Origin of the sequence: Geobacter sp., assembly GCF_030834625.1 — a bacterium.
Taxonomy (GTDB): Bacteria; Desulfobacterota; Desulfuromonadia; order Geobacterales; family Geobacteraceae; genus Geobacter.
The window spans coordinates 1-56582 of sequence record NZ_JAUQXO010000068.1; the positions used below are offsets into that span (position 1 = coordinate 1).

At 61.0% G+C, this 56582-nt stretch carries 50 protein-coding genes; 37 read left to right on the top strand and 13 right to left on the bottom strand.

Going from position 1 to position 56582, the window contains the following annotated elements; genetic code table 11:
• Nucleotides 1-412 precede the first annotated feature (412 nt).
• The 7 genes from RCH91_RS16090 (at nucleotide 413) to RCH91_RS16120 (ending at nucleotide 5979) form a co-directional block, all read left to right on the top strand.
• The gene (locus RCH91_RS16090) at nucleotides 413-1663 is read left to right on the top strand and encodes an ATP-binding protein (RefSeq protein WP_306536002.1); all 1251 of its coding nucleotides are present in this window, start codon (nucleotides 413-415) and stop codon (nucleotides 1661-1663) included.
• 32 nt (nucleotides 1664-1695) lie between these two features.
• Nucleotides 1696-2097: a response regulator gene (locus tag RCH91_RS16095; RefSeq protein WP_306536003.1), complete on the top strand. Its 402-nt coding sequence runs from the start codon at nucleotides 1696-1698 to the stop codon at nucleotides 2095-2097.
• Between the two features lie 31 nt (nucleotides 2098-2128).
• A complete protein-coding gene (locus RCH91_RS16100; protein WP_306536004.1) occupies nucleotides 2129-2572 on the top strand; it encodes a hypothetical protein in 444 nt (147 codons plus the stop codon).
• Between the two features lie 184 nt (nucleotides 2573-2756).
• Complete coding sequence (locus tag RCH91_RS16105; protein ID WP_373694405.1) at nucleotides 2757-3101, top strand: type II toxin-antitoxin system RelE/ParE family toxin; 345 nt, start codon at nucleotides 2757-2759, stop codon at nucleotides 3099-3101.
• A 3-nt stretch (nucleotides 3102-3104) separates the two neighbouring features.
• Nucleotides 3105-3407 carry a helix-turn-helix domain-containing protein gene (locus tag RCH91_RS16110; protein ID WP_306536006.1) on the top strand — a complete coding sequence of 101 codons (303 nt, stop codon included), beginning with the start codon at nucleotides 3105-3107 and terminating at the stop codon, nucleotides 3405-3407.
• Between the two features lie 107 nt (nucleotides 3408-3514).
• The gene (locus RCH91_RS16115; RefSeq protein ID WP_306536007.1) at nucleotides 3515-4123 is read left to right on the top strand and encodes an NAD(P)H-dependent oxidoreductase; all 609 of its coding nucleotides are present in this window, start codon (nucleotides 3515-3517) and stop codon (nucleotides 4121-4123) included.
• Nucleotides 4120-5979, top strand: a complete 1860-nt coding sequence (locus RCH91_RS16120; RefSeq protein ID WP_306536008.1) for a monovalent cation:proton antiporter-2 (CPA2) family protein — start codon at nucleotides 4120-4122, stop codon at nucleotides 5977-5979. Before RCH91_RS16115 ends, RCH91_RS16120 begins: the two co-directional genes overlap by 4 nt.
• A 151-nt stretch (nucleotides 5980-6130) precedes the next feature.
• Here the strand turns inward: RCH91_RS16120 and RCH91_RS16125 are convergent, their stop codons facing one another.
• Both RCH91_RS16125 and RCH91_RS16130 read right to left on the bottom strand, forming a co-directional pair.
• Nucleotides 6131-8593 carry a methyl-accepting chemotaxis protein gene (locus tag RCH91_RS16125; protein WP_306536009.1) on the bottom strand — a complete coding sequence of 821 codons (2463 nt, stop codon included), beginning with the start codon at nucleotides 8591-8593 and terminating at the stop codon, nucleotides 6131-6133.
• 9 nt (nucleotides 8594-8602) lie between these two features.
• The gene (locus RCH91_RS16130; RefSeq protein ID WP_306536010.1) at nucleotides 8603-9067 is read right to left on the bottom strand and encodes a cache domain-containing protein; all 465 of its coding nucleotides are present in this window, start codon (nucleotides 9065-9067) and stop codon (nucleotides 8603-8605) included.
• Nucleotides 9068-9277: 210 nt separating this feature from the next.
• Here RCH91_RS16130 and RCH91_RS16135 point away from each other — a divergent pair, with 210 nt between their 5' ends.
• Entirely contained in the window at nucleotides 9278-9790 is a 513-nt protein-coding gene (locus RCH91_RS16135) for a hypothetical protein (RefSeq protein ID WP_306536011.1), read from the top strand.
• 79 nt (nucleotides 9791-9869) lie between these two features.
• On the opposite strand, the gene RCH91_RS16140 is transcribed toward RCH91_RS16135, so the two are convergent.
• The 5 genes from RCH91_RS16140 to RCH91_RS16160 form a co-directional block, all read right to left on the bottom strand.
• Nucleotides 9870-10121 carry a hypothetical protein gene (locus RCH91_RS16140; RefSeq protein ID WP_306536012.1) on the bottom strand — a complete coding sequence of 84 codons (252 nt, stop codon included), beginning with the start codon at nucleotides 10119-10121 and terminating at the stop codon, nucleotides 9870-9872.
• 193 nt (nucleotides 10122-10314) lie between these two features.
• On the bottom strand, nucleotides 10315-11142 hold the full coding sequence (gene lpxC, locus RCH91_RS16145; protein WP_306536013.1) for a UDP-3-O-acyl-N-acetylglucosamine deacetylase: 828 nt from the start codon (nucleotides 11140-11142) through the stop codon (nucleotides 10315-10317).
• A 161-nt stretch (nucleotides 11143-11303) separates the two neighbouring features.
• Nucleotides 11304-12098: a PEP-CTERM sorting domain-containing protein gene (locus tag RCH91_RS16150; protein WP_306536014.1), complete on the bottom strand. Its 795-nt coding sequence runs from the start codon at nucleotides 12096-12098 to the stop codon at nucleotides 11304-11306.
• A gap of 184 nt (nucleotides 12099-12282) precedes the next feature.
• The gene (locus RCH91_RS16155) at nucleotides 12283-12828 is read right to left on the bottom strand and encodes a chemotaxis protein CheD (RefSeq protein WP_306536015.1); all 546 of its coding nucleotides are present in this window, start codon (nucleotides 12826-12828) and stop codon (nucleotides 12283-12285) included.
• Nucleotides 12829-12961: 133 nt separating this feature from the next.
• Nucleotides 12962-13192, bottom strand: a complete 231-nt coding sequence (locus RCH91_RS16160; RefSeq protein ID WP_306536016.1) for a hypothetical protein — start codon at nucleotides 13190-13192, stop codon at nucleotides 12962-12964.
• 275 nt (nucleotides 13193-13467) lie between these two features.
• Here RCH91_RS16160 and RCH91_RS16165 point away from each other — a divergent pair, with 275 nt between their 5' ends.
• Nucleotides 13468-14172 carry a YkgJ family cysteine cluster protein gene (locus tag RCH91_RS16165; RefSeq protein WP_306536017.1) on the top strand — a complete coding sequence of 235 codons (705 nt, stop codon included), beginning with the start codon at nucleotides 13468-13470 and terminating at the stop codon, nucleotides 14170-14172.
• A gap of 51 nt (nucleotides 14173-14223) precedes the next feature.
• Here the strand turns inward: RCH91_RS16165 and RCH91_RS16170 are convergent, their stop codons facing one another.
• From RCH91_RS16170 to RCH91_RS16180, 3 genes are read right to left on the bottom strand one after another with little or no spacing between them, the layout of a single operon-like run.
• A complete protein-coding gene (locus RCH91_RS16170) occupies nucleotides 14224-14718 on the bottom strand; it encodes a DUF3106 domain-containing protein (RefSeq protein ID WP_306536018.1) in 495 nt (164 codons plus the stop codon).
• A gap of 24 nt (nucleotides 14719-14742) precedes the next feature.
• A complete protein-coding gene (locus RCH91_RS16175) occupies nucleotides 14743-15102 on the bottom strand; it encodes a hypothetical protein (RefSeq protein ID WP_306536019.1) in 360 nt (119 codons plus the stop codon).
• Nucleotides 15099-15641, bottom strand: coding sequence for an RNA polymerase sigma factor (locus RCH91_RS16180; protein ID WP_306536055.1), 543 nt, complete (start codon nucleotides 15639-15641; stop codon nucleotides 15099-15101). The genes RCH91_RS16175 and RCH91_RS16180 overlap by 4 nt, the downstream gene beginning before the upstream one ends.
• 166 nt (nucleotides 15642-15807) lie before the next feature.
• On the opposite strand from RCH91_RS16180, the gene RCH91_RS16185 reads away from it, so the two are divergent.
• From RCH91_RS16185 to RCH91_RS16200, 4 genes are all read left to right on the top strand, one after another.
• Nucleotides 15808-16293, top strand: a complete 486-nt coding sequence (locus RCH91_RS16185; RefSeq protein ID WP_306536020.1) for a class II SORL domain-containing protein — start codon at nucleotides 15808-15810, stop codon at nucleotides 16291-16293.
• A gap of 63 nt (nucleotides 16294-16356) precedes the next feature.
• Complete coding sequence (locus RCH91_RS16190; protein WP_306536021.1) at nucleotides 16357-17160, top strand: GAF domain-containing protein; 804 nt, start codon at nucleotides 16357-16359, stop codon at nucleotides 17158-17160.
• 448 nt (nucleotides 17161-17608) lie between these two features.
• Nucleotides 17609-19159: a DUF4331 domain-containing protein gene (locus tag RCH91_RS16195; protein WP_306536022.1), complete on the top strand. Its 1551-nt coding sequence runs from the start codon at nucleotides 17609-17611 to the stop codon at nucleotides 19157-19159.
• Nucleotides 19147-20439 carry a tetratricopeptide repeat protein gene (locus RCH91_RS16200; protein ID WP_306536023.1) on the top strand — a complete coding sequence of 431 codons (1293 nt, stop codon included), beginning with the start codon at nucleotides 19147-19149 and terminating at the stop codon, nucleotides 20437-20439. Before RCH91_RS16195 ends, RCH91_RS16200 begins: the two co-directional genes overlap by 13 nt.
• Nucleotides 20440-20496: 57 nt before the next feature.
• Here RCH91_RS16200 and RCH91_RS16205 read toward each other — a convergent pair whose 3' ends face one another.
• Nucleotides 20497-20946 carry a response regulator gene (locus RCH91_RS16205; RefSeq protein ID WP_306536024.1) on the bottom strand — a complete coding sequence of 150 codons (450 nt, stop codon included), beginning with the start codon at nucleotides 20944-20946 and terminating at the stop codon, nucleotides 20497-20499.
• Nucleotides 20947-20976: 30 nt separating this feature from the next.
• Complete coding sequence (locus tag RCH91_RS16210) at nucleotides 20977-21246, bottom strand: hypothetical protein (RefSeq protein ID WP_306536025.1); 270 nt, start codon at nucleotides 21244-21246, stop codon at nucleotides 20977-20979.
• 404 nt (nucleotides 21247-21650) lie between these two features.
• Here RCH91_RS16210 and RCH91_RS16215 point away from each other — a divergent pair, with 404 nt between their 5' ends.
• The 19 genes from RCH91_RS16215 (at nucleotide 21651) to RCH91_RS16305 (ending at nucleotide 47063) form a co-directional block, all read left to right on the top strand.
• On the top strand, nucleotides 21651-23396 hold the full coding sequence (locus RCH91_RS16215) for a B12-binding domain-containing radical SAM protein (RefSeq protein ID WP_306536026.1): 1746 nt from the start codon (nucleotides 21651-21653) through the stop codon (nucleotides 23394-23396).
• 129 nt (nucleotides 23397-23525) lie between these two features.
• Nucleotides 23526-24320, top strand: coding sequence for a hypothetical protein (locus tag RCH91_RS16220; RefSeq protein WP_306536027.1), 795 nt, complete (start codon nucleotides 23526-23528; stop codon nucleotides 24318-24320).
• Between the two features lie 58 nt (nucleotides 24321-24378).
• Nucleotides 24379-25212, top strand: a complete 834-nt coding sequence (locus RCH91_RS16225) for a caspase family protein (protein WP_306536028.1) — start codon at nucleotides 24379-24381, stop codon at nucleotides 25210-25212.
• A gap of 82 nt (nucleotides 25213-25294) precedes the next feature.
• Nucleotides 25295-27700, top strand: coding sequence for a hypothetical protein (locus RCH91_RS16230; protein WP_306536029.1), 2406 nt, complete (start codon nucleotides 25295-25297; stop codon nucleotides 27698-27700).
• A 116-nt stretch (nucleotides 27701-27816) separates the two neighbouring features.
• Nucleotides 27817-28443 (top strand): hypothetical protein, encoded by a 627-nt coding sequence (locus RCH91_RS16235; RefSeq protein WP_306536030.1) that lies wholly within the window; start codon nucleotides 27817-27819, stop codon nucleotides 28441-28443.
• A gap of 60 nt (nucleotides 28444-28503) precedes the next feature.
• A complete protein-coding gene (locus RCH91_RS16240) occupies nucleotides 28504-30351 on the top strand; it encodes a hypothetical protein (RefSeq protein ID WP_306536031.1) in 1848 nt (615 codons plus the stop codon).
• Between the two features lie 24 nt (nucleotides 30352-30375).
• On the top strand, nucleotides 30376-30948 hold the full coding sequence (locus RCH91_RS16245) for a cohesin domain-containing protein (RefSeq protein WP_306536032.1): 573 nt from the start codon (nucleotides 30376-30378) through the stop codon (nucleotides 30946-30948).
• A gap of 353 nt (nucleotides 30949-31301) precedes the next feature.
• Nucleotides 31302-33080, top strand: coding sequence for a B12-binding domain-containing radical SAM protein (locus tag RCH91_RS16250; protein ID WP_306536033.1), 1779 nt, complete (start codon nucleotides 31302-31304; stop codon nucleotides 33078-33080).
• A 27-nt stretch (nucleotides 33081-33107) separates the two neighbouring features.
• Nucleotides 33108-33428 carry a hypothetical protein gene (locus RCH91_RS16255; RefSeq protein WP_306536034.1) on the top strand — a complete coding sequence of 107 codons (321 nt, stop codon included), beginning with the start codon at nucleotides 33108-33110 and terminating at the stop codon, nucleotides 33426-33428.
• A 157-nt stretch (nucleotides 33429-33585) separates the two neighbouring features.
• Nucleotides 33586-34209 (top strand): hypothetical protein, encoded by a 624-nt coding sequence (locus tag RCH91_RS16260; protein ID WP_306536035.1) that lies wholly within the window; start codon nucleotides 33586-33588, stop codon nucleotides 34207-34209.
• Between the two features lie 15 nt (nucleotides 34210-34224).
• Nucleotides 34225-35631, top strand: a complete 1407-nt coding sequence (locus tag RCH91_RS16265) for a CFI-box-CTERM domain-containing protein (RefSeq protein ID WP_306536036.1) — start codon at nucleotides 34225-34227, stop codon at nucleotides 35629-35631.
• Entirely contained in the window at nucleotides 35628-36155 is a 528-nt protein-coding gene (locus RCH91_RS16270; RefSeq protein ID WP_306536037.1) for a hypothetical protein, read from the top strand. The genes RCH91_RS16265 and RCH91_RS16270 overlap by 4 nt, the downstream gene beginning before the upstream one ends.
• Nucleotides 36156-36179: 24 nt before the next feature.
• Nucleotides 36180-38381, top strand: coding sequence for a GNAT family N-acetyltransferase (locus RCH91_RS16275; protein WP_306536038.1), 2202 nt, complete (start codon nucleotides 36180-36182; stop codon nucleotides 38379-38381).
• 86 nt (nucleotides 38382-38467) lie between these two features.
• The gene (locus RCH91_RS16280) at nucleotides 38468-39352 is read left to right on the top strand and encodes a thermonuclease family protein (RefSeq protein ID WP_306536039.1); all 885 of its coding nucleotides are present in this window, start codon (nucleotides 38468-38470) and stop codon (nucleotides 39350-39352) included.
• Between the two features lie 39 nt (nucleotides 39353-39391).
• Nucleotides 39392-40267, top strand: a complete 876-nt coding sequence (locus RCH91_RS16285; RefSeq protein ID WP_306536040.1) for a C1 family peptidase — start codon at nucleotides 39392-39394, stop codon at nucleotides 40265-40267.
• Nucleotides 40268-40282: 15 nt separating this feature from the next.
• Complete coding sequence (locus RCH91_RS16290) at nucleotides 40283-41191, top strand: hypothetical protein (RefSeq protein WP_306536042.1); 909 nt, start codon at nucleotides 40283-40285, stop codon at nucleotides 41189-41191.
• Between the two features lie 4 nt (nucleotides 41192-41195).
• Nucleotides 41196-41891 carry a hypothetical protein gene (locus RCH91_RS16295; protein WP_306536043.1) on the top strand — a complete coding sequence of 232 codons (696 nt, stop codon included), beginning with the start codon at nucleotides 41196-41198 and terminating at the stop codon, nucleotides 41889-41891.
• Nucleotides 41892-41968: 77 nt separating this feature from the next.
• Complete coding sequence (locus RCH91_RS16300; protein ID WP_306536044.1) at nucleotides 41969-46213, top strand: TIR domain-containing protein; 4245 nt, start codon at nucleotides 41969-41971, stop codon at nucleotides 46211-46213.
• A 103-nt stretch (nucleotides 46214-46316) separates the two neighbouring features.
• Entirely contained in the window at nucleotides 46317-47063 is a 747-nt protein-coding gene (locus tag RCH91_RS16305; RefSeq protein WP_306536045.1) for an alpha/beta fold hydrolase, read from the top strand.
• A gap of 39 nt (nucleotides 47064-47102) precedes the next feature.
• On the opposite strand, the gene RCH91_RS16310 is transcribed toward RCH91_RS16305, so the two are convergent.
• Nucleotides 47103-48386, bottom strand: coding sequence for an autotransporter outer membrane beta-barrel domain-containing protein (locus tag RCH91_RS16310; protein ID WP_306536046.1), 1284 nt, complete (start codon nucleotides 48384-48386; stop codon nucleotides 47103-47105).
• Between the two features lie 305 nt (nucleotides 48387-48691).
• On the opposite strand from RCH91_RS16310, the gene RCH91_RS16315 reads away from it, so the two are divergent.
• The 5 genes from RCH91_RS16315 to RCH91_RS16335 all read left to right on the top strand — a co-directional run.
• Nucleotides 48692-50014, top strand: a complete 1323-nt coding sequence (locus RCH91_RS16315; protein WP_306536047.1) for a cytochrome P450 — start codon at nucleotides 48692-48694, stop codon at nucleotides 50012-50014.
• A gap of 40 nt (nucleotides 50015-50054) precedes the next feature.
• A complete protein-coding gene (locus RCH91_RS16320) occupies nucleotides 50055-50504 on the top strand; it encodes a hypothetical protein (protein ID WP_306536048.1) in 450 nt (149 codons plus the stop codon).
• Nucleotides 50505-50530: 26 nt separating this feature from the next.
• The gene (locus tag RCH91_RS16325; RefSeq protein WP_306536049.1) at nucleotides 50531-52069 is read left to right on the top strand and encodes a cytochrome c; all 1539 of its coding nucleotides are present in this window, start codon (nucleotides 50531-50533) and stop codon (nucleotides 52067-52069) included.
• A gap of 184 nt (nucleotides 52070-52253) precedes the next feature.
• Nucleotides 52254-53714 carry a hypothetical protein gene (locus tag RCH91_RS16330; protein ID WP_306536051.1) on the top strand — a complete coding sequence of 487 codons (1461 nt, stop codon included), beginning with the start codon at nucleotides 52254-52256 and terminating at the stop codon, nucleotides 53712-53714.
• A 40-nt stretch (nucleotides 53715-53754) separates the two neighbouring features.
• Nucleotides 53755-56582, top strand: a 2828-nt coding sequence (locus tag RCH91_RS16335) for a peroxidase family protein (protein ID WP_306536053.1), incomplete at its 3' end; no start/stop codon positions are given.

Consider the following 56582-nt stretch of genomic DNA (forward strand, 5'->3'; position numbering starts at 1 on the left):
GCGGCGGCGGAGCAAGAATCGTGGACAAATTTGTTGAGCGTAAAACCACGCTCAAAACTGGGGCAGCGCCGGTCAGCTGCGCGACCGGGCACCACCTTAAACTCGACGGTTTATTGTCTTGACTATAGGGTCCACTCAACGCACCAGGGGACATTCTCAATGCGAAACTAGCGATAAAGCAGACGAAAGATCTCCAGACAGGAATCTATTCCAATATCGGTTATGAGGTAGTGGAGGTCTACGACCACATTCCGCGAATCAAGCAGATGAGCCTCCCTCATACCGATAGTGGCGTTATCACTGATGTGCAGGTGAGTCAGGAAAGTCTGTAACCTCACGTTCAACAGCCGGCAAGACCGGCCGCAGGCCGGTCAGCCTTAAGATGTGGCAAATTAAATGAGAGGTTAAAGTTATGGCAAAAAATCAAAGCCCTCAATTTCATACGGAAATCGTAGAGATGTTATTAAATTTGTATACGGAGACCACAGGGCTCCCTGTCGCGCTGTATCTTTGCTCAACGCAGGAATTCATATGGTCAAAACCACGACAATTTTCTCCTTTATGTTCATCCCTACATGCAAATGACGCCGTTGCAATTAATGACGAATGCTACAAAGACCATGTTAAGAGGTGCCAGGAAGCTAAGGGCACACCTGAAATGTGCCATCTTGGGTTGTGGAATTTAGCACTGCCTATAAAAATTAATGGCCAGTTGATAGGAACCCTTATAAGTGGCCAAAGGAGGTCAAAGGATCCGACGCACGACAGCTTGTCAAGAAGGACATTAAGTAAATATTTGGACACAATTGATCCAGAAAAAGCACGTATGACAATGATGCTTTTTGAGAGAACACATGCTGTGGATAAAAAAGAATTCAATGAAAAACTATTATATAATCTTACCCGCGTTCAGGGCCATATTTTTACTTTGTTGCAAAAATCAACTGAGCATGAAAGTTTGAGGAGGTCAAAAATTCAAAATCTAGCACATGAGTTTTTGCTGCCAATACAGTCAATAGTGGCAGATGCTGAAAATCTCTATAATGAAGTGTCAGAGACTGAACTTAAAGAAATGGCAAATGATGTGCTACAAGAAATGCGAAAGTTGGCAGTAATTGCTGAGAATATGCGTGGATCACTAATTGAAACTAAAGAACAAAAATATCATTTTACTAAACATAGTTTGTATAAATGTTTAATGGTACCAATAGATTTATATCAAAAAGAAGCTAATAAAAAGGGTGTTGTTATAAAATCTCCTATTTTAAAAGATCATAAGAAAATGCCAATATTGGATATGTCATTCGACTATTTGCAAAGAGCTATTACTAACATAATTCATAATGCTGTAAAGTACTCATACTCTAGCGGACCTAATACAGAACGATATATAGGTATTGTTGGTGAATATGTTGAGAATTTTTATTGCATCACAATTAGCAACTACGGACTTGGAATTCTGCCACATGAAATAGCTTCAGGTAAGATTTTTGAAGATGGTTATCGTGGTGAGTTGTCAGCAGATAGGAGTCGTACAGGATCAGGTATGGGGCTCCCAGAAGTCAAAAAAATTATAGATAGGCATAATGGGAAAATTGAAATATTCAGTGAGCCTAAAGGTGGTCCATACAAGACAACGGTAAAGATTTACCTTCCAATTTAACAAAGTCTACAAATACTAAAGGAGGAATAGCTATGTTTAATATTTTGTGGATAGAAGACGAATCTGATAAGATTGGCGGATTGGTAAGGCCATTAAAGAAAGACGGTAATACAATAATAGTAGCAAAAGACAAAATAGAAGCACTTACCATACTTACAAGTAATCAAAAGATAGATTTAATAATTTTAGACATAATTATTCCACAAGGAGTGTCTGAACCTTTTGCCGAGTATGTCGGCTGTGATGTTCTGCGTAACATAAGAGAAGAGTTGAATTTGACTACACCAGTAATAGTTTTGACTGTAGTCGACGATGATGAAATATTGTCATCTATTTTAAAACTAAATGTATCTAAAATATTAAGAAAAGGCGCATATTTGCCAAGCCATCTCAAAGAAGAAGTTTACTCTGTATTAGGTTATAATCAACTGTAGTCATATGACAATTTATGCAATGGAGTATTCAATGAATAAATTGGTCTACGAACTATTTCACATTACTTTAGTTGAATTTATTCGTTTAACTATAATATACGTACTCGTACCTATTGCTATTTGTATTGGCCTATGGCTACTTTTTCTAAAAAAGCTGTTAGACGACAAGCTTAAAGCTATCAGGAAGAAAATAGTATCTGTCATAATTAAAAAAGAGTTTGAGACAATATTCAATGCTGAGGCTGAAGATAAACTTGATATGCAGTATATAACCAATGCTCTTAAATCTTCAGAAAAAGCAAATGACCTACAAACACGAATAACAGCCTTACAACAATTAGCTCACTTTTCTCATGAAATAGCACGAGATGGTTTGATCAAAATTCTTTCTAAGGAAAAAGATGTTGCCATAAAACATATGATTATAAAAACTCTGAACAAAATAGTGATTAACTTGAATAACAAGAAAAAGTAAGGAATATCGGAATTGTTTCCCAACTCACGGCTGGACCGGCCCGCGAACTGGCCGGTCAGCCTTGCGTTATCCCGCCGCCGTCATCTATATAACCACCGGTAAATACTGAATTTTCTCCGCAAATATAGCCTTGACATTATATAGCCTGCAGGATATTTTAAGATGAAGGAATGAATGAAATATGGTGTGGAAAATTGTAACCGTTGAATACTTCGATGATTGGTTTCTGAGCCTGGATGCCTCGGAACAACAAGATGTATTGGCCGCCATATTTGTTCTTGAGCAATTCGGCCCGACGTTGGGCAGGCCACACGTTGATAGTCTCAAAGGCACTGGCAAGGTAAAGAACCTGAAAGAACTCCGCGTGCAACACAAAGGTAAACCATACCGGGTATTTTTCGCCTTTGATCCTCTCCGCCAGGCGGTGATGCTGTGTGGCGGAGACAAAACCGGAAACAAGCAATTCTACGAAACCATGGTCCCAATCGCAGAGCGTGAATTTCTGAACTATCTGCAAGAACTGGAGTGAGTTATGGCAAAGCAACTTTCGGAGTTAATAAAAAAAGTAGACCCAACTGTAGTCGCAGCAGCGCGGGACAAGGCGGATCAGGAAGTTTTTGAACTCCGCCTTGCCCAGTTACGTCAAACGGTTGAGATGTCGCAGCATGATCTAGCGGTAGCGCTTGGAATATCACAACCCTCCGTAGCCAATCTGGAAAAGCGTGGCCATGAGGTTAAAATTTCTTCTCTCAAGCGTTACATTGAGGCACTTGGCGGCAAACTGTCACTGGATGTTGAACTGGCTGATGGTCGTCACATCGGCATAAACGTTTAGCTTCGCAAGGTAATTCGGGAGGAGATGGGACGGGCTGCTTGAAATGAAAAGGGGCGCCGCCATCCCATGCCTTGACATCCCATAGGCATTTGCCTATACCTTGCACCATGAAAAACGCGCTGATTCTCTTCGCCCATCCCCGCTACGAAAAGTCACGGGCCAACCGGGCCCTGCTGACCGGCCTTCACGACCTGGAAGGCATCACCATCCACGATCTCTACGAGCAGTATCCCGATTTCAATGTCGACGTTGCCCGTGAAAGGGAACTGCTGCTGGCACATCAAATCATCGTCTGGCACTACCCCTTCTACCTCTATGGCGCGCCGGCCATGATCAAGCAGTGGATGGACCTGGTGCTGGAACATGGCTGGGCCCACGGCGAAAAGGGGAACAACCTCGAAAACAAGCTTATTTTCAACACCATCACCACCGGCGGCACCCGGGAGAGCTACTCCCCCGGCGGCTTCAACCGCCATACCATCGCTGAACTCCTCCTTCCGCTGGAGCAGACGGCCCACCTCTGCCGGATGACTTGGCTTCCCCCCTTCGTGGTGCAGGGGACCTACCGCCTGACGGATGCCATGCTGGCGGACCATGCCGACCAGTACCGGCAGGTTTTGCAGGAACTGGCGCAGTCCCCGCCCCTGGAGACGATCACGGGGTACGAATTTCTCAATGACTGGATTGCGGACGTGAACAGGCGGGTGAAGCCATGACCGACACCATGCTCGGCCAAGCCGCCGTCTACCTTGCAGCGGCCCTGTTCTGCGTGCCGGTCGCCAAGCGCCTGGGGATGGGCTCCGTGCTGGGCTACCTGCTGGCCGGCATTCTGATCGGCCCCTTCTGCCTGGGCTTTGTGGGGCACGAGGGGGAGGACATCATGCACTTCGCCGAATTCGGCGTGGTGATGATGCTCTTCCTGATCGGGCTCGAACTGGAGCCGGCCCATTTCTGGAGGATGCGCTCCAGCATCCTGGGGCTTGGGTCGCTACAGCTGGCCCTGACGACCCTCGCCCTGACGGCCGGCCTCCTGCTGCTGGGCCTCGGCTGGCGGGGGGCCGTTGCCGCGGGGCTGGCCCTGTCCATGTCGTCAACGGCCATCGTGCTCCAGTCCCTCAAGGAAAAGGGGCTGGGAAGTTCCCACGCCGGGGCCAGCTCTTTTGCCGTGCTGCTGTTTCAGGACATCGCCGTCATCCCGATCCTGGCCCTGCTGCCGTTTCTCGCCATCCAGGCCGGCGCGGGAGCGGCCCACGGCGATGCCCCGGCGCTGCTGGACGGCCTGCCCGTCTGGATGAAGGCCGGGTCGGTCCTCTTTGCTGTGGTGGCGGTCTTTGTCATGGGGCGCTATGTGGTGGTTCCGTTTCTCCGCATCATCACCAAGGCGAGCGTTCGCGAGCTCTCCGTTGCCGCGGCGCTGCTGATCATCGTTGCCATCGCGTTCCTCATGAAGCTGGTGGGCCTCAGTCCGGCCCTGGGGGCCTTCCTGGCCGGAGTACTCCTGGCCAACAGCGAGTTCCGCCATGAGCTGGAAAGCGATATCGAGCCCTTCAAGGGGCTGCTCCTGGGCCTCTTCTTCATTGCGGTGGGGGCGTCGATCAATTTCAGGCTCCTGGCCGACAGCCCGGGGACCATCTTCTCCCTGGTCATGGCCGTGATCATGATCAAGGCCGCAGTTCTGATCGCCGCGGGAAGGCTGTTCCGGCTCTCCTTCGACCAGAACACCATTTTCGCCATCGGCCTCTCCCAGGTGGGGGAGTTCGCCTTTGTCCTGTTCGCCTTCATCAACCGCCTGGGGATCATCGGGAACGACTGGACCGACACGCTCATGGCGGTCACCGCCATCAGCATGACCATGACCCCGCTGCTGCTCCTCTTGAACGAACGGATGGTCCTGCCACGGTTCGGCACCCTGGAGCGGGAGGAAAAGGAGTCCGACCTCATCGACACGGAGCACCCGGTCATCATCGCCGGGTTCAGCTCCTTCGGCAGCACCCTGGGGCGGTTTCTCCGCGCAAACGGCGTCGAGGCCACCATCCTGGACAATGACTCCGATCAGGTGGACCTGCTGCGCAGGATGGGCTTCAAGGTCTTTTACGGGGATGCAACCCGGCTGGATATCCTCCACTCGGCTGGGGCCGGCAGCGCCCGCATCCTGTTCATTGCCATAGACAACCCCGCGACCGTCAGCAAGCTGGTGGAAACGGTGAACAAGCACTTCCCCCACCTGCGGATCATGGCCCGCGCCGGCACCAACCTCGATGCCCACGAACTCCTGGATCTCGGGGTACACCATATCTATCGGGATTTTCTCGACACGTCCGTTCGGGCGGGGGTGGATGTCCTGTCGAGCCTGGGGTACCGGCGGTTCAGCGCGACACGGGCCAGCCAGGACTTCCTGAAGTATGACGAGGCGGCGATGCACAAGCTTGCTCCCCACCGCCATGACGAATCCAGCTATATCTCCAATGCCAAGGAGCAGATACGGCTGCAGGAACAGCTGCTGGCCAGCGACCGGGCGGTCAACCACAGCCAGAACGACCATGCCTGGGACCTGAACAAAGAAAACGAATGAGAGCAGAAAAATTTTCAGCGAAGGTGGGACCGACGGGGTACACCGCTATCCATACATGTCTGTAGCTGAAACCCAACAAGGCTCGTACCACACAAAAGGGGCGTCGCACGAATGGCGACGCCCCTTTCACATCCATTATCATACCATCAGGTCAGGTCCTGAACCGCCCCATGAGGAGGGAAAGCTCCTCTGACAAAGCATCAAGCCGTCCGGCAGCTTCGGCCACATTCCGGGAACTGTCGGAATCCTCCGACGCAAGATGACTGATGCTGGCGATTGATTTAGTGATGTGGTTGGTGGTTGCGCTCTGTTCTTCCGAAGCGGTCGCGATCTGGCTGACCTGGGATGAAACAGCGTCGATCCTCGCGATGATCGTGTCCATGGCCTGCATCGCCCCTTCTGCTACCCCCACGCCGGACTTGACCTCAACCACGCTTCGCTGCATTGCCTGCACGGCCGAACCCGTTTCATTCAGCACAGACCGGATGATATCCTTGATTTCATGGGCCGATTCGGAGCAGCGCTCCGCCAGCACCCGCACTTCATCGGCGACAACGGCAAATCCGCGCCCCTGGTCGCCTGCCCGCGCAGCCTCTATTGCCGCGTTGAGGGCCAGCAGGTTGGTCTGATCGGCGATGTCCTCGATTGAGGTTATGATGGCTGCAATCTGGTCGGTCGATGCGCCAAGCTTGTTGACGATGTTAGAGGCCTCGCCGACCTCGTTGGCGAGCTTGCGCATGGTGGAGACGGTGCTGTCCATGACGCTGCGGCCGGAGGATGTGAGGTGCGCGGCTCCGACGGCATTTTCCGCCGCGACCTGGCAGTTGTTGGCGATATCGTCGGAAGTGGCGGACATTTGCTCGCTGGACGTGGCGATGCCATCGGCCTCCTGAGCCAGCTGGCCGGAGGTTGAGACCATTTTCGACGATAGCCCTGTCAGTCCGTCTGCGGCCGCCGATACATCCAACGCCCTTGATGAGATGGTGACGACGGTCGTGTGCAATTTGCCGACAAACTGGTTGAACCAGTGGGCCAGTTCGGCGAATTCGTCCTTTCCGCTCTCGTCGAGACGCTTGGTCAGATCCCCCTCGCCTTCGGCGATGTCGCGGACCATGGCTGTCACCCCGGAAAGGGATCTGGTTATGCGGATGATGGTGTACCAGAGGGGGATTGCCGACAGTACGGCAATGATGACAGACAGGGTGATGATGGTTGCCGTCATTTTGTGGGCAGCGGCATTGGTCTTTTCGACCATCTGCTGCTGTCCGGCGGCGGTGCTCCGAACCAGTTCCTCGCCGGTTTTCAGTTCGCGGTTCGCCGCGTCTTTTACCATGGCAAGGGCCTTCTTCGCCTTGTCGTTGCTCTCGATGATCTTGAGCTGGGCAGCAATGATCCTGTCCACGGATGACCCCGCGCCCCGAATGGACGCGGCGGCCGCGTCGATGTTCCTCAGCGCGGCGTTCTGCTTGATCCGGGCCAGTTCTTTGCGAGCGACGGCCACATTGCCGGTAATCTGGTTGAATAGCGACCTGATCTCGGCAGCGGCAGCCTCGGCCTCCTTTGCCGTCTCGCTCAGCATGAGCGAACGAACTTTGGCATCAAGGGTCCCGGCGGCGAGACTGATGCCATTTACCGCCGTATCGATGCCTGATATACGCTGGTTTGAAGCCAGCACCCCTTCCACATCCTTGCGGTTCTGCTCGACCCGCTTCTCGATGCGGGCCGTCGCGGTATTGAGGCTGATGGAAAGCTCCATCAGATCGTTGCTGATCTGGCGCTTCTCTTCCGCGAATTTGCCGCCGGTATCCTTTCCCGCCAATGCCGCCTGCTTCAGGGCGAGCAGTCCGGTTTCGGGACGGGTGAACTGCTGGTAGATGTCGTTGACGGCCTTTTTGACCGCAGCCACCGATTCATCGTTGACGTTGATCTCCTGAATCGCCGCCACCGTGCTCTTCATCTTCGATTTGTTGGCCAGGATCTCGGGGGTGCTCTTAGCCACTTCAAGGTCCTTCAGCACCACCTGCAAATCCTTCAGCTTGATGACCAGATCTTTGACCTGCTGGGCGGCGGCAACCATCTGGGTGGACGACGTGAACGAGTTGGCGACCATCTTGGAGCTTGTCGCCGTCAGGTTCTGCATGTCGCGTCGCACCCCTCCCAGAACCCTCTCCACATTCTGGATGTCCGCCTGGACTTTCCGCGACTCCTCCTGAAAGTTTCCAAGGCTGGCAACGCGCGATTGGGTGGCGTTCTTCACATCCTCATAGATCTTGTCGATGACCGTAATGTCTATGGAGCCTGCCTGGAGGGCATCAAGCGACTTGATGCCCTCCAGGGCTTCCTTGAGGCCCTTTAGACGATCGTCGGCCGCAGCGGCCAACTCCGCCACTTCCCGCTTGTCGGTGGCAACGCCAAGGCGGAGCAGCACTCCGGTAAGAGACTCTATGGAACGTTGCAGCTCAGTGGTCTTGATCTGAAGGGGCGTGGAGCGGTCGGTCAGTTGGGCGATGATGCCGCGGATATCGTAGATCGAGTAAACACTGACGAACGCCATCACGGCAAGGCCGCCCAACATGACGGCCGCGCTCGTGTAGAGCCAGGACCTGGCTTTCATTATTGCCCCCTATTTCTTGTAGATCCCGCAACCGAGAATCAACTCGCCTGCACTCTCAACATAGGAGGTCTTCTGCTCTTCCGCCTTGGTCTTGGGGTTAATGATTGTATAATCAACCCAGCCCGACTTCTCTTTTTTCACCAGCTCGACGATTTCCTTGCGGAACTTCTTCCCTTTCGAATCGGGCACGTCCAGCAAATTCTGGCCTACCTTGTCGGGCGCTGTCGCGTTGGCAAGGAGAATGCCGCCCCCATCGAAGGCAAACACGTAGAGCGGGCCCTTCACAAACGGCCCCTTGGGATCATTGAGCGCGTCAAGGGCCTTTTCCAGGCCGTTGGCATTGTAAAAGGCCGCCGCCTCCTTAACCATTTTCACGGCTTCTTCTTTGTCGTTTGCCCGCGCAACGGAAACGGATACAATCAGGGCAAGGCACACAACAACAGTTCCCACAAGCGCAACCAGTGACTTCTTCATTTTTTCCCTCCTGCTTTCCTGGTATTGATGACCCAAATGGCCATAAGAACATCTTCAGTTCCATGTATCGTCAGAAACCAGGAAATCTTGAGCTCGAAATTGATTACGGTTGTTGGCGACACCGTGGACTGCCGAATTCATCTTGATTCAAAGGAAGTATTTCAACTATCCTGCGGTGACTCCCCTTGCGGAAAAAGAGAACCACAGCCCATGTCGCATGAAATCTCCGTCTCCAACAATGAAGATTACCCCCTCTGCCGCGCCTGCGGCGGCGAATGCTGCCGGACCAGGCCGGGGATCGAGTCACCGGAGCGGTTTCTTGCCGAGGCCAATCCCGCCGAGGCCCTGGCGCTCCTCCTGGCCTCGGGCCTATGGGTCCTGGACCGCCATTACGGCATTCCCTATTCCCCGGAAAGGGGGGAACAGGGCGACCCCGACCGGATCATCCTCTATCCCCGGCCAGCCACGGGAGCCGAAAAGGCGGCGGGGAGCATCTTCGCCATCCCCGGCGCAGGGGAATGCGTCCTTCTGGGAAACGACGGCTGCACCCTCCCCTTCGCAGAACGACCCAGGGCCTGCCAGACCCTGGAACCGGCCGCCGGCTTCGCATGCACCTCCACCTGGACCCGGTTCGATGCGGCGCGGGAATGGGTGTCGCACCAGGATATGGTCAACGAAGCGCTCGCCCTTCTCGGCTTACCTCCGGACCATCCAGCGTTCTGATGTTACCTAAAACCATAATACGGACACAAAAAAAGCCGCATCCGAAGATGCGGCTTTTTTTGTGTCCAAAGGGGACTGATTACTTCGCAGCAGGAGCTGCCGGAACAGCCGGAGTTGCGGCGGGCGTGGCTTCTTCCTTCTTCACGGCCTTCTTTGCCTTCTTGGTTTTCTTGACCTTCTTGGCAACGGGCTTCTTCTCCTCGACCTTCACCGGCGGATGACCGGCAGGCAGTGCGGGAGCGGCTTGAGTAGCGGGCTCGGCAGCGAAAACGGCACCGGCGAAAGCAACGGCGACAAGGGCTGCGGTAATGCTGGACAGAACGTTTTTCATTGATGTGCTCCTTCTAGACAAAACAAAATAAATGCTTCTTGATTCTGGTAAAAGCAGTTAGCGTGCCACACCACTCCGCAAGAACTAACTACCTGACTCTGCGAACATTACAAAGAAATTCCCGAATTCGGCCCATGCTGTCAACGCCCCATACCATCCACCGGCTACCGCAAATGAGACATGCCTGTCCCCCTCAGTAGATGGCGTAGTTTTCGGGATCGGAGAAGATCTCCCGCAGCAGCAGGTTGTTCAGGTGGTGGCCAGTCTTGTACGCCTCCACCTTGCCGAGCATCCGGTAGCCACAGGTGTAGAGGTCGCCGATGAGGTCCAGGATCTTGTGATTCACGAGCTCCTGCTTGTACCGCAGACCATGGGGGTTGATGATGCTCTCCCCGCCGATCACCACGGCGTTGTCCAGGGTGCCCCCCTTGGCCAGGCCCGCCTTGCGGATCGCCTCGATCTCTTCGTGGAGAACGAAGGTTCGCGAGTTGATGATGGAAACGGCGTTCTCCACGTCCATGACCCGCTTGCGCTGCTTCCCCACCGGTGGCCGAAACTCGATGGCCATGGTTATGTCAAGGGTGTTCAGGGGCTTCACCCGCACCCAGGCGTCATTATGCGTTACCTCCACCGGACGGAGCACCTTGAGATAAACCCCCGCCTCCGGAAACTCGTAGACGCCTGCCCGCCACATCTCGTGGTAGAACTCCCAGGCCGAGCCGTCCATGATCGGAACCTCGGGACCGTCGATGTAGACGAGACAGTTGGTGATCCCCGAGTAGTAGAATGCCGCCATCAGGTGCTCGATGGTAGCCACCGACGCCCCCTCGGCAGCAATCTGGGTGGAAAGCCGGGTATCCGCCACCATGTCGTAGCGGGCCGGAATGAGGCGGCCCCCGAAGACAAAGGCGATCCCGAACTCCCGTCGGGGGAGAAACTCAAGGGACACGGTCCGGCCTGTATGGAGACCGATGCCGCTCAGTTTGAATATTCTGTTGATGGTCGTCTGTCGTTTGATCATGGTGATTGGCCCATGGGTACCACAAAACCCGCAAGAGGGGGAAGGAAAAAACGGGGGTGAGCCCTGTCAAAGGGCAACGAGTAAATTTCAGGGCGCCAGACGCACGAAAGCCCGGCCGGAGGGGTCCGGTCGGGCTTTCTCTTCAACTGGTGCGGAGGGGACTACTTTCTGCCGGCACGCCGACCAAAGAGAGCCAGAGCGGCCAGTCCGCCCCCCAGAAGCAACAGGGTTCCGGGTTCCGGCACGGGCGTGGGGTTTGCGAAGCCCGTGATGGAAACGTTGTCGATGCCTGCGGCAGTGTTGGTGGTTCTTACACCTGTGCCGTTGTCTTCGAAGAGGGTAAAAGTCAGGAGGTAAGATCCCGGCGTCATGCCAAACAGGAAAGCCGTGAGAGAGTCGTTGACCAGTTGGTTGTTGGGACTCCCTGTTGAAGGAGCACCACTGGGAAAGTTGAGGGAACTTTGGGTAAAGAGCGAAATCCCGCCCAAATTGGCAGAAAACGAGTCAGGACGCGGGCCGACGGTCGAAGTCGTGTTATCGTCACGGCCGTCAAAGGCGGTCCGGAAGTTGACTGTCAGGTCATAGCTCTCAATCGCAAACCCACCCCACAACGCGGGGAGGATAATGGATTGGCTGATGCTGTGGATGCCACCGTTGTCGGGGGCACCGCCGATAACTCCTGCACTATCCCCAAGAACCCCGAAGGCACTAGTGAAGAAGCTATTGAACCCGGCATTTCCACCGGAAGTATTGATGGTGTTGGTACTCAACCGGCCGTTGACGGTCCCGCCCTGGGTCCACGATGCAAGCGACACGGCGCCGCCACTAGTCTGGAATCCCCCATTCAGGATCAACTCTCCGGTCGAAATGGGAGCAGCTTGCCCGGGCGCAGCCCACAACAGAAACCCAGCCAGCAGGGTCATCATTACACGATTCATAGATGATTTGAGAGACATGGTTCCTCCTCACATTACAAGTGCTCTTTCAGAAGAGCTTGCAGCACACATCATGCCAGCGCATAACAATCTAAAATTACTGGGAATAGCAACGATCTGCCGCAACAAAAAACTCATTTCTGTAAGCTTTGCCGACGGAATAGACGGAAAAACCTTACACAAAAATCATCACAAGTCCGGCTGGTTACTCCGGCAGCCAGAGATCCACGGACCCTGTCTCCTCGTCGTGGGTTCGGACGGTTTCCTGCCAGTGCCCCTGGTCCCGCCGGGCGATGACTTCACTGCGCCGTTTCCTTATCTTCCGCACGTAGACCGAGTGATCCCGGGTGTCGAAGTAGATGACCCGGCCGAGACCTCCTCCCAGATCCTCCGCCAGAAGGGGTACCCCTTCGTTCTTGAGGAAATTGCGAATGAAGTCGCAGTTTACGCTTCCTACGCAGGAGAAGTTTCCCACCTCGTCGCGACTGGTGAGGATAGAGGCCCCACCGAAGACCTTGGCGCGGATCTGCTCGCGCCGGGCGCCATGACGCATCAAGGCGTTGATGAGGAGTTCCATGGAGTGGATGCCGTAACGCCCCGCCTCGGTGATGCTGTAGGGCATATCATGGGCGTAGCGGCGGTTGCTCAGCATGAAATGGTTCATGCCGGCGACCCCCCGCTCGGCATCAAAGAGGCAGGCGGCCACACAGGAGCCCAGGAGAGTGGTTATGACGAGGTCGCCCCGCGACACCAGGGACTCCCCCGGGGCGATGCGGGCGACTTTGCGACCTGAAAAGGGATGCCGATTCATGACGGCAAGTATAGCAGAGCGGGGCCCACAACGGCACAGATTTCCCTTCCCCGCTACCGGCACGTCACGGGGACTACCGGCAGCCGCAGGACGATGCCTTGCACGACGCGGCGCAGGGTGGAGCCGTACGGGCCTCCCCCTCTACGGCTGCGAAATCCGCCAGGGAGTCCCTGCTGACGAACCATTGGCCGTCGCGCATCTCTCCCGGGAGCTTTCCCTGCTTGATGAGCATCAGCAGCCGCAGGTGGGTGCTCCCCACCTCTCTGGCCGCATCGAGAACCGATATCAGATCGTTTGTTGCCATGGCATCATCCCTCCGTACAGTTGGCGTGGCCCTCTCTGCCGGGCCTGCAGTCGGTTCTACACGACACATGCCAAGGGAAGTGGAATCCGGTGCGCCTCCCTCCGAAACTGCCCCGGCCGGCACGAAAGGAGGACGCCCCGTCTTCAGCAATGTTACCCGCAGCAGCAGGGATGCCGCATCGCTGGGCAGTGGCGCCCGTTTGACAGGCATGGAATTCCATCCCCATTGACGTCGACCGAGTTTGACCTACACTTGCCGTTACAGGAGGGAATACCATGGGAGCGAGCGAATCCGTTATTCCGTTCGATTTTGCGGCGTATGACGTTGAAATTGCCGACCTGGCGGCGCAAGGGCTGGTCAAAGGGAGTGGGAAAGAGGGAGTCCGGACCGTCATGGCCCGGGTGGCCGGACACGCGGAAGAGGTATTGGCCGCCCGCCTGTCAGTGGAGGAACAGGGACTCATCGCCTGCGGACCCGGCTGCGCCGCCTGCTGCACCGTGAACGTGACGGTGCTCCTCCCCGAGGCCATCGCCATCGCGGCCCACCTTGAAGAGGTGTGCGGCAGCGCGGAACTGGAACTGGTGAAAATCCGCACCGCCGAAGCAGCGGCACGGGTGCGCTGGATGGACGAAGAAGAACGGATCAGGGCCGGCGTGGTCTGCCCCTTTCTCGACGGGCGCGGGTGGTGCGCCATCCACCCGGTGCGACCCCTCACCTGCCGGGCCCTCTCCTCCACCGACCCCGAACAGTGCCGCCGCGCCCTCGCATCCCAAGGCTCCGACGAGGAGGAGACGATTGTCGTTAATATCTTCCAGAAATTTCTGATGGAGGAAACCTTCCGCGGACTCTCGGCGGCACTGGAGAAGGCCGGGCTCGACGTCACCGGCCGGGAACTGGCCCGTTCGGTAACGCGATGTTTTTGCGATCCGCGTCTCGCTGACGACTTCCTTGCCGGCAAACGGATAGTGTTCCCCGAGTAAGCACTCTCAAAAAAACCCCGGCAGCACTGCGCCGGGGTTCCGTGATGAATTCTATGGTTTATTCAGATAATCCCGCTTTTCCTCCGGCGTCATGGTCCGGTAGCGTTCCCGGAGTTTGTTCCGCTCCTCCCGGTCCAGACCGCGCCACTTTTCACGCAGCACCCGCCGTTCCTCGGGGGGGAGTTCCTTGAACCAGCGGTACTTCTGCCGAATCCTCTCCTGCTCGGCAGGGGGGAGCTTGCCGAACTCCTCGGCCCGGTTCCTGATCCGCTCCCGCTGCTCCGGCGGGAGTTCCTGCCACCGCCGGGACCGCTCGCGGGCATCTTTGCGCTGCTCCGGCGTCATGGTCCGCCATCGCTCGGCTCCCCGGCGAAGCCGCTCCTGCCGCTCGGGAGGAAGGGACTCCCAGCGTCCCTCGAAGGGTTTCAGGGTCTGCCGCTCCTCCGGGGTAAGCCGCTCCCAGGGCGTGGCCGGGGGCTCCCCCCAGGCCAGGGAAGCGGCCAACAGCAGCCACGCGACCGTCACCGACGCAATCCGTTTTCTCATCGCCCGCTCCTCTTCCCTGGCCCGCTAGCCGCCGTTTTCCTGGGTCGCCAGCCAGCGGTAAAATTCAAGATCTTCATAGAGCTGCATCTGCTCCTGTGACGCGACAATTTCGATGTCATCGGCTGTTGCCACAGTGCTTTCCCTCGGGTGCTCGGTCATCCAGAGGCCCACGACCAAGACCGCTACGGCAGCCGTGGCCAAACCACCCACCGCGATCCAGCGGGGGAAACCGAACCGTCCCCTCTTCCCCTCGGCCGTCTCAACGGCATGGAGCCGTATGTCGCGAAGCCGCGTAGCCGTCCGGTCGTCCAGGGCGTCGATGCCCGCGTCCAGATGCCCTTTGACGACTTCTATCATCCGCTCGTCCCGATCCTCAGGCCTCATGGTCCGTACTCCTCAAGAAGGTCGCGCAGCGTGTGAACCGCGCGCGAATAATGGGTCTTCACGCTCCCCTCCGAACATCCCATGGCAAAGGCCGTCTGGGCCGTGTCGAGCCCTTCCCAGGCCCGCAGGAGAAACGCCTGGCGCTGGCGGAGGGGAAGCCGGCGCACCGCCCCCTCGATGGCCTCGCCCAGGTTCCGGCGCAGAAGGCTCGTCGCGGGGTCGGGGGAAGAGGTGTCGGCCACGTTTTCCAGCGGATCGCCGTCGTCCCCGTCATCCCCTCGACCGCCAAACCATGCCCGGAGCCGGTTTCTGACGCTCGTGCGGCGGTGCCAGTCGACGATGCGGTTCTGGAGGGTCCGGTGGAACAGCGGCGCCCACTCCCCCTCGGGCTTGTGGGTGTAGCGGCTCACGAAGGCGAGCATGGCGTCCTGCACCAGGTCGAGGGCCTCGTCATCATCGTAAGTGGCAAGCCGCGCCATGCGGAAGGCCCGCCGCTCAACGTCCGCCAGAAATCGATTTAGTGTCTGTGGAGAATCCAGCCGCTCCTCCTTGCTTCACATCTTCTCTGCTCAATTAACGCACGGGTGCCGATAGGGTTGACACGGGTAACGCCGGTCCGAATGGCAGCCCGATGCAGCATTGACTTTCGCAGGCCGGGATTTACACTTTCAAGACAACAACTGCACACATACCACGGGAGGAATCATGGACAGAAGAACCTTTCTGAAGACGGCGACCCTCGGGGCCATGGCCGCGGGGATCACCCGCGAAGCGGCGGCAGCCGCCGAGAAGTACTTTCCCGTCAAGGCCGACCAGAGCCTCTTCGCCACCATCAACCGGGCGAAGGACCCGGCAAAGCTGAGCCCCCTGGAGCAGAAGCACGTGCCGGTCATCAAAGCGCCGGCCAAGGTGAAGTCAGGTGAGCCGTTCACCGTGGAGGTGACGGTGGGCGAGGTGGTCCACCCCATGGGCATGACCCACTGGATCGAGTTCATCGAGCTGAACGTGGGGAACGAGCCGGCCGGCCGGGTCGAGATGCAGCCCCGCGGCTTCCTGAATCCGAAGGTGACCTTCACCGTCGTGATCCCGAAGGAGGCAGCCCCCGCCGGGAAGATCACCCTCGTGGCCCACGAGCGGTGCAACCTCCACGGATACTGGGAAGGGAGCGTCGACGTGACGGTAACCGGCTGACCGTCATCAGAGCCGTCGCCGCAGGAGAGTGCCTGGAGACTCAACCCCTGACAGGGAGTGAAAATGCCCATGCAGACCGATTCCGGTTTCTTTGTGAAGCTCGTGGGAATGTCCACGTTTCTCGAACAGCAGGAAGACCTTGACGAGAGCCTCAACGACTTTGCCGCCATGGCGGCGAACCTCGTCAACGTGGAGAACTGTTCCATCATGCTCTTCCGGGAAGGGGACAAGGCAGGGGATTTCCGCCTGCGAGTCTTCGCCAAGACCGGCCACCTCCCCGAAAACGCTTTCCGCGAAGCCGTGAAGGTGAACGACGGCATCGCCGGACGGGTGGCGGCCACGGGACAGGCGCTCCTCGTGGAGGACATCACCAGCTCCCCCTACCTGCCGCTGGCGCGGACGCCGGAGGGGGTAAGCAAGTGCTTCATCTCGGTGCCGGTCCTGATCGGCACCAAGGTGGTGGGGGTCATCAACCTGAGCAATCCGCGGGACAGCCGCTGCTTCACCGGCGAAGACCTGGCGCTGGCCTCCTTCGTGGCGCTGCTGGTGGGCAAATCAATCCAGGTGGTCCAGCTCCAGAACCTGCTCCGCTCGCGCTTCGCCCAGATGGCCATCTCGCGGGAAACCAAGACCCTTGTGGCGGGCAAGGTGACCGAGTTCTACCAGGACCCGTCGAGACTTGCACGGGTCGCCGCCAAGACCTTCTACCGGGAAATGACCCGGGCCGGCCTCGGCACCGAGCACATCCTCAACGCGGCCACGGAGATCGTAGGGCTTTTGGGAGACAACCTGAAGAAACACAAACGGCGGATTGGGGAAGAGCCAACCACAGGGCATCCCTCTGACATCGCCCCTCCTGTGGCATAGCAACACGGTACGCTGCGCCCGGGTGTCGGCTTGGTTTACAGAACCGAACCAGGCAAACAAAAAAACAACACGATTACAAAATATTATGCAATGGCCCATATTATGCAACACATTGTTATTATTTGCATATTGCCGGGGAGTGCGCCATGGACGGCTCGCCTCAGGAACAGACGAACACGTACCGGCCCAGCCCTTCAGCCCTGTTTCCGCTTGCCGTGACGAGTTGCCACGCGATTGGTACCCCGACTCTTGCTCGCTCGCGGACCAGCTCCTCACTCTCCCCACTGTAAGAAGTTCCGACAATACTGTTACCGTTTCCGACCATTGGCAATCATCATTTCCTGGAGTGGTATGTCACCCCCATCCGCTCCAACCGCAAGGCTCTCGTCACGTTGCTCACGAACAGACGACGGTTCACGGAAGGACCGTCTGAGAAAGGAGGATTCCCATGAAACACCTCACCCTTCTCGGAGTACTTTTTGCCGCCCTGGTGGCGGCGCCCTGCCACGGGGCAAACCATCGAGAAGCCCCCATCACGGCGCTGGACCACAAGGCCGACATCACCGACGTCTACGCCTTCGTGAGCTACTCCCAGAACCAGGCTCCCAACACGCAACCGACAAAAGTCACCCTGATCATGGGCGTCGACCCGCTCCTGGAGCCGGGCAACGGCCCGAACTGGTTCCCCTTCGACCCCGAGATCCTCTACGAGATCAAGGTGGACAATAACAACGACGCGGTCGCTGACGTCACCTTCCAGTTCCGCTTCTCCACCGAGCAGCGCCTGCCGAACCTCTTCCAGGTCTATGCGGGCATAGAGGGGGGCGCTGTTGCCCCATCGAACTCCCCTCCCCCTGTTAGCCCGGGGACCACGGTCGTCCCCGCTCGGATCGATTCATTCGACGACGACGGCCTGGGACTGCGGCAGAGTTACACGGTCACTATGGTCAAAAAGTTCAAGCACACCCAGCTCATGAACAGCAGCGGCGAGCCCCTGTTCGTGGTGCCGGCCAACGTCGGCCCCCGGACCATGGATTACACCGAGCTGTTCAAGAAGGGGACCTACACCCTGGAAAACGGCATAAAGAGCTTTGCCGGGACCACCGACGATGCGTTCTGGATCGCCCTGGGCGAGACCTTCGACACCCTGAATCTCCGCCTGGGGGGCGTTCTCACCCCGACTCAGGATGCGGCTAACGAAAACTTCACGAGCGACACCGTATCCGGATACGCGGTGAACTCCATCGCCATCGAGGTCCCGATCGAGATGCTGACCCGCACCGGAAAGCTGGAGCCTGCCGATTCCAAGGCGGCGACCATCGGCGTATGGGCCACCACCTCCCGTCCGTCCGTCACCGTGCGCCGCTCACCGCTGCCCGCACTCAGTGTCGGCCCATTCCGCCAAGTGCAGCGCATGGGGAACGCGTTGATCAATGAGCTTTTGGTCGGGAGCGGCTTCAAAGACCGGTTCAGCATGGACCAGCCCAAGAACGACAAACAGTTTGCCGACCCGTTTTTCCTCGATCCGACCCTTGCCCGGATCCTCAACGCCTTGACAAACGGCACGGTGGCAATCCCTACCCCGCCACGGCTCGATCTGTTACCGCTGGTCACCTACGCGCCGCCCATCGCCGCATCAGGCACCCCGCCGGGTCCCATCGCGGACTTGCTAAGGCTCAACACCGGCGTTCCGGCCACCCCGCCGGCAAGCGCCAACCGTCTCGGGCTCCTCAGCGGCGATCCGGCAGGCTACCCCAACGGTCGCCGGGTCTTCGATGATGTGACCGACATCTCACTGCGGGCCGTGGCCGGCGTGCTCAATCCAGCATTCAACATCTTCCCCAACAACCGGCTCGGCGACGGGGTGAATGTGAACGACGTCCCCTACCTCAACGACTTCCCCTACCTGGGATACGCCCCGAGTGGCCGCGACCGGCGGCACATCGATCCGGGCGAGCCGGGGTGCACAGGGGGAGCGGGCGCGGCGTGCCCACAGTAAGGGTAACGGTGACCATGAAGGGATCGATTGTTCTCGCTGCACTCCTGTTTCTTTCGGCCTCGCCGGTGATTGCCGGCGAGGCGGCATTCTCCCCGGCCGAGCAGCGGATCGCCTGGGTGCGCAAGGCCATCGAGGCGAACCCGAAGGACCATCAGGCATACAACGAACTGGCCATTTCCCTCGCCCGTCGCGCCCGGGAGACTTCGGACACGGCCTTCTACGACCGGGCCGGAGAGGCGCTCAAAGAATCGTTCCGGATTGCACCCAACAACTTCGAGGGACGGAAGGCCGGGGTCTGGCTCCTTCTCGGAAGGCACGAGTTCGCCCAGGCCCTTGAGGAGGCACGGAAACTCAACCGTTATGCACCCGACGATCTCATGGTCTACGGCTTCCTGGTGGACGCCAACGCGGAGCTCGGCAACTACCAGGAGGCCGAAGAAGCGGCCCAGTGGATGCTCGACCTGCGGCCGGGAAACATCCCCGGCCTCACCCGAGCCGCCTACCTGCGGGAGATCTTCGGCGACATCGATGGGGCAGTGGAACTGCTGGACACCGCCTACCGGCGGACTCAGCCCACCGAGACAGAGGATCGGGCATGGCTCCTCACCCACCTGGCCCACCTCAGGCTTTCAGCGGGGAAGACGGACGAGGCGGAAAAGCTCCTCGACGGGGCCCTTGCCCTCTTCCCTGGCTACCACTACGCCCTCGCCAACCTGGCAAAGGTGCGCTCAGCCCAGCAGCGTTTCCCCGAGGCGGTGGAACTCCTGCGGCAGCGTTACCGGGCAGCTCCCCATCCGGAGAACCTTTTCGATTTGGCTGAGGCGCTGGGGCTGGCCGGCAGCTTGAAGGAGTCAAAGGCGGCCTTCGCGGAGTTCGAGCAAAAGGCCCGGCAAGAGATGAATGGGGCCGACAACGCCAACCGCGAGCTGATCTTCTACTACACGGACCACGCCCGCAGGCCAGCCGAGGCGCTGCGTATCGGCCGGGCCGAAATCGCCCGACGCCGCGATGTTCACACCCTCGATGCCTACGCCTGGGCCCTCTCCGCCACTGGCGACCAAACCGAGGCACACCGACAAATTGAGACGGCCCTGGCCGTCGGCGTCCTGGATGCGAAGATCCTTTACCACGCCGGTGTCATCGCCTTTAGGACCAACGACCGGAATGCCGCAATGCGCCATCTGCAGCGGTCCCTGGAAGTGAACCCCTCGTCGGAGGTGGCGGACAGCGCCCGGAAGATGCTGGCACGGCTGCAGCGGAGGAAAGGGAACCAGACATGATGGGGAATAGCGGGCAGGACATGGGCGGAAGGCGGTCCACCAGTTCCTGGGTTTCGATCATTTGCCCTCTGCCACCAAGACCTGACCGATGCGCTCCATGAGCCGGGCAAAGTCGATGGGCTTGGACACGTAGCTGTCCATGCCGGCGGCGAGGCACAACTCCTCGTCACCCCTCATGGCATGGGCCGTCATGGCTATGATGGGGGTATGCCCCCCGCGCTCCTTTTCCAGTTCGCGGATGAGGCCGGTGGCTCTGAATCCGTCGAGACGCGGCATCTGCACATCCATCAGCACCACGTCGAACCCGCCGGCATTCCACTTCTCCACCGCCTCGCAGCCGTCAGAGGCGGCCTCGACATCGAAATTGCGCCGTTCCAGCATGATTCCCATGACCTTGCGGGAGGTGGGATCGTCCTCCGCCAGAAGCACCCTCATTCTCCGTTCCCCGGACATCCCTTCGGTCCGGGCACGCTGCTTGTCATCATCTCTTCTGCCGTTCTGGCTCATCTGCATTATTCCTTAGTATATGATAATGGATCAGGCGCGGGGAGCGCCGCAGTAGCGGCACGCTTCTTCGCGCCACTTGAGAAACTCGCCGCAGGAGCGGCACTTCCAGAATTTACCCTCCACCTCGCGCAGCGGTTTGTGGAAGTAGATAACCAGGAGGAAAATGGGGAAGACGGCGCAGAGGATGCTCCACCCCACGAAGTTCCTCGCCCGGTTGGCGGCCAAGATACCGCCGGCCACCCCCGGAACGACGATGACAAGAAGAAACGCCAGGTACGCCGGCTTCACGAATTCGGCCATCGGTCATCCCCCTCTCCCACGCTGGTCGTAACATAGTCCGTGTCAGTATAGCAGAATTGCCCGCCTCCGTTCATCCCAACAATGCAGGCCACGTTCAATTAGCCGTAGAACCGCGAATCCCGCTGCTTCCGCACTTCCCCTAACAGACGAGAATTATTTGTCTGTGACCGCTTGCACATGGAATTGCCGCCGCTATACTTCTTGACGGAACTAGTCCAAAACAATGTTCGGCTACCAAGCACGCTCACGGATGAGCCCGCCGTGCAGCCCCAAAAACGGCACGGCGCGCCAGGGATGGCGCACCCTTTTCTCCCCACTGCCGCTCTTCCGGTCCCCTGCCTCCCCGAACGCCCGTTGCATGCCACAGTCAGCCCATAATACTCACTGCACACAGGAGGTGCCTGATGAAAGTCGCTCTTATCGGGGCAGAACTCGAAGAGAACCTGGGACTCCGCTACATGGTTTCGTCCCTCGAACAGAAGGGGCACCAAGCCGTCATCTTCCCCTTTAACGAGGAGGGGGAAATTGGGTCCGTGGTGCGGCAGGTGATGGCCTTCGGGCCGGAGATCGCCGGCCTTTCCATGGTCTTCACCGGCCGTGCCCGGGAGTTCTGCCGCATGGCCAAGGCCCTGCGTGAGGCGGGCTTCACGGGCCATCTCACCTCCGGCGGACACTTCGCGGCCCTCAACTGCCGGCAGCTCCTGGCCGATTTCCCTGAATTCGACTCGGTGGCCCTTGGGGAAGGGGAAGAACTCATCTGCGCCCTGGCCGCAAACCTCTCCGATCTTTCGGCGGTGGCGGGCTTCTGTTACCGGGCCCCCGACGGCGCAATCACCGTGAACCCCTCCACGGGAAATCCCGAGAACCTCGACGCTCTCCCCTTCCCCCGGCGCGACACCTTCCACGACTATTTCGGCAAGCCCATCGCCAGCATCCTCTCCAGCCGGGGGTGCTGGCGCAGCTGCGCCTTCTGCAGCATCGACGCCTGGTACCGCAGCGGCGGCGGCGCCAAGTTCCGGGTCCGGAGCGTCGCCAACATCGTGGCCGAGATGAAGGAACTCTACCACCGGCACGGGGTGCGTGTCTTCAACTTCCAGGACGACAACTTCTTCCTTCCGGACCCCCCAAAGGCCCTGGCCCGCTTCACGGAGCTGCGGGATACCCTCTGGAAGGAGGGGGTGACGGACATCGCCATCGCCGTCAAGGCCCGCCCCGACTCCATCAACCGCGAGGTGATGACTGTCCTGGACGATCTCAGGATCTTCCGGGTCTTCCTGGGGGTCGAAAACGCCTCGGAAGAGGGGCTGCGGAACCTGAACCGCAAGAGCAGCCGGGCGGAGATCGAGAACGCTCTGCGCGTCCTCAACGACTTTGACGTCCACGTGGCCTACAACCTCCTCATGTTCGAGCCCGACGCCACCATGGACCACCTCCTCATCAACCTCCGCTTCATGGAGCGGCACATCGACAACCCCTTCAACTTCTGCCGGGCCGAGGCCTACGCCGCCACGGGGCTGGAGAAAAAGCTCCGCGACGACGGCATCCTGGTGGGAGATTACTTCGGTTTCGACTACCGGATCAAGGACCCGCGGGTGGAGACCTTCCACAAGATCGCCAACTATGCCTTCTTCGACCGCAACTTCAACGACTATGGGCTCCACTACTTCAACATGGAGGTGGACTTCTCCTTCCAGCTCCTGCGCCGCTTCCATCCTGAACTCCTGACCCAGGAGCTCCGGAGCGAGGTCCGCTGTTTCATCAAGGAGACCAACCTCGACACCTACCGCTGCCTCTCCCGCATCTGGGACCTGGTCCAGGCCCTGGACCCCGCCGACCAGGAGACGGTCCGCGGCGCCATGCGGGGAATGCGGCAGCGAGTGGACGACGGGGGCATCGAGCTGCGGGCCCGGGGCGAGCGGATCCTGGAGCGGCTGCGGCGGGCCTGGACCGAGCAGCAGCCGGAGCGTCCCCGGGAGGAGACCACCGAAAGCCTTGAATCGACCCTTTTCGGCGGCGGAGCCGTACCCTACACCGGTATCGAGAATCTTGCCCAGGCCGGCGCCGACCCGGTGGGTCTCGGCTTCTTCGGCTCGCTGCGGACCCCGGTCCCCTACGCAGAGTTCAAGCGGCGGATGGAGACGGGGCGGTAACGCCATCGCCAGCAATGAAAACCCGTACGAAGGGGGGTGACGCGCACACAGGACCCAACACCCGGCAACCGCCCACAGGAAGAGGACTTTCATTCAGTGCACAAACCATGTTCAAGGAGGAATCGACAGATGGCAAAAATCAAGCGTGACTGGGTCGAACCGGCCCACCCGGTGCTCGTGCAGCGTTACGACGACTTCATCGACATCTACCGTTTCATCAAGGAAGGGATACAGACCAAGCTGGACGCGGTCTTTGACAGGGTCTCCCAGCAGATCGGCTTCGTGGTGACCACCACCCTTCCGGTAACCTTCCAGATCGCCGAAGGAGGGAAAGTGGAGCGGGTGGAACTCGGCGCCAAGAACCTCCAGGGGACGGTCTTCGAGCGGGAGTTCGCCCCCATCCTGAAGGAGCTTACCGGCAAGAGCGTCGGCAAGGTGGCCGCCGGCAGCTACTCCCTCTTCCTGCTCTGGCACCAGGCCCTCAAGCTGAAACTGAAGGCCGACTGGATCGAGCCGGCCCACTTCATCCCCGGGCGGCTCCGGGACATCGTCCAGCAGGCGGTGCCCGAGGAACTGGTGCCGGGGATCCGCGAGCCGGCCCACTGGTTCGACGCGGGGATCTCCCTCGCCCGGGAAGAAGAGATCCTCATCGCCGCCATCGACGAGGTCTACGCCGATCTGAATCTGGCCGAGCGGATCGCCGTGGCCCGCCGCGAGAACCTGAAATACGTCCCCGGAATCCGGGAGCCGGCCCACTTCCGCGATGTGCTCGAAGACGTCATCGTGGCCCGGAGCGGCCAGCAACTGGTGCCGGGAATCCGGGAGCCGGCCCATTTCCACAAGCTCGCCGAACTGCTTGACCGGGAGGACGCCCTCAAACTCGTCGCCGAACTGACGTCGGTCCTGAAGAAGTACGGGCTCTGAGGCGGTTGACCGGCACCGCTCCACACGACACCACTAACCAGAAAGGAGAAATCGTCCCATGGCAAAAGGGCTCGCTCTCACCATCGGCCTCAACGCCGTCGATCCGAAGCACTACCAGGGATGGGATGGCAAGCTCACTGCCTGCGAGGCAGACGCCGAAGACATGGCGGCCATCGCGCAATCACAGGGGTTCACCGTCACCAGCCTGCTAACCAAGGCGGCAACCCGGGCGAAGGTTGTCGACGCCATCAAGAAGGCCGCAAAGGCCCTCAAGGCCGGCGACATCTTCATGCTGAGCTACTCGGGGCACGGGGGTACCCTCCCGGACCTGAACAACGACGAGCCCGACGGCCAAGACGAGACCTGGTGCCTCTTTGACGCTGAACTGGTGGACGACGAGCTCTACAAACTCTACAGAGCCTTCGCCAAGGGGGTCCGGATCCTCGTCTTCTCCGACAGCTGCCACAGCGGCACGGTAACGAGGGACGCCTACTACTACGGCACCTCCCGGAGCGGCGCCCTGGGGGGCGAGGTGAGATACCGCGTCATGCCGCCGGACGTTGCCATGCGGACCTACCGGGCAAACCGGGAATTCTACGACAAGATCCTCGAAGAAAAGGAGACGCCGGAAGCCAGGGCCAAAGCCGAGGCCAAGGCGTCGATCCTCCTCATCTCGGGGTGCCAGGACAACCAGTTGTCCCAAGACGGCACCTTCAACGGCCTCTTCACGGGCCAGCTCCTGCGGGTCTGGAAAAACGGCCTCTTCAAGGGTGACTACCGCCGGTTCCACCGCTCCATCGTCAACCGCATGCCCCCGGACCAGACGCCAAACCTCTTCCGGGTTGGCGTCAACGACCCCGTCTTCGAGAAGCAAAAGCCGTTCACCATCTGATAACCAGCGGGTGCTCGTGCGGCGGTTTCACACGGGCACCCACGTATCCGCACGGACGCGAACATGAAAGGAGAAACCAGGGATGGCAAAAGAACCGAAAAAGCCCACGGAGGCGGCCATAAAGGCCGAGCTTCCCGATGACGTGAACATGGAGGACTTCCAGTTCGTCCTCCAGCAGGTGCTCGACGCCTGGCGCCCCATCCTCCAGGAGGATCTGGAGCTGAGCAAGTCGGCCGAAAGGCTCATCAAGGAGACAGACCAACACCCCCACACCTGCGAGGACGAACAACTTCTGGCCGACCGCCTCTTCGCCCCCCTGGCCACCGAAGCGGTGGCCCTGCGCACCCTCGATGCCAAGGCCCGGGAGATCCTGGGCCCCGTCGACCAGTGGAACTGGTGCCTGCGGAAGATACTCTGCTGCTTCCGCTTCGGCTGGCTCCTCTCCCGGTCACGCACCTTCCCCACAGCGGTCTACTACCTCTACCGCTACTGGCTCTGCATCCGGCGCCTGTTCGACGATTCCATCGGCGACCGCCCCCTCACCGTTGAAGAACGGGCAGACTTTCGCCAGCTGGTGGCCAACTTTGCCGCCGTCTTCAGGCCCTACCTGGAAAACGAGGCCCGCGCCACGGACCGGGCCAGTGAACTGGCCGACGACGCCACCACCGGAAATCTCGACTGCCACGCCGGCGGCGATGCGGCCGAGGCTCTGTTCGAAAAATTCCTGACCCCCGTGAACGCCGAGCTCCTCCTGGGGAAAGAGGTCTTCGAGAAACTGCGCCTCGACCCCCGCTTCTGGTTCTGCCGCTGCTGGTGTATCTGCGCCTTCCGCTTTGGCTGGTGTCTGGGCCGCGCCCGCACCCTCTTCGACCTGGTCCGCTGCCTCATCGCCTACTTCCGCTGCCTGCGCAACTGCTTCCAGCCCCTAACCTGCCAGATCACGAAGCCCGTCGGCTGCACCGACGAGGTGGTAAACCAAAACGTGGGTGGCATGGCGGTGACCGCCGTCGGCACCGCCACCGGCGGCTTCTTCGACCACTACACCCTTGAATGGCGCAAGGTGGAGGGAGACCCCTGCCAGGACAACTCCGGCTGGCAGTCCACCGGCGTATCCTATCCCGGCGGCACCCCCACGGGGACCGTCTCGGTCGTAAACGGCGTCCTGGGGTGGATCAACACCACGGTCCTCCCGGCCGGCTCCTACGAGATCCGGCTCTGTGTCTATTCGTCGCTCCCCAACGTGGCCCGCTCCTGCTGCTGCACGCAGTTCAGCCTCTTCAAGGTGCTGGTCTGGATTGACCACGTGGCCGACGCACCGGTGAAGACCGGCCCCGGCTTCGGCCCCTTCAACCCCGATTCCCCGCTCCTCATCCCGGCCACCAACGACGTGGCGTCGGTAGGGTGCTGCGTCACCGTCAGCGGCAGCGCCTTCGTGGGCGAGTGCAACAACCGCAAGATCAAGTGCTTCGAGCTCCGGGCCGCCGTCGGTTTCCTCCCTGGCCCGGGCCAGATCGGCTTCAACCCGGCGGCCTACTCGACCCTCCTCTCAGGGCCGGTCTGCTACACCGACCCGGACCCGCTGATCGAGGCGGGGAAACGGGCCCAGTGGAACCAGGTCATCGGCAAACCCCTGACCACGAACCTGGTGGACAACATCGACATCCAACTGGGGAACATCACCATCGAGGACCTCTGGAAGCTGAAGCCCTTCTGTTGGTCCAGCGACACGGGGCTGCCCACCAACGTCATGGACGGGGCCTGCCCCGACTCACACCACCGCTGCCGGAGCGGCCAATATACCCTGCTCCTCCACGTGACCGACACCCTGAACAACGACTACTACGACACCCAGCACGTCTGGTTCGACAACAAGCCGATCCATGTCGAATTCGCCGGGCTCGCCGGGCTGCCAGGGTGCACCGACCTCCACATCGGACTCGACACCCAGTTCGTGCCGCCGGGTGCCCCCTGCAACGTCCCCTGGCCCGTGGGGATACTGGGAATTGCTTACGACGAGTTCATCGACGAGGCGGACCTGAATCCACCCAGTGACAACTTCGACTACTATATCCTCCAGATCACCCGCCAGGGAGGGCCGACGGTCCAGATCCCCATCACGCCGGACCTCATCACCTACGGGCCCGACCCCTTCAAGGGAACCCAGCGGGTGGGGGATCCGGGGACCCGGTGCGACCCGGTGCCGGCCATGGGGGGCTGCCCCCCGCCGCCGCCGATTCCGCCCAAGTTCGACGGCATCCTGACGCTTCTCGACCTGCGAATCTTCGACGAGACCTGCGCCCCCAGCGTGCCGCCCCCCTACGTGATCCCGGCCGGCTTCCCCCTCAAGCGGGGAACCTGCTGCGGCTATGCATTCCAGCTCTACGCCCGGGACAGGACCCGGAGCAACACCGTCTCCTGCCACGAGGCATGGACACCACCCTGGGCGGTCTGCATCTGCAACGACCTGCCGGGGGGCGATAACGGGTAGCCTTCCGTAACACACGGCCCGTCCCTCCCGGCAAGCCGGAGGGGACGGGCCGTTCAACAACACCGCTCAGCTGCATATATTCTGACTCACCATCAACTCACACTCAGGAGACATGAATGACCCAGACCACCTTTCGACGCCTCGCCGCAAGCCTCACACTCCTCATCCCCGTCGCCGCAGGCGCCGCTGAAACCCAGGCGGTAACCCCGTTGCAGCAGGCAAAACTCAATGCGATCCTCAACGGAAGCTACGCATTTACCGCATCGCGGACCTGCGTGCAGACCCCCTGCGCGCCGGGATTCGACCGGGCAAACCGGAAGCTTCTGGCTGACGGGGAAACCGTCGGCTTCGTCGAAAGCGGTACCCTCACCTTCAGCGGTACAGGGCTCGTAAAGGGTACCGACATCACTGTCGCCGTCATAGAGCCAGCCAAGGCCATAGCGGACTCAATACCGATGCAGAATGGCATCAAATCGTCATGCACCGGGACCTACACCGTGAACGCGGACCGAAGCTATACCACAAACCTGGCCTGCACTGCGCAAGTCGGCGGTGGCGTTTCCCTCACCATCAGTCCCGCCGTGTACCGGGGCTCCAGCGACCCCTTCCTGAACATGCTCACCATCAGCGAAACCGATGGCGGGATACAGACGGTCGAGATTTTCTATGGAAGCTATCCGACGGGCCAAACCTTCGAGCGGGTCTGCACCTCCAGTGGAACGCTGGTGCGGACGGGGAGGTAGCGCTGGGGAATACAGCGTCAAGCGGAGGGCTGAAAAGCTCTTCAGTCAGGAGGACTCAAAATGGGACTCGAAGGATATTTGCGCAAAGCTGACACGGCATGTATTACCGGCGCCATGCTCCTTGTAATGGCTCTGGCGCCGAATTGCTCCCATGCAACGGCGCCCGGAAACCATGGCGGAGCGGTTGCGGGCAATAACTTCAGCCCCAATGATCTCGGGAAATCGGCGAGGGAAGAGGACAAGAATCCGAAGAATGGGAAACCCGACTACGAGGACAAGAATCCCAATGCCGGGGAAAGAAATTACCAGACCCACGGCAGCCCTGACCTGAATCACGACGGCGTCGGAGGGCACGACAAGGACAATAACGGCGTTCGCGGACAGGGGGAAGATCCGTTTGACCGTGGCGATCTGGGTTCCATGGCGGCCCGCTACCAGGGGCCGAAAAACGGGTACGAGCAGGTCGACGCCCCGGCTCCCTGCACAGGCAAGATTACTGTCCCCAAGGCGGGCGGCGCCAACTACGGGGGAGATTTCCCCAAGACCGCAGCCAACGAGATCGATCATAAAAAGGTTGTGGAAAATACGAAGAAATTCGTCCACGACCTCCTGCAGCCTGCCTGCTGGCCTCCGGGCCAGGGAACGGTCACCGACAAGGACGTCGTCGACGACTTCAATGCCGGCAACCTGGATATCGGCAAGCGGCACCACCCCCTCGGGAAACCGAATTTCGTCTGCCACAATCAGACGTCAATGTTCTGTTCCCTGATACGGGAGTTGGGCTATCCCTGCCGCGAGAAATGGGTTTCGCTCACCAGGGATGGCAAACACGTCTATCCCGAGGCGGCGACGAACGTCTGGTACAACGGCGAATGGCACCTTGAAGACCCGTTCCTTCTGGTGAATGACAAGAAGGAAAACTACAAGAGCACCTCGGTGACCGACGTCCGGATATGGCAGTCCCGGACAGGGCCGTGGGACCGGGGTCCCGGCTCCGATCCCGATACTCCCTCAACCCCTCCCGACGAAACTGCCCTGCGCTCCGGGACGTTGCTGGAGCAGCAGAACCAGGCGGTTCTGACCTACGTTACAGACCAGAATAACGCCGTAACCGGTGACCTGACCAACCACCAGGACAACGTTCCCATCGACAGCCTGCTGGCCCAGTTCGGCGGCACCGTGGCCCAGATACCGAACTCGTGGTATTCCCCCGCAGCACAGCCGATTCTGACGATCTGGGATGATACCGGCACCGTTACCGGCGTCACCCCGGAACAGCTCTTCATCGGGTTCCCCTCCTTCAATCTGACTGCCGACCAGGCAGGCACGAAGCAGTATCAGGTCTGCGTCCACACCGATTCCGGAACGGCCCAGGATTATAACGTCGCGGTGAAACCGATCGAAACCAACCGGGCTGTTACTGTTCAGCCGACGACGCTTTCGGGAATCGTTTTCCCGGGCCAGACATCCTGTTCACTGCTGTCGGTTACCGTAGGTGACGTACTCTGCGACATCGACCGGGACGGCGATGTGGATATCAAGGATATCAACGCCATCTTCGCCGCGCGCAATACGGAAGGGACCGGCGATCGCCGCGACACCGACGGCGACGGCACCATCACGACCAACGATGCGCGTATCTGCTCCCAACACTGCTCCAATCTCCTCTGCGCGAGCTTTGATTTCAATGTCTGCACCCCTACCCGGATATCTACGGGATTCGGGACAGCCGCCACGGCGTGCACGGTAGCACCGGCCGCCGGCGCGACCTGCACGGTTTCCAACCTGGCCGGAGCCGGCGGTGTTCTTGTGCACTGCCAGGCCGCAGGGACAGTGACGGTAACGATCACCTACCTGGATTCCGACGCCATGGAGAAGACGGTGACTCACACTGTGACCTGCAAATGATGAAAGGAAAGGGAGGGGGTAGCAATGAAAACGATGATTCGATTCGGTATGGTGGCGCTCGTTGTCTGCCTGCTGCGCATCGCTCCGGCCGGCGCGGTTTCCCTCGATTTCGTGCCCAGCCAGCAGACCGTTGACGTGGGGCAGTCGCTGTCGGTTGATCTTCTCATCTCAGGACTGGGCTCATCGGTGGGGAGCTTTGATCTCGATGTGAGCTTCGATCCAGCCGTGCTCTTCCCCACAGGCGTCGCCTTTGGACCGTTTCTTGGAGACCCGGCTCTGGGCGAGGCATTGACCGATTTTATCTTCCTGGGTGGGGTGGTTGACCTGGCAGAGGTTTCCCTCCTCACTTCCTCCGAGTTGGATGCCCTCCAGCCGGACAGCTTCACCCTCGCGACCCTTTTCTTTGATGCAGTGTCGGTCGGTTCATCCGGGTTGGAGTTTTCGCAGGCGCTGGTGGACGATGCATCAGGCATCAAGCTGGATCTGACCACCGGCAGTGGCAGCGTGAATGTCGTTCCGGAACCGGGGACCTTCTTATTGGCGCTCTGTGGACTTATGGGAATCGTATTTCATGCCAATTACAGGAGAAGGGGTTAAGAGTGTTGTCATGCGGCGCGGTCGGCCTGATACCCCAGGGAACCGTCAGTGACCATCTTTGGCGAACGCCAGATCGCCATCGATGAAGGGACCGCCTGCGCGAATGAGCACTAGCGGGCTTTCGCGCCTGACCGATCAGGAATCTACGCCATGAACCCACGACGGACAACCACACTTCCCGCGGTCACTGTCTCGGCTCTCTCCGTTCTCTCCGGAGCAGCCGCTGCGGGGGGCGCAGCCTGGGGCCTGCTCACCCTGCTGGGCCTGCCGGCATTACGGGGAGCGGTTATCACAACGTCCGTCGTGCTCGCGAAACTGGCAATCCGTCAGTTCTCATCAACGAGGAAATGACGATGGAGCCCATCGACAGCGGCAGCATCGACGCAATTCTGGCGCGGCTATCCAGGATTCACCTCGCCTCTTCCCATCTCATGGACCAGATGGGACTCCTTTACGTGGGGACCCATGCAGCACGCCAGGGGTACCGGGTCCGGGTGATCGACCAGGCCAACACGTCACTGGAAAAGATACGGGACTTGGCCGGAACTTCGGGCACAAAGGTAATCGGCTTCTACGTGGATCACGAAAACGTCCACACCACCATGAGCGCCATCACCGCCCTGAAAACGGCCGACTCTTCCCTCCTCTGCGTCGTGGGAGGCCCCCAGGCGTCGGTGGTTCCCTGGGATGAACGGCTTCTGGGGGAGAGCGCCTGCGACATCGCCGTCAGGGGCGAGGGAGAAATCGCCTTCACCGCGATCCTCGACTGGTTCCTCAGGGGAAAGGGGACGCTCCAGGAGATCGAGGGAATTACCTACCGGCACGCCGGGGGAATCGCCCGGACCCGGGACCGCCTCCCCGCCGCCGACCCGGACATGTTTCTGGTCCCCGACCGCACCCTCAACCACGAGCGGCAGAGGGGAAACGGCATCGACTACCTGGTCACGAGCCGGGGCTGCCCCCACCGGTGCGCCTTCTGCTACGAAGGGAGGCCCGAGGCGACTTACCGTCCCCGCGACATTGCGCAGGTCCTCGCCGAGGTGGAGGAACTCCTCAGGGAGCGCCGGCCCGCCTACATCAACATCCTCGACGACACCTTCACCGTCGACCCGGAGCGGGTGATGGCGTTCTGCTGCGGGATGAAGGAGCTCCAGAGCAGGTACTACACGGTCAAATGGTTCTGCGAAGGCCGGGCCAACGTCATCGTGAAGCACCCGGAGATGGTCCGCGCCATGGTGGAGGCGGGGCTCGACCGTATCCAGCTCGGCGTGGAGACAGGAAACCAGCATGTCCTTGACGCATACTGCAAAAACCTCACTCTGGACGAAATCCGGGAAGCCGTCAGGATCTGCGCCGGGGCGGACATTCTCTCCATCTTCGGCAACTTCATCATCGGCGGCGCCTTCGAGAGTCGGGAGACCATCGACAACAGCATCTCCTTCGCGGAAGAGCTGCTGGAGATCGGCCTCGGGCGGCTGGAAGTGAACTCAACCATCTATACCCCCTACCCTGGCACCCCCATGTACGAAAACCCCGGGGCGTTCGGCCTGGAAATGCTCGACCCGGACTGCGTGACCGGTCCTGGCGACAATTACGCATTCGTCAGGACGGAGAGTCTCTCGAAGTGGGAGATCCTCCATGCCCGGCAGCGCTTCATCGAGGCAGTATCGACAAAAATGCGGGACCTCTTCTGGACGATCCCCGACGAACTCCTCCACCGTCACTGCGAGGCCTACTACCGCAGCGGCCTCAAGACCACCTGGTTCCAATTGATCGAGCATACCTTCAACTACAGCAAGTACTTCAGCCTCCCCTTCCTTGGAGACTACCGTCACCTGAAGGGATTGCCCGCCGACGCCATCGAGGCGTACAAGCCCGTTCGGACCGTCTTCATCGCCTCAAGCCGCGAGGGCAACCTCTTCCTTGACCTGGGACACAGGAAGCTGGAACTCAACGACACCGCCAGCTTCATTTATGAGCAATGCTACGGAAAGCTGACGACGGGGGAGATCATCGACAAAACGAGGGAGAAGCGCTTCCCCTGCGCCTCGCGCAACCTCACGAGGGAAGTCGTCCTTGATTTCTTCGGACGCATGGACCTCGAGAAGCTGCTGGTCTTCACCGGCAGCTGAAACCACCAGGGAAAGGAGGTGATCATCATGGGAGCGGAAAAAAAATGCATGTCGGAAACCGAGATTCGAGACTTCATCCGTCAGAACCTGCCGTCCATGCGTGAAGTGGCCCCGAAGGAATTCGATGCCATGGTCAAGAACGGCGAGATTCTCGCGGAAAAACTGATGGCTTTCATGCACGGAGCAATCAAAGGTAGGGACGAGCCCCAGGCAGCGGCGATAGCGGCCTTCGTGGCACCCGAGGTTACCATCGAGGTTGGCGCGGTGATAGCGGGAATCGTTGCGGGGGAGATCGCCGGGGCAAAGGCCCACGGGTCGCTCACCTCGACACCGGGCCGGACCGAATGATGTGATTCAACGGATTGAATTCGGGGACAGAGCCAAGGATGAAACTCCTGTTTCATCGCAGCGTGGCAATGTCCCCTCTTTCCCGGCCGAGCCAGATGATCCTGGTGCCGGCGTACCGGTAAAGCCCGGTCTGAGCACATACATGGAGGAACGAACCGTGCCGACAATCAACGAAGTGTGGGAACAAGCACAGCAGATCAACGCCAACCTGGCCATCCTGCACAATGACGTGACCGCCCTCAACGGCTGCTGCGGGACGACCAACACAAACCTGACCGTCCTGAACGGTCTGGTGGAGGAAACCAATGACTGGCTGGAGGAGCTCCGGCAGCTGGTGAACGACGGCTTTGCCGCCACGGCGGCGGGCCTTGCCGGCATCGCGGCGCGGCAGAACATCACCAATACGCTCCTCACGTTCCAGATCCAGCAGAATCAGACCATAATCTGCATCCTGGAGCAGATCTCCCGCAACACCTGCGAGCTGCTGAACCATTCGGCCCAGCAGACCTCGCTCCAGAAGAGCATGGCGGCGGATATGGCGGCCCTGCGGCACATGTTCGCCACCGCCCATCCCGATGCTGCCCTGGAACTGGACCGGGAGGAAGAAGTGCGGCGGCGGCTGGAAAAATGCTGCCCCCCGACCAGGGAAGGGCGCCCCTGCACCTACGAGCCCTGCGCCGCCCCCGGCGACGTGCGGCAGGAAACCCCGCCCCACTACGCCGGTTTCGACGGACGACCGACCCATGTGAAGCGCCGCCGGCGCAGCGACGTGAAGGGCTGAAACCGGGAGGCCGGCATGACCATTCGTATCAGACAGACGCCATTCGACAGGGAGTTCGGAGACAATCCCGGCACCTTCGAGGTCCACCCGGACCTGGTCCTGGCCCAGATCGGGGTGATTGCCATGGCCGGCTCCGAGGACCTGCCGGAGACCCTGGGAGAAGAGCCGGACCCGGGCGACCCCGACTACCAGATCGTCACCTATGATCCCGGCCCCCAGGACACCACGACCCCGGCCGGCCGGGTGCGGCAGCTGCTGAAGGACCTGGTGGACTCCCCGTCCGTGATCACCCTCATCGGTCTGGGCCCCGACTTCGTCTATCCCGACGGCTACACCTTCGAGGACTCGGCCGCCACCACCTACACCGGCGGGAACCCCGACATCCTTTACGACACCCACAACTGCGACGGCGACGGCAGATGGATGACCGGGACCGACGGCAGCGAAGTCTGCACCACCTCGGCGGCCATCCTCTTCCACGAGCTGTGCCATGTGCACCTGGGTCACCCCGGTGCCGACTACGAGACCGACGAGCAGGAGGCGGTGGGGGCCGAGAACGACCTCCATCTGGCCGAAGGGCGGACCCCACGGGACCCGAACCAGCGGGAGGTGGGGTGCGGCTGTCCCGACGGCTGCTGCATCGTGGCCAGTGTGGCGAGCGGATCCCCCTTTGCTCCGGAAGTGAACGCCCTGCGGCAGGTAAGGGACCGGGTGCTCCGCAGGACCGAGACCGGCATGCACTTCTTCGACGCCTTTTTCTCGGAGTACTACAGCTTCAGCGTCCCCGTGGCCCGCATCATGGCCCGTGACGAGGCGACGCGGGAGACGGTGGCCGCCTGGCTCGTCAGGCCGCTGGTGAAGGCATGGGACATGGCCCTTGCCTATATCCGGCAGCCGGGGGATGGGACCGGCCTGGAGGAGCTGGCCCGGGAGGCTATGGAGTCCGGTGAAACCTACCCCTCATGGTTCTCGTGGCGGCAGGCGCGGGAGGTACTGGAACAGGCTGCGGCCGGAGGGAGTCTGCCGGCGCCGGCGGGCGACCTGGGGCCGGAGCTGGAGACCATTCGCGGCATTCTCGGCGAGAGGCTGCCGGCCTGCCCCCACGTCCGCTGGGGGATCGTGGCGCCCCTGGCTATCTATGCCCGGCTCCAGGAGTTCGGTCAGGGGCGGATCGCCCCCCAGGCCATGGACCGCTGGCTCAAGGAGGCCCTGGACGAATGGCTGGCCGCGCTCCCCCTGGAATACCTTCAGACCCGGATGACCCCCGAGGAGCTGGCCCACGATCTGCCCGAGCTGTCGACAATCCTGTTCTCCAGCCCGGAGTCCCGGAGCGCTTTCGGAGCCCGGTTCGTGAAGGAGTTTTCCGTGGCGCCGGACTCCCGGGTGGCGGAGAAACTCCGTCGGGAAGGATACAGCCCATGAACAGAACGCTGAAGGGAGTTACCCTGCGCCAATGCGACTGCCGCAGGTCGGAGGGGAAGGTCCTGGTCTCGGTGACCCTGGCCAACGACAGCGACCGGCCGCTGTTCGTCATCCCCCGGGTGCGGCGCATCCAGATGGACCCGGACACCGGGACCCTGCACCTCTTTTTCTCCGGCACGGGCGAGCGGCCGCCGGTAAGCGGGAGGTTCCGGACGGAGTTCTCCTCGCCCCGGACAACGCCCCTCCCCGAGCGGAGCGAAAAGACCCTCACCGCCACCCTGCCGGAGGTGATGACCCAGATGTTCATCCGGGAGGACGGCAGCTACGGCTTCAGGCCCCTGGACCTGAGAGAGGCCCGGGACGTGGTGGTTGAAGTGGCGGTGGACGACAAGCCCTTTTACCCGAGCCCCGCACGGAAGGACCGTGCCCGCCAGGCGGCAGCGTGGGGGACGAAGCTGACGGCGCGAACGGCAATGGAAACCGGCGAGACGGCGAAATGTCCGCCGGAGCCCGGAAAATTGTGACGATTAGAGGCGGGAAGGATTCCCATGGCGGATGACGGCGCAATCTGCAACCTGTCTGATTTCCCCCACTGGGAGAGCCTCCTCGATCAGCTTTACGTCGAGCTCTACCTGCCGGCCTTTGCCCACCCTGCGGAGGTGGAGACCCCTCCAATCTGGAAACCGCTTCTCGGCCCTGAGAAACCTGATTCCCCCGCGCCGCTTCTCACCATTTTCCTCGCCGGAGAGGGCCTTGCTTCTCCGGACCCCACGTCACGGTGGATCGACGGGTTTATCTTCGCCGAGCTCTACCGAGAAAGCGGCTGCGGGCTTCTCACGTACCTGGCCGTTCGCCCTGAGGCACGGCGACGCGGAGTGGGGCGTCGGCTCGTGACCCGTGCCGTGGAGCATCTTAACCGGCTTGCCTGCGATTATGGGGGGAGGTTGCGGGCGGTGTTCGTCGAGTCGGAAGACCCACTCAACCCTGACAATGCCGCCTATCACGACAGGTTCGACCTCTTCGACCGGATCACCGTTCTCGAACGGCTCGGCGCCCGCCGGGTCGTAACCGGGTATGTCCAGCCCCCCCTCACCCCCCACCAGGAACGGGCCAGAAACCTCCTGCTGTTCGCCATCCCCATCGACGGCATCCTGCCGCGACAGCTGGACGCAGAGGTCCTTCGCGACTTTCTCCATGAGTTCTATCGGGCGGAGGGAATTGACCCCGAGACCGACGGGGATGTCACCGCCATGATCCCCGCCGGAAAGGACGGAGAAATCCCTCCGCTCGACCTGCAGCAGATCTGCGTCGAGCAGCCGACCTTGGCGTTCGGCGAGTTCGGCATCGCCTTCCACTTCATGGGATCCGCCCAGGAAAAACCGTCCCTTGCCTGGGAGGAGTCGGACCAAAACTTCGCATCGTTCGAGCGGGATCTCCTCTCCCACACCTACCGGGCGGTTTCCCCCATGGCCAACCGTACCGTGGAGACCCCAAAGGCCTGCTGCACCGTCGACGTCCTCTTTCCCGACTCCATCCGGTACGAGGCCGAGGGGTTCGAGAAGCTCCTCCTGCTCCGTCGCCATTCGCCAGATCACCACGGACGGCGTCTGGCCATGCAAGTCCGGCGAAGCCGGACGATGTTTCGAGACGGAACCTGCGTGTTCCACCTGGTGCTCTCCCCTCCCCCTCCCCCCTTACCCTGCGACGAGAAGGCCGGAGAGAGAACGGGGATCAACGAATGGGACCTGGTAAAGCTGGCGAAGTTGTGGGAGGGAGGTGAAGGGACCGGGAGGGGCGAAGAGTGCGACATCTCCCCGGCAATCCGTTTTGCCGCCGGGGGGGAGGAACTCACCATCGACCAGTTGGCAGGGAAGCTCTTCGGCAAGACCGACCTCACCCTCATGTGCGGAACGCTCCAGTTGCTGTCCGGTCCCGCTGCAACGGGGTGGCCTGAGCTCTGGGACGCCCTTATCCTGCTGCGGGAAAGCGGCGACGTTTCCCTCGACACGGGGCTCATGCCCCGGGTGCGGGGAATCGGCGGCATCGTGCAGGGGCTCCTCGACTTCCCCTACATTGATGACTCGGAACTCCACGACGTCCTCGGCTATCTCGACCTGAGGGAAGGGAGCCTCATCGGGTTCCACAAGGGGACGCTCGTGTATGTCTGCGAAGAGTGCAGGGCGTATCGGGCTGTCCACGAAAGCGTGGGGATCAGCCCCTACCTCACCCTCCCCCATGCCGTGCTCATCTATAACGGTACACAGCTTGAAATTGCCCACGGGAGAAGCCTCAGGGCCGACGGAGTCAAGACGCGGGAACTGCAAACAATAGAGCTCGCCATGCGTGAAGCGTTGCAGAAGAAGTATCTCCCCAACCTCTTTTTCTATCCGACGGAGCGCTTTCTCTTCATCCAGGGCCATGCCTCGCGGGGGATGGACGACCGGAAGGCATCCCTCGAGCGGGCGCTCCTCGATATCCAGGGGAAGCTTGCCGAAAGACGGGCCGACCGGGACAGCAGGTTCGAGCGGTCCTTCCTCGTTGTCGGTACCCTCCTGGCGGCCGTCCAGACCCTGAGCATCATCGGCATGCTCTTTCCGAAGGAGACGGAAAAGTACGGCGATGACCTACGGAGACTCTATCCGAACATGCCGGTCGTCATGGCCGAGGTAATGCTGGTTCTGATTGCGATACTGGTCATCCTGTTCATCGGCATCCAGGCACTGGAGTGGTGGCAGCGCCGTAGAGGATAATCCCGCGCCTCCCTTGCCAGGTGGCTTCCCAAGGCTATACTTAACACCTGATCTGCAGTGATCCCGGCAAGATGAAGGAGTAAGGCATGCCCCCCCTCAAGGTCTTCTGGCAACCCAACGGCACCACCTTCGACAGCATCGGCTCCAAGCGCTACGTCCGCCACTCGGACGGCGACACCCCCACCATCTCCACCGCCATCCGCATGCTCAGCATCGACACACCGGAACTCCACTACCCTGAGAACAGCAAGCCCTCCAGGCACGACGGGAAACTGGCCGACCTGGCCGGGTGGCTCCAGCAGGGCCGGGCACCGGCCAACCCGGACCTGGCCGCCTACCTTGCGCCGCGCATCGCCACCGGTGACGCCGGCACGCGGCAGGAGCAGCAGGGACATCAGGCGTCCAACGCCTTTCAGAGCCTTCTGGACACGAGGCTCCAGCGCGCCGACGGCACCATGCGCCCCCTCTTCGTCCGGACCGCCGACCGCCCCTTCGACGACTATGGACGGCTCCTGGCCTACATCGCCCCCCAGTACACCCCTGCGGAGCTGCGGACCAGGACCCTGGAGGACCGTGCCACCTTCAACCTCCTCATGGTGGAGATAGGGTGGGCCGCCCCCTTCCTCATCTTTCCCGACCTGCCGAGCCAGCCCGACCTGAAGCTCTTCCACCAGGCCGCCGACACCGCGGTCACCGAAGGGCGGGGAATCTGGGGAGACCCCTTGGTTCTCACCGGCTACGAGTTCCGGATGGCGTACCAGCTCTGGGAGGTGACCGCCAAGCTCGTGAGGGGCGAGGCCGTTGCCACCGTCGAACTGACCAACTGGGTCACCCGCTGGTGCGTCGACATGACCACGGGACTCCTCTATGAGCCCCAGGCCTATTTCCGGGTCCGTCCCCAGGACCGGCTCTTCATCTGGCCCCAGGACGTGCGCGAAGCCGTAGCGTCCCTGAACCTGACGCCGGCGTGATCCGCCCACAACCAATACACCGTCAACAAGGAGGATGCCATGAGCGATACAATCGAAAAATACGGCATGGGATGGTTGCCCGACTACCCCGACTTCAGGGACTACACGCCGGAGCATGCGCCGGTGAAAGCGATGCTCTCCAAGGCCAAAGTGGCGGCCCCCCTCAAGGCCGTCCCCACCTCCGTGGATCTCCGGCCATGGTGCTCTCCCGTTGAAGATCAGGGTTCCCTCGGCTCATGCACCGCCAACGCCGGCGTCGGCATGTACGAGTACTTCGAGCGGCGGGCCTTCGGCAAACACACCGATGCGTCGCGGCTCTTCCTCTACAAGGCGACCCGCAGCATGGCCCACTGGACCGGCGACACCGGGGCCTTCCTCCGCACCACCATGGGGGCAATGGTGCTGTTCGGCGTGCCTCCGGAGGAGTACTGGCCCTACGTCATCGCCGACTTCGACAAGGAGCCGCCGGCCTTCTGCTACGCCTTTGCCCAGAACTACCAGGCCCTCAACTACTACCGGCTCGATCCGCCGGGCACCACGAAAAAGGACCTCCTGAACCGCATCAAGACCAACCTGGCGGCAGGCCTGCCGTCCATGTTCGGCTTCACGGTCTACAACTCCATCTCCCAGGCCGCCGCATCGGGCAAGATCCCCTACCCCACCGCCGGGGAGAAGATCACTGGCGGCCACGCGATCATGGCGGTCGGCTATGACAACGGCATGAAGATCAGGAACACCAATCCCAAGGGAATCGAGACCACCGGGGCGCTCCTGATCCGCAACTCCTGGGGGAGCGGATGGGGGGACGGCGGCTATGCCTGGTTCCCTTACGAGTATGTCCTGAAGGGGCTTGCCATCGACTGGTGGTCCCTCATCAAGGCCGACTGGGTCGAAACGGGCATCTTCAAACCCTGACCGGCCCCGCGCGCCATGAACGTCTTCAAGGAGATCACCGCGCTCCTGGGCTGGCTCTCCGGTTCCCTCGCCGGGATCGCGGCGGTCTTTTACGCCTGCGGCTACCTCATCAAGCGGGCCCACCTGAACCTGCTGGGCATCGGCGCCCTCTTCTCCTTCAGCGAAGAGCAGTACATGCAGGAGGGTGCCCGGTTCATCGCCGACATGGCCGACCTTCTGGCGCGGATCGCCCTCCCCCTCCTCATGGTGGCCATCGCTCTTGCGGCGGTTGTCTTCCTTCTGAGGCGGACGGGACTCCGGCAGCCCATGGACGCGGTGAAAGAGAGGCTGGCGGAGCTGGCCGAACGAAAGCCCTGGGTCTGGCGCTCCGCCGCCTTCGGGGCGCTCCTGGTCCTTCTCACCCTGCTCATCGACCGGGAACTGGCCCTCTTCGGCGCGCCCCTGGCCATCTCCGACCTCCTCTTTGCCCCCTCTGGCGGTGCAGGGGGAGACGCGGGCCAGATCAGGCAATGGCTCGTGACGGGAGACCGGACGAGCCTCGACAACCTTTACTTCAACCTGACTCTGGCGGTCATCAAGGGGGGTGCCCTCCTGCTCCTCGCCTGGCGGGTCGTGGAGCCGTGGCGGCTCCGCATCCTCCTGGCGGCCCCCTTCGCCCTGACCTTCCTCCTCTCGGTTCTCATGCTCCCCATGACCTACGGCGTCCTCAAGCGGCCGGCGCGGTTCCCCCTGGTCGTGGCCGATTCCGGGAGCACGATGCTCGCCGGAGTGCGCGGCGAGGTATACCTCCTTGACAAGACCGGCGACGAATTCGTCCTCTGGGACGCCGCAGCGCGACGGGTCGTCTGGCTCCCCCGGGACGAAGTCAAAGGGGCCGAGATCCGCCGGGCCCGCTTTCTCTTCGGCACCGAGAGCGTGAGGTGATGCCATGAACGTCCCAGCCCGATGGTTCTCCCTGTCCCTGCTCATCCTGTCCCTGACGGTGGGCTGCGTTTCACTCCCCACTGAGCCCGGCGGCGCCATCGGCACCCTCCGGGTTTCGGGGCCCAACGTCTGGCTCAACAACAAGGCGGGGAAGGACGGCGACACGGTCCGCATCGGCTCGTCCCTGGCCACGGGGCCGGGGTCCAGCGCCCTGGTGGAGTTCCGGGACGGGGGGTATCTCCAACTGGACGAGAAGACCGACCCGATCTTCGACTGGCTGGCCCAGAGCAAATGCATCCTCATCCGGATCTTCACGGGGCAGGCCTACCTCAAGCGGGAGCGGGCCTGCGTGGAGGGGCCGAACATCAGCCTCGTCCTCAACAGCGAGGCCAACATCCGGATCAAGGCAGGGACCAGGCTGGCGGAAATGACCCTCCTGAAGGGAAACGCCGACATCACGGCACCGGCCCAGATGCGCCTTCTCCCCGGCCAGCAGGTTACCGTCACGGGGAAGCGGATAACGCCGCTGCGCACCCTTTCTCCGGCAGAACTCGAAAAGACTGTCGCCTGGCGGGAGAAGTACCACTTCAAGCCGCTGCCGGACGAGGAACCCATAAGGAAACCTCTCTGGCCACCCGCCTATCGCCCGCCCGTGAAGCCGCCTCCGACACCGAGGCCTCCTCCCATCCGCCACGACTGACATACGGAGCCGTCGGAGACCAGGAGCACCTCGCCGGAACCGATAAACCATTAACTCGTCCAAGCAGGTGCCACCCGATGAGCAGGATCTTCGTCAGCCACAGCAGCAAGGATCATGAAATCGCGAAGCTTTTCGGCGAATGGCTCCAGGGGCAGGGGCACACCTCCTACTTTCTAGACTTCGACCCAGACAAAGGTATTGCCCCCGGCAAGCGGTGGGAAGATGAGCTCTACGGTCACCTTCGTCTGTGCCGCGCAGTTATCGCACTCTTGTCACCGAACTGGCTGGAGTCGAAGTGGTGTTTCGCCGAGGTTACCCAGGCTCGAGCAGCGGGCAAACCGGTATTTCTCGCTCTCATATCACCGTGCCCCGCCGACGGGATCTTCAGCGACGTTCAGCACGTGGATCTGACGATGGATCCGGCCGAGGGTTTCAGGCGACTGGCGCGAGGTCTCAAAGAAGTCGGCATCGAACCGGGCGAAGCCTTTGAGTGGGATCCGTCCCGTCCTCCCTATCCCGGCCTGCTGGCATTTGAGGAAAATGACGCGGCGATTTTCTTCGGGCGCGATCGCGACATCCAGAAAGGAATCGAAGTGCTGGATGGCCTGCGGCGCAGGGGCGGACCGTCCTTTATCCTCTGCCTGGGTGCATCCGGTAGCGGAAAGTCGTCGCTTATGCGAGCCGGGCTGATTCCGCGTCTGCGCAAGTATCGGGAGACATGGTTACCCATCGCCCCCTTCCGGCCGCAGGAAGACCCCCTGGAAGAGCTGGCGATCAAGCTGGCGCGAGCCTTTGAAGAGCTGGGCGAGCAACGCGAGTGGAAGTCGATTTACGAGCAGTTGTTCGCCCCCTCCACCAGCCGCGACTGGGCCAGCACGCCAGACAGGCAGCCCCTTGCCGGGGAAGGACTGAAGGATCTCGTCAGGGACCTTCGCGTCCTCGCCGGACAGGAGGAGGCGACTGTGTTACTGGCTATCGACCAGGCCGAGGAGCTCTTCGGCTCCAGTGACGCACAAAAGACGCGAGCGTTCCTTCAGTGCCTGCGGGGCGCGCTGGAAGCAAGCGGACATCGCCTGATGACCATTGCCACGATGCGCTCCGATTCGCTTGGCAGCTTCCAGACACACCCCGATCTGCAAGAATTTACCTATGAACCGTTGGTCGTCGACCCGATCCCGCTTCGGGATCTGCCGCAGATCATCGAAGGGCCGGCACGCCTGGCCAACATTACGCTTGAACCCGGGTTGGTTGAAACGTTCGTCCAGGATGCCACGACAAGTGATGCCCTGCCACTTCTCGCCTTTACGTTGCGAGAGCTCTACGAGAGATACGGTCAGGACGGACGGCTGCAATTCAAGGAGTACGAGGAACTCGGCCGTTTGGAAGGGTCAGTGCGCCGTGCGGCTGATGCCGTGATCGAGAGGATGTCGCCGAGCCCGGAAGAGCTTGCAGCGCTTCGCGTAGCGTTCGTCCCCGCCATGGTCAGCGTGAACGAAGAAGGTGGCTTCATACGCCGCCGTGCCTCCTGGCTCGACTTACCCGCCCGCGCCCACAAGCTGTTGCAGCAGTTCATTGAAGCCCGGCTTCTCGTATCGCAGACCGAACGTGGCGAGCGGGTAGTCGAGGTCGCTCACGAAGCGCTGCTCCGCTCCTGGCCCCGCCTGAATGGCTGGTTGCGAGAAGACTGGAGCAATCTCCGGATTTTGGACGATCTTCGACACGCCTCCGAAGAATGGCAGACGCACAACCGGGAAGAAAGCTGGCTGGTGCACCACGGAGAACGGCTCGCGGCCGTCGAAGAGATGCTGCGACTGCCGCGTTTCGGGGAACGGGTGGGGCAGATCGCCAAGGACTACCTTGATGCGTGTGTCGGAAAGCGCCGGGAAGAGCAGGAGCACGCCGAGCGAGAGGCCCTCGCGGAACGCAAACGCCTGGAGGCTGAAGCGAAGGCTACGCGGACACGGATCACCGCCCTGGCTCTTATCGCGGTGATCTCAGTCGGCGCCGCGGTGTATGGCTGGCATAAAGCCAGAGTCGCCCGAGAGCAGCGCAACAACGCCGTTATCAGTCAATCCAAGGCACTCAGCGCCGTATCGCGTCAGCAGACCGACAACGGGCTCGCCACGCTCGGAATGCTGTTGACCCTTGAAGCGCTTCCCAAAAAGGATGGCAATGACCGGGCCTTTGTGCCGGCCGCTGAGGCATCTCTGCTGTATGCGCTATTAGCGCAGCGCGAGAGACACATTTTGCGTGGCCACTCTGACGGGGTCAACAAGGTACAGTTTTCGCCAAAAGGCTCCCTTGTGGCGACGGCCTCGCGGGACCGCACGGTACGTGTCTGGAACGTTGAGACGGGCAAGGCCGCCATAACGCTGAAAGGCCACGACGGGCAGGTCTACGGAGTGGATTTCTCCCACGACGGCAGGCGTTTGGTGACCGCTTCATCCGACAAGACAGCCCGCCTCTGGAACGCGGAAACCGGGCAGTCGATCCTCACGCTGCAAGGGCACAGGGATCAGGTCAATTGGGCGGAGTTCTCCCGGGACGACCGGTTGGTGGCGACCGCCTCATCCGACAAAACGGCCCGCCTCTGGAACGCCACGACGGGGGAGTCGATCGTCATTCTGGAAGGGCACCAGGGAGACGTTTACCAGGCGTCGTTCTCCCCGGACGGCACGCGCATAGTAACCGCGTCGGCCGATCGAACGGCACGGCTTTGGAACGTCATGACCGGGAAGGAGCTCGCCACGCTCAAAGGCCACGGCCATGAAGTCTACCGGGCCGCTTTTTCGCCCGACGGTCGCCGGATCGTGACGGCCTCCTGGGATCAAACCGCCAAACTCTGGGACGGGTTCACCGGAAGGATCATCGCAACACTGACTGGCCACCAGGGAGGCATCGGTCACGCGGTGTTCTCTCCGGACGGCAAATTTGTAGTCACCACATCGGCCGACAGCACGGCACGGTTGTGGGACGGCATCACCGGTAGTGCCATTGCGGTGCTGAAGGGCCACCAGGGCCAGGTATATGACGCGCAGTTCTCATCTGACGGCCGCTGGCTGGTGACCGCAGCGGACGACGGGACGGCACGGCTCTGGGATCTGGCCTCTCGCGAGACGGCCGTTCTCTTTCGCGGTCACATCGGCCGGGTGTGGTCCGCGCTTTTTTCGCCTGACGGGCGGCATGTGGCCACCGCTTCGGAGGATAACAGCGCCAGGATTTGGGACGTCTCACCCTCCATCATTGCACGGCATGAAGGTCGCGTTTACAGGGCGATCTTTTCGCCCGACGGTCGCCGTCTGGTCACCATTTCGGACGATAAGACGGCGCGCATGTGGGACGCCACTACCGGCGGCACCATCGCCGTGCTGACAGGTCACGAGGGGGCGGTCGGGTACGCTGCCTTCTCACCGGATGCCAAACGTCTTGTGACCACGTCTACCGATAAAACCGCACGACTCTGGGACACTGCCACAGCCCGCCTTCTCCATACCTTCAAGGGGCATACGGGCTTCATCAACCACGCGCATTTCTCGCCCAACGGGCAGCAGGTCGTCACCAGCTCGGCGGACGGTACAGCGCGCGTGTGGGACGTTGTCTCCGGCGAGCCCGTCGCCGTTCTTCGCGGTCATCAGGGCGATGTCAACTTTGCCGTCTTCTCCCATGATGGACGCCGCATCGCCACCGCCTCGAAGGACGGCACAGGGCGGCTTTGGAAGGCTGCCACCGGCGATTTGATCGCCTCCCTGGAAGGGCATCGAGGCCCGGTCATCAACGCTGTCTTCTCGTCCGATGATACGCGGTTGATTACTGCATCGTGGGACCGCACGGCACGCCTGTGGGAGGGGACCAGCGGAAAGTCGCTGGCAATTCTTGAAGGGCACACGGACGCGGTCTTGTCCGCCGCATTCTCACCGGACAGCCGGCTCGTCGTCACAGGGTCGTCGGACAACACGGCGCGGATATGGGACGCCACCGCCGGCAAGCCGTTACTGGTATTGCAGGGCCATGAGGGTGAAGTTCATGACGCTTCATTCTCCAAGGATGGGCGGCTTATCCTGACGGCGTCCGGAGACGGCACCGCCCGGATCTGGCACAGGGCCAGCGGTCTCTCCGTCGACACGCTCAGAGGTCATCGCGATCAGGTTGTCAGCGCCGCATTCGCCCCTGGCGGGCGAAGCGTAGCCACAGCCTCCTGGGACAAGACAGCAAGAGTATGGGAGCTTTCGGTTGGAACCGGAGATGATTGGATTACCTATGCAAGAGATCACGTTCCCCGTGAACTCTCGGATGACGAGCGGCGGCTTTACTTGGAGGAATGAATTGCATAACCTGCCGCCCAGCACGTCGCACTTGTGGAACTCCTGGGTCCGAAGGGGATGCTTTCTCACGACCATTGCGTTCGTGACGCTCTTGGGAGCCTGCATGACCCCCGCCGAGAAATTCGACCAGACCGCCGCTTCGCTAGGGTTGCAGAGGGAAGAGGTTTTGGGGAAGGGGTTCCAGCATATCCTTTATTGGCGCAAGGGAGGGTCACATCAGGCGCTTCACGTGTACCTTGATGGCGACGGAACGCCCATGGTCGCCGGAAGACCGGCCGACGATCCCACGCCTCGAAATCCTTTGATGCTGCGTCTTCTCTCCCTCGACCCCGGACCCGCGGTCTACGTCGGTCGTCCCTGTTACCACGGGTTGGCTGCAACCGCAGGTTGCTCCAGCGACATGTGGTGCACCGCCCGCTATTCCGAACGCGTTGTGTCCAGCCTGGCCGCAGCCATCCGGGGAATCATGACTGCGCGGGGTCATGATCGCATTTCCTTCTTCAGCCACAGCGGCGGTGGCACGTTGGCAATGCTGCTCGCCGAGCGATTTCCCGAGACGAGGACAATTGTCACGATCGCCGCCAATCTCGATATTGACGCGTGGGCGGTCCATCATGGGATCCCGCGATTACAAGCCTCGCTCAATCCGGCACTGCGTCCGCCGATACAGGACAGCGTTGTGCAGCTCCATTACGTTGGAAGCCGCGATGAAATTGTCCCTCCAACCCTCATTGCACCTTCTGTAAAGGGGGCGAATGCCGAGTTCATCCTTGTCGGCGGCTACGACCACCTGTGCTGCTGGACCGAACTGTGGCCGGCAATCCTCTCAAAGGTCGTCTCAGCCGAATGACGATCATCGACCAATTCCTCCTGACTAAGAACTTAAGTTCTAAAACGACATGCGGAGGCCGACCGTTGCGGTGTGGCTATCGTAATAACTGTGCCCAACCAAAGTGCGGTAGTTTGCAAACACCTGAAGATCATTGGGAAGGACCGCCACCACCCCGGCGTTGATCTCCAACCAGTCGCGATCCGGGCTCGCGGTCTTGTAGGTAAACTGCTTGGCTCGCGTGTCGCCCACGAAGCTGACGTCGACAGTGCGCTGATTGTTCTCGAACTCGTGCATCCAGTCAACGCTCGCCTGCGGCACGAGGACCCCGAAACCGGTCTGGAAGCCGACCTGGGCCTGCACGCCGGCGGTAGACTGAAATGAGTCTCTCTCGTCATCGTAGTAGGTGAGCTCAAGACCGGAAGCACCCGTTTCACTATAGGTGTCAAAATCGATATGAGCCCAGTCCAGGCCTGCGTGCGGACTGATAGTGACGTTGCCGACAGGGAAGTCATAGCCCGCGAGGGCACCGACCCGCACCTCGTCGGCATCGTAATCGGCATTCTCGCTCCCGCTGAAGTTATATACCCTCGTTCCGTCCGCAGCGAATTGAGTGAACGTCGCTATGCGGTCGCGGTCGTACTGTTTACGGGCATAACCGGCCGTAACCTGCACGAAGGTCTGCTTAAAGGGGAGGAATGAGCCGAAGGCGAGGAAGTCATAGGAATCATTCTCGAATCTTCCTCCCCCCGTGAAGTCCCCATCATGTTGGGAATAGCCGAACGCAAGGCCCGCCGCGGCCCGATCGGTAAACTGGTAATCCGCGCCTGCCGTCACCCGCCAGATGTCGGAATCGTAGCCGTCTTCGAAGGTTGTGACATCCCGGTCGAGGCTCTCATACTCGCCCGAAAGGAACAGGCTGAGTCCGCTTTCGAATCTGGCGACGGCATCCCCGCTTGAGGCTTGGACTTTTGGTGGACTCGTTTTTTCACCACGCATCTCTCGCAATCGCTGCTGCACGATTTTCGGGAGGGTCGCCGGCGATGCGGCGCCGCCACCGGTCGAGTTCGAAGGACCATTTGCGGGCAATTCCTCGCAAATCCCCCGCAACGGCCCGAAAAGGACGCTGCTGGGATCTCCGCCCAGGAGTTCCACGCAGAATCTTGTGTTGTCAGGCTTAAGCTGATTCGTGACCGCTTCGTCAAGTGTTTGGGAATAGCCGGCGACGGGGGGTAAGACAGCAACTCCCAGCAGTCCCCCGATCAGGGCTTTCACTACTAGAGTGGCTTCCAGGGAACGGCACCCGCGCGCAATACCATGGTTTTGAGAGTTGTTTCTGTTCACTGTGCTCCCTCCTTTCGATCCAGCAAACTAAAGCCCAAATCAAGGCAATTCAACTGCCTACGCAATGGTTGGAAGTGTAGCCCGGAAAACACCTCCGTCAAGAAGTGAGCAATAGATAATTACTCCTCAAGAGCCCCAAATCTGGTCCAACTGATTGAGTCCATTGACAACGGCACATCCGGTGATACGTTTCTTACACATTAAAAGCACGTCTCAACCCCGAATCGGTCCCTTAACACCAGCAAGAAACGGACTTCTGACTGGCCCTGACGGAGCATTTACCCACCGTCAGGGAGGGAGTTGCCATGGACGGACCCGCCAAAATTCCCACAGTATCGCTGGTGGACAGCCTGATCTATAACCTCGTCCACGTGATCCCCTCCTACCTGCGGGGACTCTTCACGCCCAACAGGTTCTGGTTCACCTTCTGGACCGCGATCCACCCCGACCCCGCCTCGGTGAAGTTCATCACCCGTCTCCGGAAAAAGTACCGGAGCAACTACTGCTACCTCCGCATGCTCACCACGAAATCGCTCGTGGTCCTGGACCCTGACGGCATCAGGCATGTCCTGGACAACTCCCCCGACATCTACGCCGATGCCAAGCTCAAGCGGGACGGCATGGCCCACTTCCAGCCCGATTCGGTCACCATATCCCGGGGCGACCAGTGGCGGGAGAGGAGGCGGTTCAACGAGTCGGTGCTCGAAACCGGCCATGACCTGCATCGATACGGCAAGGACTTCCTGGATGTAATCCGCGACGAAACCGCGACTATGCTGAAAGGGTCAGGGGGCCACCTGGTCTGGGAAGATTTCGCCGTTCTGTTCGAGAGGATCACCATGCAGGTCATCTTTGGCGCCGGGGTCAGGGACACCTCTATGACGGAGACCCTGCGGCAGATGATGCTCGAAAGCAACCGGGGCTTTGCTCTCAGCAAATCGAAACACTTCGACGACTTCTACGCCGCCATGCGCCGCCACCGCCAGGAAGCCCGGGGCGAGAGCCTTGCAGCCCTCTGCAACAGCGTCCCCTCCACGGCGGTGACAAAGGTCGACAACCAGATCACCCACTGGATGTTCGCCATGGGTGAGACGCTGGCGATCAACACGGTCCGTGCCCTGGCGCTCATAGCCGCCCACCCTGCCGCGGACGAGCGGGTACGGGACGAGATGGGGAGAGAGGACCTTTCGTCTCCGGAAGGAATCGACCGCCTGAAGTATCTCGAAGGATGCGTTCAGGAGGCCATGCGCCTCTGGCCCACGACCCCCATTCTCGTTCGGGAGACGGTGAAGGAAGACGTACTCGGCGGCGCGACCATCCCTGCCGGAACGCAGGTGATCATCATCAACAGCTTCAGCCACCGGGACAGGGAGACGCTCCCCTTTGCCGACACCTTCTCCCCGGACGTGTGGCTGAGCGACAGCGTTGACTATCGTTTCAACCATCTCAGCAACGGACCTCAGGGGTGCGCGGGGAAGGAACTTGCGCTGTTCATTGCCAAAGCGGCCATTGCCACCCTGTTCACGGGGCAGCGCTACACCGTGGAGCGCCCCCCCCTGGATCCATCCAGGCCGCTCCCCTACCTGTACAACCACTACCAACTGCGTCTCAAGCGGAGGGACGCGTGAGACACGCCAGAGGGGCTCTGCCACTAGGAGGGACGGAACCATGAATCCAACGATAGCCCGATGGATTGACATGCCGAAAGAGCAGCTCGACGAAATCTACAAGGGGGCGAAAGCAGGCACCGTCCCCACGGGAGACACGCTCGGCACGGCCATCGTCGCCGGATCGAAGCTCGTGAGGCTCTACGCCGAGATCGCGCGGCTCCTCTTCTGGCAGGGGAAGATATTCGACATCTTCTGCCCCCCCGACACGGGGGTTCTGGTCAACAAGGTGACGCCGTTCGGCCTGACTTTTGTCGTGGCCAAGGTCTACAGGGACACGAGTTGGATGGACGGGAAGGAAACCATTGTCATCGACTATTCCCGTACCTCGTTCTTCGCCAGGAAAATCAGGGACGAAATCCGCGAAGTGGAACCCGGCGTCTATCTCGGCAAGGTCTGGTGGGGCACACGACGGGTCCTGGACTTCGCCCTTGAGGCGAAAAGGCCGTAAAGTCGGTTGACACCAGGGGAGGCACCATGGCCGATTACAGCGCGGAATCGAAAACATCCGGCGGACAGCAGGTCGCCCCCAGCCGGCGCAAGCGCTGGGTCCGGGTGCTGCTCACCCTGCTCATCACCCCGACCATCTTCCTCATCGTCATCGGAATCTACCTGTTTGTGCGCTTTGGCGGCGACACGCCGGTCGTGTACGACACCATCGAAGAGCACTTCAAATACGGCTCCACCGGCGGTGAGCGGGAGGCGGGGATCCCGTACTGGATATTCCAGGCGCTGCCCCGGCTGTTCCCCCACCACCTGCCGGGGCCGGGCGGTTACGCGTCGCTGGGGTTGATCTACGAAGAGGGGAAAGACCTGCCGGTGGGGATGTCGAAGCGGCACCACCTGGGGATCGACCGGACGTTTCTCAACTGCGCGGTCTGCCACACGAGCACCGTGCGCGACACACCCCAGTCGAAGCCGCGCCTCTACCTGATGATGCCGGCCAACACCTTCAACGTGAAGGCGTTCCAGGGGTTCCTCTTCGACTGCGCCCGGGACCCGAAGTTCAGCAAGAAGTTCATAGTCCCCGAGGTGCGGCGGATGCTGCAGGAACGCGGCCAGGACCTGGACCTGATCGACCGCTACATCGTCTATCCGGCAGCCATCTGGATCGCCCGCGAGCAGCTGCTGACCCTTTCCGGCCGGTTCGCCTGGGCGGTTGACCAGCATGACTGGGGCCCCGGCCGTGTGGACACCTTCAACGTGGCCAAGATGCTCTTCTACTTTCCCATGGGGAAGATGGGGGCGCATGAGCAGAACGCGCCATCGGATTTCCCTTCAATCTGGTACCAGGGGCCGCGCCAAAGCATGCAGCTCCACTGGGACGGCAACAACACCAAGGTGGAGGAGCGGAACAAGAGCGCCGCCTTCGGCACCGGCACGACGCCGCCGACCATCGACCTCGTCGCCATCGGCCGGATCGAGAAATGGCTCCTGACGAAGGAGGCCCCCAGGTACCCCTACCCCGTCGACAAGGCAAAGGCCGCCCAAGGGGCCGGCCTGTACAAGGAATACTGCGCCGACTGCCACGGCGCCGGGCCCCGGGATTTCAGCGGAAAGTACGTGGGCAAGGTCACCCCCATCGAGGAGATCGGCACCGACCCGCACCGGCTCGACTCCTACTCCTACGAGCTTGCCGCCAACCAGTCGACCCTCTACGCCGGCTACCCCTGGCGGTTCACCCATTTCCGCAAGACCTTCGGCTACGCCAACATGCCTCTGGACGGCATCTGGCTCCGGGCACCCTACATCCACAACGGGTCGGTCCCCACCCTGCGGGAACTGCTCGAACGGTCACCACAGCGGCCGAAGGTCTTCTACCGCGGCTATGACGTGTACGACCCGGTAAAGGTGGGCTTCAGGACCGATGTCGCCGAAGAGGGGGCCAGGAAGTATTTCAGATTCGACACCGCAGTACCCGGCAACGGCAACGCCGGCCACGAAGGTGAGCGGTTCGGCACCGAACTCGGATCAGGCGAGAAGGAAGCGCTGGTCGAGTACCTGAAGACGTTCTAGTCCCACATACCATCACTGCGTTCGCACGATTCCCCCTCCCATGACGGGAGGGGGCTAGGGGGTGGGTGAAGGTGCAACAGTCTTGTATTTGCCAACCTCCCCCCCACCCTAACCCTCCCCCGCCAGGGGGGAGGGGATAGTTTCAGTGAAGATTTCAGAGTTACAGCGTATCAGGAGGTACCCCATGACAACCATGCAGAAGTCGGGTCGGCGGTGGGTCACAGTTCTCGTCTGCCTCATCATACTCGTCGCCCTGGGCGCACTCTTCGGCTGGTACAAGTTCTTCCGCGAGGAGCCTCAGCCGGACTGGGTGAACTCCACCCCCGAGATGCGCTTCAAGTACGGCTCCATCGGCGCGGAACGCGATGCCGGCATCCCCTACTGGATCTTCTACGTGATGCCGCGGGTCTTCGCCGACAAGCTCCCCGGCCCCGGCGGGCTCGCTTCGTTCGGCGCGGTGTGGGAACAGGGGCAGGAGCTGCCGGTCGGCTTCACCAAGAAGGTGATCGGCTTCGCGCGTGTCGCCAACAACTGCGCCGTCTGCCACACGGTCACCTACCGGACCAGGGCCAACGAGACCCCCACCGTCATCACCGCGGGCCCCTCGCAGCTCAACGTGGAGGGGTTCTTCCGCTTCCTCATCGACTGCGCCCGGGACCCCCGCTTCAACGCCGACAACCTCATGAGCGAGATCAACCTCGTCACCGACCTTTCCTTTGTCGACCGCCTCATCTATCGCTTTGTCCTCATCCCGATCACCAAGAAGCGGCTCCTGGAGCGGGAAGCCCAATTCAAATGGATCTACCGGCCCGATTTCCCCGACTGGGGCCGGGGCCGCGACGACGCCATGAACCTCACCAAGTACTTCATGATCAAGTTCCCCATGGACGACACCTTCGGCCCCACCGACATGCCGTCCATCTGGAACCTGAAGAAATACGATCCGGCCAAGGGGCACACCCTCAACTGGGCCGGCGACAGCCACGACCCCTACTCGGTGGTGATCGACTCCGCCCTCGGGGTGCTCGGCGCCGAGCCCAAAGACAAGAACGAATTCCTGGGGCAGGTGGACTGGCTGATCCAGTACCTGAGCGCCAAGCGGCCTCCCACGTTCCCCTTCCCGGTCGACGCCCAGAAGGCCCAGACGGGCAAAGCCGTATTCGACCGGGTCTGCGCCGGCTGCCACGCCAGCGAAAAGACCGGCACCCGTCTCCCCCTGTCCGCGGTCAACACCGACCGGGGACGGCTCGATTCGTGGAGCAAGGAAGCCGCCATCGCTGCAAACAAGGTGGTGCGCGAAATGGGGATCGAACGCAAAGGGCTCGTGGAGCAGAAGCTCGAAGGGTACAACGCGGTCTTCCTGGACGGGCTCTGGCTCCGCGCCCCCTACCTGCACAACGGGTCGGTACCGACCCTGCGGGACCTCCTCAAGCCGGCAGCGGAGAGACCCACGGTGTTCTGGCGCGGCTACGACCTGTACGACCCCGTGAACATGGGCTTCATCTCCCAGGGGGCCGAGGCGGAGCGCGCCGGGACGAAGCTCGACGTCACCACCAAAAGCGGAGGCAACCAGGGGCACGAGTTCGGCACGGATCTCCCCCCTGCCGAGAAAGAGGCGCTTCTTGAATACCTCAAGACGCTCTGAAGAGAACAGTGCTTTCAATTCAATCCCAAGGAGATCCGCCATGAAACGAGAGACTTTCTACTATGCCGTAATGGGGATGATGCTCCTCCTGGCAGGATGCACCAGCTCCCGGGAAGAACTGAGGTCCTGCGCCGAAATGGTGAACAGCGGGTTCAGGCCCGTGGCCAAGGAGCGCACCGAGCGGTTCCTGGGCAAGGTCCAGGAGGCCACCGCCGACTGCCGGGGAGGCGAGAAGGCGGTGGAATTCCGCAAGACCCCCTATGTGGACTGGGCTAACTACTGGGCCACCGGCGACGCCAGCACCATGTACCCCGGCACCACCGCCATCGGCAGCCATCTCCGCCCCAATGGCCGGGGGATCGACGGCGCCCTCCTGGACCTGGAATACCAGCGGATGGAGATGATCAAGTTCAACCTCTTCGACAACAGCGGCACCTACCAGGAATACCTTGAAGGGCGCGGCGGCGTGGCAGGGCCGGCCCTGAAGGTCTGGAACGCCATGCGGCTCCCGAAGGACAACCCCAACTACGAAGCTGTCGGCGGCGACGGCACCCAAATCTGCAAGGGGGAACTGATCCGCGCCCGTAATCTGGACGGGACCTGCAACGACATAAAGAACCCCCTCATGGGCTCAGCGGGCATGCCCTTCGCCCGCAACGCCCAGTTCGAGGCCACCTTCCCGGATCTGGGCAAGACCGAGCTGGCCCGCAACCGCCACGGCGACCGCCTGGGGCTCCTGAAGCCCGATCCCCAGGTGATCAGCCGCACGCTCCTCACCCGCCAGCAGTCCCGGCCCGACAAGTGTGCCGAAGGCGAGGGGATCCCCGGCTACGCGGCCAATGCCGAATGCGACTACAAGAAGGCACCCTTCTTCAACGTCCTGGCCGCCTTCTGGATCCAGTTCATGACCCATGACTGGTTCTCCCACATGGAGGAAGGGCACAACCGTCCCGAGATGATGCCCGTGGGGTGCGCCGGTACGCCGGAGAAGCCCCTGACGCAGGAAGAAATCGCCAGGCTCGGCTGCCGCCCCGACGACCGCATCGACCGGGCTTATATCGCCGAGGACACAGACCCCGCCACCTTCACCTTCCTGGGGAAGGAACAACTCCCCCGGGCCTACAAGACCACCGTCAACACGAACACCGCCTGGTGGGACGCCTCGCAGCTCTACGGCTATGACCAGACATCCCGCAAGCGGGTGAAGCGGGACCCGGCCGACCCGGCCAGGCTCCTCCTCACGCCGGTGGGGCAGCGGCCGGGAGACGGTGAGAAGTTCGGCTACCTTCCGGTGCTCCAGGCCGGAGACCCCATGAATCCCCAGTGGGCAGGCCAGGAGGCAACGGCATTCCCGGACAACTGGTCCATCGGCATGAGCTTCTACCACAACCTCTTCGCCCGGGAGCACAACCTCTTCGTGGAGGCGTTCCGCAAGCAGGCCGCCGCCACCCCCGACGCCGACTCGGGGCTCCGCAACCCTGCCCGCCCCGACCAGGTGATCAGCTACAAAGACGTCACCGCCGACGAGCTCTTCGAAGCGGCGCGGCTCGTGGTGTCGGCGGAGATCGCCAAGATCCACACCATCGAATGGACCCCGCAGCTCCTCTACGACGAGCCCCTCTATCTAGGGATGAACTCCAACTGGCACGGGCTCTTCCGCGACAAGGAGCTGGTCTCCGCCGCCCTGGAGAAGATCACCGTCAACAACTTCGGCAAGTCCGAGGATGCCAAGAAGACGAACCAGTGGTACTCCGTCTTTGCCTCGGGACCGGGCATCTTCGGCCTGGGGAACCGGGTTTATAGAGACGAAGCCATCTTTGCCAAGTACGACCCGAAGAAGACCGATATCTGGGACCTGAAAAACCCCGACCATGTGAACGGCGGCATCAACCACTTCGGCTCCCCCTTCAACTTCCCCGAGGAGTTCGTCACCGTCTACCGGCTCCATGCCCTGGTCCCCGACCTCATCGAATACCGGGAGTGGAACACCGACCCCAACGTGATCCGCAACAAAATCCCGGTGGTGGAGACCTTCCGCGGCAAGGCGACGCCAGCCATGGAGGAGCGGGGGCTAGCCAACTGGGCACTCTCCATGGGGCGCCAGCGGCTGGGGCTCCTGACCCTCCAGAACCATCCCCAGTTCCTCCAGAACCTGACCCTGCCGCGGCTCCAGTCGGCCACCAACAAGATCGACATTCCGGCCCTCGATATCATCCGCGACCGGGAGCGGGGTGTCCCCCGCTTCAACGAGTTCCGCCGGCAGTATGGGCTCAAGACCCTCACCAGCTTCGACGACTTCATCGACCAGCGCCTTCCCAAGGATTCACCCGAGCGGGCCGAGCAGCAGCGGCTCACGGGGCTGTTGCGCGAAGTCTACGGCCAGCATAAATGTGACGCCTCCAAGGTCATCACCTCTGTGCAACTGAACGACGACGGCTCCCCCATCAACGACTGCCTCGGCCATCCCGACGGCAGCATGGTGGACAACATCGAGGACGTGGATACCGTGGTCGGCTGGCTCTCGGAATTCACCCGGCCCCACGGCTTTGCCATCTCCGAGACCCAGTTCCAGGTCTTCATCCTCAACGCCTCCCGGCGGCTCTTCAGCGACCGGTTCTTCACCTCCAGCTTCCGCCCCGAGTTCTACACCCACCTGGGGGTGAAGTGGGTTACCGACAACGGCCCCGACGGCAAGGTGATGGAAAAAGGGAAGCCCAACGGCCACGAAGAGGAGGTCTCCCCCCTGAAGCGGGTGCTCCTGCGGACGGCTCCCGAGTTGGCGCCGGAGCTGGAGCACGTGGTCAACGCCTTCGATCCGTGGGCCAGGGACCGAGGTGAGTACTATTCGCTCCAGTGGAAACCGCGGAA

What these genes read in the sequence shown, in the direction of transcription:
- RCH91_RS16270 (WP_306536037.1), top strand. Translation starts at nt 35,628, where the DNA reads ATGAACAGAACGCTGAAGGGAGTTACCCTGCGCCAATGCGACTGCCGC.
- lpxC (WP_306536013.1), bottom strand. Translation starts at nt 11,142, where the DNA reads ATGATCAAACGACAGACGACCATCAACAGAATATTCAAACTGAGCGGC.
- RCH91_RS16135 (WP_306536011.1), top strand. Translation starts at nt 9,278, where the DNA reads ATGTCGCATGAAATCTCCGTCTCCAACAATGAAGATTACCCCCTCTGC.
- RCH91_RS16295 (WP_306536043.1), top strand. Translation starts at nt 41,196, where the DNA reads ATGAACGTCCCAGCCCGATGGTTCTCCCTGTCCCTGCTCATCCTGTCC.
- RCH91_RS16170 (WP_306536018.1), bottom strand. Translation starts at nt 14,718, where the DNA reads ATGAGAAAACGGATTGCGTCGGTGACGGTCGCGTGGCTGCTGTTGGCC.
- RCH91_RS16330 (WP_306536051.1), top strand. Translation starts at nt 52,254, where the DNA reads ATGACAACCATGCAGAAGTCGGGTCGGCGGTGGGTCACAGTTCTCGTC.
- RCH91_RS16220 (WP_306536027.1), top strand. Translation starts at nt 23,526, where the DNA reads ATGGCAAAAATCAAGCGTGACTGGGTCGAACCGGCCCACCCGGTGCTC.
- RCH91_RS16235 (WP_306536030.1), top strand. Translation starts at nt 27,817, where the DNA reads ATGACCCAGACCACCTTTCGACGCCTCGCCGCAAGCCTCACACTCCTC.
- RCH91_RS16305 (WP_306536045.1), top strand. Translation starts at nt 46,317, where the DNA reads ATGACCCCCGCCGAGAAATTCGACCAGACCGCCGCTTCGCTAGGGTTG.
- RCH91_RS16090 (WP_306536002.1), top strand. Translation starts at nt 413, where the DNA reads ATGGCAAAAAATCAAAGCCCTCAATTTCATACGGAAATCGTAGAGATG.
- RCH91_RS16150 (WP_306536014.1), bottom strand. Translation starts at nt 12,098, where the DNA reads ATGTCTCTCAAATCATCTATGAATCGTGTAATGATGACCCTGCTGGCT.
- RCH91_RS16175 (WP_306536019.1), bottom strand. Translation starts at nt 15,102, where the DNA reads ATGAGGCCTGAGGATCGGGACGAGCGGATGATAGAAGTCGTCAAAGGG.
- RCH91_RS16255 (WP_306536034.1), top strand. Translation starts at nt 33,108, where the DNA reads ATGGGAGCGGAAAAAAAATGCATGTCGGAAACCGAGATTCGAGACTTC.
- RCH91_RS16185 (WP_306536020.1), top strand. Translation starts at nt 15,808, where the DNA reads ATGGACAGAAGAACCTTTCTGAAGACGGCGACCCTCGGGGCCATGGCC.
- RCH91_RS16225 (WP_306536028.1), top strand. Translation starts at nt 24,379, where the DNA reads ATGGCAAAAGGGCTCGCTCTCACCATCGGCCTCAACGCCGTCGATCCG.
- RCH91_RS16290 (WP_306536042.1), top strand. Translation starts at nt 40,283, where the DNA reads ATGAACGTCTTCAAGGAGATCACCGCGCTCCTGGGCTGGCTCTCCGGT.
- RCH91_RS16195 (WP_306536022.1), top strand. Translation starts at nt 17,609, where the DNA reads ATGAAACACCTCACCCTTCTCGGAGTACTTTTTGCCGCCCTGGTGGCG.
- RCH91_RS16265 (WP_306536036.1), top strand. Translation starts at nt 34,225, where the DNA reads ATGACCATTCGTATCAGACAGACGCCATTCGACAGGGAGTTCGGAGAC.
- RCH91_RS16210 (WP_306536025.1), bottom strand. Translation starts at nt 21,246, where the DNA reads ATGGCCGAATTCGTGAAGCCGGCGTACCTGGCGTTTCTTCTTGTCATC.
- RCH91_RS16190 (WP_306536021.1), top strand. Translation starts at nt 16,357, where the DNA reads ATGCCCATGCAGACCGATTCCGGTTTCTTTGTGAAGCTCGTGGGAATG.
- RCH91_RS16280 (WP_306536039.1), top strand. Translation starts at nt 38,468, where the DNA reads ATGCCCCCCCTCAAGGTCTTCTGGCAACCCAACGGCACCACCTTCGAC.
- RCH91_RS16205 (WP_306536024.1), bottom strand. Translation starts at nt 20,946, where the DNA reads ATGAGCCAGAACGGCAGAAGAGATGATGACAAGCAGCGTGCCCGGACC.
- RCH91_RS16115 (WP_306536007.1), top strand. Translation starts at nt 3,515, where the DNA reads ATGAAAAACGCGCTGATTCTCTTCGCCCATCCCCGCTACGAAAAGTCA.
- RCH91_RS16165 (WP_306536017.1), top strand. Translation starts at nt 13,468, where the DNA reads ATGGGAGCGAGCGAATCCGTTATTCCGTTCGATTTTGCGGCGTATGAC.
- RCH91_RS16100 (WP_306536004.1), top strand. Translation starts at nt 2,129, where the DNA reads ATGAATAAATTGGTCTACGAACTATTTCACATTACTTTAGTTGAATTT.
- RCH91_RS16130 (WP_306536010.1), bottom strand. Translation starts at nt 9,067, where the DNA reads ATGAAGAAGTCACTGGTTGCGCTTGTGGGAACTGTTGTTGTGTGCCTT.
- RCH91_RS16245 (WP_306536032.1), top strand. Translation starts at nt 30,376, where the DNA reads ATGAAAACGATGATTCGATTCGGTATGGTGGCGCTCGTTGTCTGCCTG.
- RCH91_RS16320 (WP_306536048.1), top strand. Translation starts at nt 50,055, where the DNA reads ATGAATCCAACGATAGCCCGATGGATTGACATGCCGAAAGAGCAGCTC.
- RCH91_RS16160 (WP_306536016.1), bottom strand. Translation starts at nt 13,192, where the DNA reads ATGGCAACAAACGATCTGATATCGGTTCTCGATGCGGCCAGAGAGGTG.
- RCH91_RS16095 (WP_306536003.1), top strand. Translation starts at nt 1,696, where the DNA reads ATGTTTAATATTTTGTGGATAGAAGACGAATCTGATAAGATTGGCGGA.
- RCH91_RS16215 (WP_306536026.1), top strand. Translation starts at nt 21,651, where the DNA reads ATGAAAGTCGCTCTTATCGGGGCAGAACTCGAAGAGAACCTGGGACTC.
- RCH91_RS16230 (WP_306536029.1), top strand. Translation starts at nt 25,295, where the DNA reads ATGGCAAAAGAACCGAAAAAGCCCACGGAGGCGGCCATAAAGGCCGAG.
- RCH91_RS16325 (WP_306536049.1), top strand. Translation starts at nt 50,531, where the DNA reads ATGGCCGATTACAGCGCGGAATCGAAAACATCCGGCGGACAGCAGGTC.
- RCH91_RS16315 (WP_306536047.1), top strand. Translation starts at nt 48,692, where the DNA reads ATGGACGGACCCGCCAAAATTCCCACAGTATCGCTGGTGGACAGCCTG.
- RCH91_RS16140 (WP_306536012.1), bottom strand. Translation starts at nt 10,121, where the DNA reads ATGAAAAACGTTCTGTCCAGCATTACCGCAGCCCTTGTCGCCGTTGCT.
- RCH91_RS16285 (WP_306536040.1), top strand. Translation starts at nt 39,392, where the DNA reads ATGAGCGATACAATCGAAAAATACGGCATGGGATGGTTGCCCGACTAC.
- RCH91_RS16250 (WP_306536033.1), top strand. Translation starts at nt 31,302, where the DNA reads ATGGAGCCCATCGACAGCGGCAGCATCGACGCAATTCTGGCGCGGCTA.
- RCH91_RS16240 (WP_306536031.1), top strand. Translation starts at nt 28,504, where the DNA reads ATGGGACTCGAAGGATATTTGCGCAAAGCTGACACGGCATGTATTACC.
- RCH91_RS16300 (WP_306536044.1), top strand. Translation starts at nt 41,969, where the DNA reads ATGAGCAGGATCTTCGTCAGCCACAGCAGCAAGGATCATGAAATCGCG.
- RCH91_RS16120 (WP_306536008.1), top strand. Translation starts at nt 4,120, where the DNA reads ATGACCGACACCATGCTCGGCCAAGCCGCCGTCTACCTTGCAGCGGCC.
- RCH91_RS16275 (WP_306536038.1), top strand. Translation starts at nt 36,180, where the DNA reads ATGGCGGATGACGGCGCAATCTGCAACCTGTCTGATTTCCCCCACTGG.
- RCH91_RS16125 (WP_306536009.1), bottom strand. Translation starts at nt 8,593, where the DNA reads ATGAAAGCCAGGTCCTGGCTCTACACGAGCGCGGCCGTCATGTTGGGC.
- RCH91_RS16110 (WP_306536006.1), top strand. Translation starts at nt 3,105, where the DNA reads ATGGCAAAGCAACTTTCGGAGTTAATAAAAAAAGTAGACCCAACTGTA.